Below are 56,529 nucleotides of genomic sequence, written 5' to 3'. Positions count from 1 at the left end.
GACGCATGCCGTTCTGCGCGCCCGGCGAGGCTTCAACATCAATCAGCTGGCAGCCGAATATCGCGCCCTGCGTGCCAGCGTGCTGCGCTTGTGGATCGACGAGTGTCAGCCGACTCCGCCTCATCTGGACGACATGATTCGCTTCAACGAGGCGATAGATCAGGCGCTTGCGGAATCGGTCGCTTTCTTTACCGAACAGGTCGAGCAGGCACGCAACCTGCTGCTAGGCATGCTGGGTCACGACATGCGCACGCCGCTTCAGACGATTCAGGTCACGGCGAGCTATCTTGTGGCGCTCAATGCGGGCGGGGACGTATCGGAGGCCGCTGCCCGGCTGATCAGAAGCGGTGGTCGCATGCAGGGCCTTCTTGACGATCTTTGCGACTTCAATCGGACCCAGCTCGGGCTCGGCATCAATGTCTCTCCCCGCCATGTCGATCTCGCCCCGGTGCTCGCGAACGTCGTGGACGAATTGCGGACCGCTCATCCCGGTCGCGAGATCAATGTCGAGATAAGCGGCGATCTGCGAGGCGAATGGGATGATCAGCGCATGCAGCAGTTGCTGAGTAATCTGGTGAGCAACGCGGTCAAGTATGGAACGCCCGATACGCCGGTCCGGGTGTCAGCGGTATCGACAGAGACGGAAGTGCTCGTCGAGATCGGAAATAGCGGGCCGGCCATCGATCGGGTCATGCTCGACCATATCTTCGATCCGCTCAGGCGCGGGGCCGATCGATCGGAAAGAACGGGCGAAGATGTCGGCCTGGGACTCGGGTTATTCATCGCCAGCGAAATAGCCAAGGCACATCGCGGCCGGATCGATGCGCGATCCGATCAGACGGAAACGGTGTTTGCGGTGCGTTTGCCGAGGAGGGGGTGAGGGGCTTTGCGGGTCGCATTGAGCGAATTCCTGGTTTCGTGTGCCGCACGTGAGTCGCAAAGAAAGCACGCGGCGAGCAAAGCGCCAAATTTGCGTCGCAAACCGAACCGCGACGACTGCACCGGAGCACCCGTAGAATTCCTGGATATCGAAAAAGGACATGTCGCGAGCGAGAGCGTGACATGTTTTTCAGTGTGCTTATAATTCCAATCATTGACGGTGTTCTTTTTTTCATGAAGAAGCTCAAGCACGGCTTACTCCTCCTGATGTCGGTGATCCTGGCGCCGGCGTATGCTTCGGCTCAGGATATATATCGAATGGCAGGTGCAGCGCAGTTCGAACCGGGGCGTGATACTCATGCACTACCCTTTCCGGTCAATCCACAGACCGCAGCATTTCTCACTTTCGATGGCAGCGAGTTTGCATTTCATTACGCCGGGCACAGGTGCAACGTAAAGATCGACAAGAAGATGCGCTTCTATGTCGACCCGGTCATCTCTCGCTCGTTCGGTTCTGGAGACAAATTCAATGCGTTTCTGACCGCCAAGTTCCATGCGAAAGGCGCGGCGCTGACTGATACCTATATCCTCGGTGATGCCGACGCGCCGCTCTGCTCGAGTCTCAAGTCCGCGATGATCTATCGATCACCGGACGAGATGGTGCTGCTCGACGGTTCTTGGGCGTACGTTTTCGAGCGTCAGACCCATGCGCCAGCAAATGCGGCGCAAAATTTTGACTGCAGTAAAGCTGAAACGAATGTCGAACGCCTTATATGCAAGAATCCAGAGCTGATTAAACTCGATGCAACTGTCAATCGCGGCTACGTTGCGATGATGCTGACCAATTCGAAGGAAATTTCATATCAAGATCCAGTGAGACTGGATCAAATCGACTGGATCAAGACGGTACGGAATTCCTGTATTGATAATGCTTGCTTGCTGAAAGCATATCGCAGCCGCGTAGCCTACATCAAAGGTAGGATAGCGAGCACGTACCCGTCTTATCCAGAAGAGAACTCCAATCAGGAAAGCGATTGATGTATGCGCGCGTCTACCCGAGCGACATGCGGAATTCGTTGTCGACTTTGCGGAGGTGCAAGATGGCGCGATCTCTCATCGTGGAGGGAGATATGACATCGCACGGAGGACGCGTGATCAGCGGCTTGGACTTGCATGCCGGATTGAGGGCCATGAGCAGGCGTATGAGTACGGTCCGGTATGGTGGCCGGTCTGTGAGACGATCGGTGTGACCGTGTGCGACGGTCCCCGTCAGTCAAGCGCTGGGCGATAGTCGATAGTCGACGTTAAGCGACGACCGCTGCGTCGCGCCAGTCAGCGCGAGGGGGGAAGACGGTGCTGGGCGGGGATGAGCCGGATGCCGTTGGGCGCGGCTTCTCCTTATGGAGATGGATTCAGATTGTGCAAAATAGTGGCAGTGGTCTGGCAGAGTGTTAAAGAAAAAGGGGTTACACGCTTTCGGCATGTAACCCCTTGATTCCTTTGGTCGGAGCGAAAGGATTCGAACCTTCGACCCTCTGATCCCAAATCAGATGCGCTACCAGGCTGCGCTACGCTCCGACGAGCCAGAGATTCTATCGTCTAATTACCCGCGCGGTCAATCGCGTTATGCGTACGGCGTGCCACGGCAGCGACGACCGCGTCATCGAACATCGCATGGGCCCGGTGCAGGCGTACCATCGCCGGTCCGGGTCGACAGGAGGCAACCATGATGAACCTGATCCTCTGGCGCCACGCCGAAGCCGAAGACTACGCGTCCAGCGATTTGGCGCGCCAGCTGACCGCGCGCGGCCGCAAGGACGCGCAGGCGATGGCCAAATGGCTGCGCGGGCGCCTCGAGACGAACAGCGTGATCCTCGCGAGCCCGGCGGCGCGTACCGTGCAGACCGTCGAGGCGCTGACCGACCAGTACCGGACCGTCGACGCGCTCGCACCGAACGCAAGCGTCGACGACGTGCTGACGGCAGCCGGCTGGCCCGACGGCATCGCGCCCACCGTCGTGATCGTCGGCCACCAGCCGACGCTCGGCAGCGTGGCCGCGCGGCTGATCGCCGGCAGCGACGACAGCTGGAGCATCAAGAAGGGCGGAATCGTATGGCTCGCGAGCCGCACGCGCGACGGCAGCAAGCAGGCGGTGTTGCGCGCGCTGCTGACGCCGGAATTGATTTGAAGGGTTTGATCATACGGTTTCGCAAGCTTTCTGCTAAAGTCAATTCGGCGACACGTCATTGAACGGACATGGTCGTGCCACATAACGGTCATGGCTGGTTACTACATTGGCGGGCATGTCGTCCTATTCCTTACGACCAGGAAAGCCTAATGCGAGAACTGCCGACGCCTACGCTCCCTTTTGCCTCGCTGCCCCTCGATTCGACGCGGCGTCATCTGCCGCGCGCTGCTGAAACCGTTACCTCGGAATACCGCCTGCGCGCCGCGTGGGCGCGCACGGAAGACGAACTGCGCGAAGCCCAGCGCCTGCGCTACAGCGTGTTCGCCGAAGAGATGGGCGCGCAGGTCAGCGGTCCCGCCGGTCTCGACGTGGATCCGTTCGATGCGTACTGCGACCATCTGCTGGTCCGCGATCTCGATACGCTGAAGGTCGTCGGTACGTACCGCGTGCTGCCGCCGCACGAGGCGGCGCGTGTCGGCCGCCTGTACGCGGAAGGCGAATTCGACCTGTCGCGCCTGACGCACCTGCGCGGCAAGATGGTCGAGGTCGGCCGTTCGTGCGTGCACAGCGACTACCGCAGCGGCGCCGTGATCATGGCGCTGTGGGGCGGCCTGGGCGCCTACATGATGCAGAACGGCTACGAGACGATGCTCGGCTGCGCGAGCGTGTCGATGGCCGACGGCGGCCACTACGCGGCGAACCTGTACCAGTCGCTGCCGGCCAGCGCGCTGACGGCAACCGAATACCGCGCGTTCCCGCACACGGCGCTGCCGGTCGACGAGCTGCAGACGGGCACCGTCGTCGCGCCGCCGCCGCTGATCAAGGGCTACCTGCGCCTCGGTGCGAAGATCTGCGGCGCACCGGCGTGGGATCCCGACTTCAACTGCGCGGATTTCCTCACGCTGTTCCGCCTGTCCGACATCAACGCGCGCTACGCGCGGCATTTCCTGGGCTGAGCGGCCCGAATCGCATCGCGTCCGTCACGGGCGCGCGCAAGTGAACGCCGTCGTGCGGCTGCCGCGCGACGGCGTTCGTGCGTTCGGACGATGTTGAACGATCTGTTATCGGTCCCTGTTAATCGGCGAGACACACGCCAACCCGCGTGCCGGGGCAGGGCACGTTCGTTGGCGGCCCGCCTGCGGAAGGGGGCCGGGACTCGTGCAAGGCGGCCTGCCTAGCGTTTTGCTAGTGCTTGCGCCGCCAGTCGAGCAGGTGGTGTTCGGCCATCCAGTGGTGGATCATCCCTTCGCCGCCGTGGCTGCGCTTGTATTCGCGCGATTCGAAGTACGACAGCGCGACGAGCACCATCAGACCGATGAACAGGCCGATCAGGCCGGCAATTTCCTCAGACGACATGGCAGCCTCCTTTCTACGGCACAGCGCCATGCGTACATATTAGGACATGCGCCGCAGGACCCCGAAACCGGAATTCCGCTAGACTCGCGCGGTCGTGGCGCGCGGTGGGCGCGCCGCTTTCCGGAGCGATACCCGATGATCCGTTTCATGCTGGCCGTGCTGGCCGCATCTCTTCTCGCCGGCTGCGCGAGCGATCCCCGTCAGGCCCGTCGCGGTCATCCGCCGGAAGACCCGGCCGACTACCACGGCGTGCCGACCGACATGACGCCGCCGTCGATGCTCACCGAGCCGCCGCCGGCCGCTCAGTAACAGTAACGGCCGAAGTAACGGCCGATCCGAATGCCGGGCGCCCGTCCGGGCATCGGCAGCTTCAGGCGCCGGTCGTCGCCGCGACGCGCGCGTCGGCGCCGATCTGCCGCACCAGGCCCGGCAGGTAGCGCGCGAGCGTGGCGCCGCGCGCGGCCATGAACAGCAGCAGCGCGAACCACAGGCCGTGGTTGCCGAACGCATCGACGAAGGCGAACGTGGCCGCGACGAAGATCGCGAACGACACGACCATCGCGCGCATCAGCGACTGCGTTTGCGTCGCGCCGATGAACACGCCGTCGAGCAGGAATCCCCACACGGACACGACGGGCGAGATCGCGGCCCACGGCAGGTAGCGCAGCGCGACCGTGCGGATGTCGGCCTGATCGGTCAGGCGCGCGACGATCCAGCCGCCGGCCGCCCAGTAGGCGAGGGCGAACAGCAGTGCGCCGAGCGCGGACCAGAACAGCGTGATGCGCACGGCCTGCCGGAACGCGGCGCGATCGCGCGCGCCGGCAGCCGCGCCGACGAGCGCCTCGGCCGCATGCGCGAAACCGTCGAGGCCGTACGCCATGAAGGTCTGGAAGTTAAGCAGCAGCGCGTTCGCCGCGAGCGTCGCGTCGCCCTGTTTCGCGCCGAGATGCGCGAACCAGCCGAATGCGCCGAGCAGGCACAGTGTGCGCAGGAAGATGTCGCGATTGAGGGCAACGAGGCGCTTGAGCGCCGCGCGATCGGCGAGTGCGCGCGGCGCGAGCGGCGGCAGGCCGCGCGGACGCAACTGCCACAGCATCCACGCGCCGAGTGCGAAGCCGCACACGTCGGCGGTGGCGGTGGCCGCGCCGATTCCGGCGATGCCCCAGCCGAAGCCGTAGACGTACAGCAGCACCGCGCCGATGTTCACCGCGTTGATGAACACCTGCGCGACGAGCGCGAGCCGCACGCGCTGCACGCCCAGCAGGTAGCCGAGCACGACGTAGTTCGCGAGCGCGAACGGCGCGCTCCAGATCCGCGTGTGGCTGTACGTCAGCGCCGTCGCGCGCACCGCATCGCTGCCGCCGAGCGCGCTCAGCGCGAACGACAGCAACGGTACCTGCAGCGCGAGCACGGCGGCGCCGAGCGCGAACGCGACGATCAGCGCACGCAGCACGTTCAGCCGGATGCCGGCGGTGTCGCCGGCGCCGTGCGCCTGGGCGACCAGCCCGGTCGTGCCCATCCGCAGGAAGCCGAAGCCCCAGAACACGAAATTGAAGAACAGCCCGCCGAGCGCGACGCCGCCGAGATACTGCGCGCCGTCGAGGTGGCCGGCGACGGCCGTGTCGACCGCGCCGAGAATCGGCTGAGTCAGGTTCGCAAGGACGATCGGGAATGCGAGCGCGAGCACGCGCCGGTGCGACGTGGCGCGACCGGCGTCGTGCGGCAAGGCGGCATCGGACATGGCGGACGCGTCAGGCGCGTTCCTGCACGCACACCCACGGCGATACGACGACCGCCCACAGCTCCGGGTTGCGTGCCGCGTAGTCGCTGGCGGTTTCGGCCGGCATGCGGGCCACCAGGCCGGCGGACAGCCAGCGCGTGACCTGTTCGGCGTCGTCGCCGGCGATCGCTTCCGCGACGCTGACGAGATCGAGGTCGCGCGCGACGGCGAGCAGCTTGCCCTGCGCGAAGAAGCGCTCGAGATCGCACCAGTCGATCTTGGCGGTCTCGCCGAGGAGTTTGGCGTAGAGCGGGCTATGCGACGCGCCCGCGGCGGATTCGTGTTGGGAAGACATCGGTTTCTTGGAAAGACTGCGTGTGCGCCACTATAAACCATCCGGCCGGGCGGGCCGGGCGCGGCTCAAGCGTCGCGCAGCGCGCGGCGCACGATCTTGCCGGTCGCCGTCATCGGCAGGCTGTCGACGAACGCGATCGCGCGCGGGTATTCGTGCGCGGCGAGGCGCGTACGTACGTGCGCCTGCAGCGCCTGCACGAGCGCGTCGTCGCCGGCATGGCCGGGATTCAGCACGACGAACGCCTTGACGATCTCGGTGCGCGTCGGATCGGGCACGCCGACGACGGCGGCCATCCGCACGGCCGGATGCGTGAGCAGGCAGTCCTCGATCGGGCCGGGGCCGATCCGGTAGCCGGCGCTCGTGATCACATCGTCGTCGCGGCCGACGAAGCGCACGAAGCCGTCGGCGTCAATCATGCCGGTGTCGCCGGTCAGCAGGTAGTCGCCCGCGAACTTGTCGCGGGTCGCAGCGGGATTGCGCCAGTATTCGAGAAACATCACCGGATCGGGACGGTGCACCGCGATGTGTCCTTCGGTGCCGGGCGGCAGCGGCGTGCCATGTGCATCGACGATCGCGACGGCGTGACCGGGCACGGCCTTGCCGATCGCGCCCGGCTGTGCGTCGAACAGCGCCGCGCACGACGACAGCACCATGTTGCATTCGGTTTGCCCGTAGAACTCGTTGATCGTGACGCCGAGCGCGTCGCGTCCCCACGCGGTCAGCTCGGTACCGAGCGATTCGCCGCCGCTCGCGACCGATTTCAGCGACAGCGCGTAGCGTTCGCGCGGCCGCTCGACGGTGCGCATCAGTTTCAGCGCGGTCGGCGGCAGGAACGCGTGCGTGACGCCGTGCCGCGCCATCAGCGCGAATGCCGCGTCGCCGTCGAACTTCTCGAAGCGGCGTGCCAGCACGGGCACGCCGTGATGCCAGGACGGCAGCAGCACGTCGAGCAGGCCGCCGATCCACGCCCAGTCGGCGGGTGTCCAGAACAGCCGCGCGTCGCGCGGGAAGCATTGCTGCGACATTTCGACGCCGGGCAGGTGGCCGGGCAGTACGCGGTGCGCGTGCAGCGCGCCTTTCGGTTTGCCGGTCGTGCCGGATGTGTAGATGATCAGCGCCGGATCGTCGGCGGCCGTGTCGGCCGGGACGAAGTCGGCCGATTCCGCGGCGAGCGCTGCGTCGTAGCGCAGCACGTCGGGTGTGTCGGGCGCATCGTCGCCGACGCAGTAGCAGGTGCGCAGTGCGGGCAGTTGCGGGCGCAACGGCGCGATTTTCGCGTAGCCGGCTGCGTCGGTGACGAGTGCGGCGGCTTCGCTGTTCGCGAGGCGGTATTCGAGCGCGTCGGCGCCGAACAGCGTGAAAAGCGGCACGGCGATCGCGCCGAGCTTGTACGCGGCGAGGTGGGCGATCGCCGTTTCCGGGCCTTGCGCGAGAAAGATGCCGATCCGGTCGCCGCGCCGCAGGCCGGCGCGCACGAAGCTGTTTGCGAGCCGGTTAGAGGCATCTCTCAGATCGTCGAACGTGAGACGCGTGACGTCGCCGTGCGCGGTTTCGTGGATCAGCGCGAGCCTGCCGCTGCCGTCCGCCCACTTGTCGCAGACGTCCACCGCGATGTTGTAGCGTGCCGGAACGGCCCACGCGAAGCGGGTGAGCAGGTCGTCGTAGCGTTCGGCGGCGGGCAGCATCGGGTGTCTCCTTGTCGTGTTGCAGGGCCTTCGATGCGTAGATTACATCGGCTTTTCATGCTGCCGAAACGACAAGCGCGTCTGATGATAGGGATTGTGCGGACTCGTCCGACGGGCCCGGTTCAGTGCACGATTCTGCGATGACGCATAAGATGATCACAAAACTGTAACGAGACCATGGATTTGCTTCTGATAGCTGCGGGGTTCAGCCTGTTCGGAATCGGGGTGCTGGTAGCGTTTGCACGCCACGTCGATCCGCTGTCCGGGCGTTTCACCGGACGTCTGCGCAAGCGCTGACTCAACTTTTCCGCCTCTCTTCGCGTCGACGCGCGATGCACACCGGCATCGCGTGTCGACGGCCGGTGCTCAGCGCGCCGGCAGGTAGCGTGCCGGATCGATCGACCGGCCGCCGTAGCGCAGCTCGAAATGCAGCGCGACGCGGTCGCTGTCGCTGTTGCCCATCTCGGCGATCGTCTGTCCCTGCGTGACCGACTGGCCTTCCTTCACGAGCAGCGCGCGATTATGCGCATACGCGGTCAGGTAATCGGCGTTGTGCTTGAGGATGATCAGGTTGCCGTAGCCGCGCAGCCCGTTGCCGGCATAGACGACGACACCCGGCGCGGCCGCCGCGACCGGCGTGCCCGCGGCGTTTGCGATGTCGATGCCCTTGGATTTCGAGCCGTCGAAGCTGCGGACCACGTTGCCGGGCGCCGGCCAGATCAGCGAGATGCTGGTGGCCGGCTTGACGGCCGATTCCACCGGCGCGGACGGTGCGGGGCGGCTGCGGCCCGCGGTGCCGGTGCCCGTGGTCGACGCCGTGGTCGTGCCGGGCGGCGGCGCGACGCGCAGCACCTGGCCGACCTCGATCGCATCCGGGTTCGTGATCTGGTTCCAGCGCACGATGCTCTGCACCGACTGGCGGTTGTCGCGCGCGATCTTGTAGAGCGTGTCGCCGCGCTCGACGCGATAGAAGCCGGGGCCGACGGGCGCGGAGCCGCACGCGACGAGCAGGGCGGCGCAGGCGGCCGCGATGAGTCGTTTCGTTGTTGTTCCGAACATTGAACCTCGCAAAACCCTGCCGCGGATCGCGCGGCAGGTGACACAAAAACGTCCGATTTTAACGGGTTCGACCCGCGTGCCGCAGTTTGGGTCCGTTGCGGGCCTCGTCGGGCGTCGGTTCGGCGTGCCGGCTTCAGTTCTCGAGCGGGCGCACGCGGATCCGCAGCGCGGCCGTTTCGGTCGCGCCCGGCGCGAGCCAGCGCAGCCCCAGCCCGTTGTGGATCGCGTCCGGCAGCCCGAGCCACGGCTCGACGCAATAGAAATCGGATTCCGGCTTTTCCGTCCAGGTCGTGACCGCGTACCACGGAATCGAGCCCGGGACGTCCAGCGCAATCTCGATCACGCGGCCGCGGCCCGGCATCTCGATGCGCACGGGGCTCGACGGCGTGCCGTCCAGGCAGTGGAAGCGGTCGAGGATCCGCGCTTCGTCGAGCGTGTAGCGGGCGTCGCCGCGTTCGGGCGCGCTGATCGAGCCGTCGGCGCGCTGCTCGCAGCGATGCGTCGGCGGCAGTTCCAGCGTCGTCGCCGCGCGCTCGTCGTGCGGTAGTGCGAAATAGAAATGATGACCCGCGTAGTAGGGCAGCGGTGTGCTGCCGAGATTGGTCGTGGTCAGTGCGACGTCGAGCGTGTGGGCGTCGGCGAGCCGGTAGCTGGCTTCGAAACGGAACTCGAACGGGTAGCCCGCGCGCAGCGCGTCGCTGGTTTCGAGCGTCATCGCGATCGCCGCGCCGTCGGCCGACGGCTGCGCCGCGAACGGCAGGTCGCGCGCGAAGCCGTGCATCGGCAGGTCGCGGACCACGCCATCGGCATCGCGCCAGCGGCCGAGTTCGCCGTCGACGCGATGGCGCCCGAGGAACGGAAACAGCAGCGGATTGCCGCCGCGCACGCGCGCGACGTTGCTCCAGTCTGCGGTGTCGGGCCAGAAGATGACGGGTTCGCCGTCGATGTGCCACGACAGCAGACGACCGCCGAATTGCGGGGCGACCCGGACAACGGACGGGCCGGCATGGAGTTCTTGAATCTCGTGTTGCTGGAAGATCGGCATGGCGAATCGAAATGAACGGGTGGGCGGATGCGCGACGGCGCGCTCCATTATCGGGCGCGACGCGGTCGGGGAAAACCCTTCTCGGGAAATTGCGAGTTTTGGCGGGTATCTATCGTCGGGATAATGCCTCTAAACCGGTGATATTGCCGGGTCATGACACTTCGAGGAGGCGCCATGGATCTGGCAATGGCAATGGGAATCGCGCTGTTCGGCATGTTCACCGGCAGTACGGTATTGTTTTTCTATCAGCTCGGTCGCTGACGGCAATTTCTGCCGGATTCGAAAGGCCCGCCATGCAAATGGCGGGCCTTTTGCTTTCCGATCGCTTACAAGTTGCAAGCGTTTGTGTGCATTGCCGCAATTGCCAGTCAAATGCCTTGGCGCAGTAATCATGGCTGGGCATAATCAGGGCGCGTTTTTGCGGACGCGCATCGCGTCGTCCGTCACTTCTTCCCGCTTAATTTCCATTCAAAGGACCGACGCGTGAGTCTCTGGTTTCTGGTATTCCTGAGCGTCCTGCAGGGCGTGACCGAACTCTTCCCCGTCAGCAGTCTCGGCCATACGTTGCTCGTGCCGGCGCTGTTCGGCATGCATATCGACAAGCATGCGCCGCAGTTGCTGCCGTTCCTTGTTGCGCTGCACCTCGGCACCGCGCTGGCGCTGCTGTGGTATTTCCGCGCGCGCTGGATCGCGCTGATCGGCGGTTTTTTCGCGCAGCTCGGCGGCCGCAAGAACGACGACGGCCATCTGATGTGGGCGTTGATCATCGGCACGATTCCGACGGGCATCGTCGGCCTGGTGCTCGAGAAGCGCATCGAGCACGTGTTCCATGATCTGCGGATCGTCGCGGCCGCGCTGATCGTCAATGGCGTGCTGCTTTGGATCGGCGATCGCATCCAGCGCAGCCGCGCGCATCAGCCGCCCGAGAAGATGACGTTCAAGCAGGCGTTCTTCGTGGGTCTCGCGCAGATCGGCGCGCTGATCCCGGGCTTTTCGCGCAGCGGGCTGACGATGATCGCCGGCAATGCGGCCGGGCTGACGGCGGAGAAGGCGGCGGAGTTTTCGTTCCTGCTCGGCACGCCGATCATCTTCGCGGCGGGCGTGCTCGAACTGCCGAAGCTGTTCCATGCGCGCGACCAGCTCGCCGACGCGCTGCTCGGCGGCGTGCTGACGGCGATCGCCGCGTACCTGAGCGTGCGGTTCCTGATGCGCTATTTCGAAGGGCGCGGCCGGCTGGCGTCGTTCGGCCTGTATTGCGTGATCGCCGGCGTGTTCTGCCTGGGCTGGTTCATGCTGCATGCGCAGCCCGTGTAAGGCCGCAGGCGCCGGTCTTGCGTGATTCGACGCGATGATCGGGTATAATTTCGGGCTCGGCTTCAGGCCGGGCCCGTTTCGTTTCTGGTTGCGTCGCGTCGGTTTCGTACCGGCGGCGGTGATCGGAGCCGGGTCCGGGTTGCTGGCGCCGTGTCTTTTTCCCTCGACCGCCCTTAGCTCAGTTGGATAGAGCAACGGCCTTCTAAGCCGTAGGTCACACGTTCGAATCGTGTAGGGCGGGCCAGTTATTCCTGAAAAATCAACGGGTTACGTCCAATCGGAATCCGGCGGATTCAAGGCCCAATCACAGATCAGTGTGACTGGGGTGTGACTGGATTCTATCGCCTAACTTTGCCCAGTGCTGGTCCCGCGCTTGCAGAATTCAACGGTCGGGCGACATAGCTATGGAGATGTAAAGGGACGCTACAGAAGCTTGCGCAGAAAAATCTGCTTCGGTAGTCTTGACAACGCATAAAAAGAGGGCTCTGACCGGCCAGGGTCAAAGCCCCCAACTTGTAATCGCTAGCTGATGGAGTTCGCCAACTCCTTGTTGTGAGTTTTCTCAGCGAGATTGACTATGGCGGGGGCATTATGCTCCTCCTTTGGGTTGTTGAGAAAACTGGTGGAGCCAGTCGGAATCGAACCGGCGCACGGTAGGTCCAAAGTCTCCCGCGTCGTACCCAACGATGGCCCCATTTATCACAGCAGATCGTCCACACTGCTCGGACCCTCAAGGATTTGTCCTTGGGGGTCTTTTTCTTTCTGCTCTACCAGCACATAGCCGCCTTTTTCTCGGTCAGAGGCGAAACGCTCGTCCTTGCTAAGCACAGACGATACGTAAGAAATTCGCGCACTCTTGTCCTTGTCCGGGCTCACCAAATTGCCTAGGCCATTCGCATCCATCAATTCGAGTACACCTCGGGCGGTCTGCGGACCGTGCCGTCTGATGATCTCGATTGCTTCCTTGGCGATAGCGTGGGCTTTGTTTCCCTGCGCCAAATTAACCAAGGCCCTCGTTGCCGCGTCAGCGGGGATAGGCCATTCAGCAGTAACGACCCTCGCGTTACGTAGGGCGTTGGAGGTACTTTGGAGGCGGGCTGCGACCTTGAAGAATCCTTCGAGGTCACGCAATTCCGCGTCGATCTTATCGATCGTTTCCATAAGTTGCTCCCGCTGCTTTTGGAGCGTGCTACGCCGGCCCTCGGCTTTCTCAAGAATGTCCATCTGCAGACCTCCGCACATCAATTTCTCAAAATCATAACAGAATGGATGTGTCAAGCAATAGGCGATTTACAGAATCCTGTGTTTCTGTCCAGTATTACGTGTCGCTCGCGTTTACGTAGTGGGTTACAATGGTTGAAACTTTGGAGAGCGCATGAAATACGACCCTAATTCATCAATCCGCAGCCAACGTGAAAATATGCAGGCGTATCAACTCCGTTTGCCGAAGGATGTGATCCGCGACCTGCAGATTCTGCGAGTGTTTGCGAGCGTAAAGGTATCGGAGGAACTGCGCGAATTGGTTTGCGGCTACGTCGAAAGTAAGCGGAGTCTCATCCAGCAGGCGGCCAAGGCTGCGGCAGGTTCCGATGAGGAGTAACGGACGGTAGCAGAAGGGGAGGAGCAGCAAACCGCAGCGCAAGCCATCTGCTACCGTGCATGGAGCATTCTGCAAAAAGGCGTTGCGTAGTGGTTTTGTGGTGTATATGATTGCAGAAAAGCGGGAGCAAAGTCACTCGTAGTTGTGCGTTTCGAAGCCTGCGTAGTGGTTTTTGTTTGTACGAAGTTGTGATTTTACGTCAGTCGAACGAATCCAGGAGCAGCGATGAGGACCAGTAGGACTGTAGTTGAGGCAGCAGAGATCGAGGCCCTGGCCGCGATTGGACGGGAATGGCGCGAAAGACTGCTGAAGCAGTACGAGGCAGTCGGGACCAGCGCGACCAATTCAAGACTTCACGCCACGCGGTGCGCACATGGGCCATTCCACGATATAAAACACCACACAGCTAAGGAGAGCTATCTCGCCTAGACGGCGAATCCCACGATACGAAATACCCCTGAGCTAAGGAGAGTCCTCCTGTATTTCGCAATATAAAACAGGGCCTAGCTTAGAAGATCGCATGAGGTTCGGTCCTCCAAATTTCACGATATAAAATAGGACGCAGCTTCGGAGAGGAAGAACCCCACCCCATGGGTAGGCATGCCCGATGATGCCCCGGGTACGTGCAAGGCGAACCATTTCTGCATAGTCGCTCGGCTGGTTTCTTTGTCATACCTTCGAAGGAGAAGAATTGCATACAGGACTTATTCCAGATAAGCCATATATTAAGGATAGCGTATTGACTGTTCGGATAACGCCGACGCTGCGCCGTGATCTGCGTAAGTTGGCCGCCGCGCGCGATGCGAGTGTTAGCGCAGTGGTGAAAGCCGCTCTTACGCACTATCTCGAACACGGCCAGAGAATCGCGCATTGACCGTCGGGCTGCAAATCTGGGACCAACAAGGCCGTATTGCTCTGGATGCGACTACGCGCGCAGGGCGGGTTAGCGGTGTCGTCCGAATTCATCCACCAGGAACGAAGGATGTGCAATGGATCGCGGGTGAAGCCGGTTCTGTTGCGGCGAACCTATCGGGAGGTATGAACCGCACCGGGAATCGTGGAGGCTGGTTGGTTTAAGTTAATGCGGACACGTCAGCGGTATTTCTGAGTTGTCTGTAGTAGTTTGCCTCAGCTTCAGCGGGCGGGATATAGCCGAGCGGTTCCATCAGCCGATGATGGTTATACCAGGCGACCCATTCCAGCGTTGCCAGTTCGACGGATTCCCTTGTTTTCCAAGGGGCGCGCCGATGAATCAGTTCCGTCTTGTACAGGCCGTTGATCGTTTCGGCCAGCGCATTGTCGTAGCTGTCGCCCCGGCTGCCGACCGACGGCTCGATGCCGGCCTCAGCCAGCCGTTCGCTGTAGCGAATGCTGACGTATTGGGCCCCTCTATCGGAGTGGTGTATCAAAGTCCCGTCCTCGCCCGGTTGGCGGGCGTACAGCGCTTGTTCAAGTGCATCCAGAACAAAGTCCGTGGTCATCGACGAGCTGACGCGCCAGCCAACAATACGGCGGGCGAACACGTCGATCACGAATGCCACGTACAGCCAGCCTTGCCATGTCGAGACATACGTAAAATCCGACACCCAGAGCTGATTCGGTCGGTCAGCCTTGAACTGCCGGTTGACTCGGTCCAGCGGGCGCGGCGCGCTCACATCGGCAATCGTCGTGCGAACACGCTTACCGCGAACTGCGCCACGCAAGCCCTGCAGCTTCATCAACCGTTCGACCGTGCAGCGTGCCACCGCAATGCCTTCCCGGTTCATCTGCTTCCAGACCTTCGGCACGCCGTAGACCTGCATGTTGGCCTGCCAGACACGCTTGATCTCCGGTTGCAAAAGCTCATCGCGTTTCGCGCGGGTGCAGCGTTTCGACGGATCGCGAAGTTGTGCTGCATGGCGTCGGTAGCCCGACGGGGCAATCCGCAAGACCTTGCAGATCGGCTCGACCCCGAAGGTGTCGCGATGCTGATCAATGAAGGCCTTCAGGATTTGAAACGGCGGTCGAGCTCCGCCTGGGCGAAAAACGCGCTCGCCAGTTTGAGAATCTCGTTGGTCCGGCGCAGTTCCTTGACCTCGCGCTCCAAGGCTTTGATGCGTTCACGCTCGGCCGTACTCACACCATCGCGCTCTCCACGGTCAACCTCGTCGCGCTTAACCCAATCCAACAGCGTCTGCGGCGTGCAGCCGATCATCGGCGCAATCGATTCGACTGCCGCCCACATCGACGGATGCTCGCTACGCTGCTCGCGTACCAGGCGCACTGCGCGCTCTCGGACTTCCGGGGAAAACTTGCTTGGCTTTTTGTTCATGGCTCCATTCTCTCAAGAGTTGGAGCCTCCACAAAACTCGGGGCGGTTCATACATCAGTGCGATGAAGAGGCGACCCGCAAAGAGAAGATAGTCGGTCATGGGCTCGTTCACATTGGATATGAACCTGGAGGAAATCGACGACGTCCGGTAGCTTGTGGCCCGATTGTCGCGGTGATGCGACGTCACGCTTGCGCCCGTCGGGCTACCCGAGGGGCGCAAGCGGACGCTGCGATAACAGCTGGGCTAGATCAGCTCTTGTCGTACGAGAACTGGATGCCGGCCGTGCCGCCGGTTTCGATGAACAGGTTCATGAACGCCGGGACGGTTGCGCTGCGCGCCCAGTCGCGTTGAAGCTCGCAGAACAGTTGCGCAACGCTGATCATCTGGCCGCCGGCCTGCTCGATGCGGCGCAGCGCGGCTTCGTGCGCGGCGACCGACGTGCCACCGACCGCGTCGACGACCACGTACACCTCGTAGCCAGCTTTCAGCGCGTCGAGCGCCGGGAACGTCAGGCACGCTTCGGTCCACAGCGCGGTCATGATGAGTTTCTTGCGGCCGGTCGCCTCGACGGCCTGGCGAAACTCGACGTCTTCCCACGAGTTGATGGTCGTGCGGTCGTAGGTCGGATAGCCTTCGAGTGCCGCGCGCAGTTGCGGGATCGGCGGTTTGTTCAGCCCGGTTTTAACGTTGACGGTCGAGTGGACGATCGGAAGGCCGTATGCAACCGCTGCCTTCGATGCGCCGACGATGTTGTTGATCAGCAGCTGGCGATCCATCGACGCGATCGAGTTCACCTGAACCGGCTGGTAATCGATGACGATGAACGCCGCGTTCTGCGGGGTGAGCAGGTGGTCGTTCGCGGGGTCGCGAATCGGTTCGCTTGCCATGGTTCTCTCCAGATCAGGGTGGTGGGAGGCTGGGAATAACGATCGCGCTGCTCCGTGGTGCGGGCGCGATGCGGTTCCGCTGTCGTGCCGCGCCGCGACGATCGAGGGGTGTCGTTGTGCGACATCGATGCGCTCTGCAGCCGGCGAGAGTCGTCAGCTTATGCGATTCGCGCGGCGGTGCGTAGCGCGCACGGGCAGAACATAGTGTTCTCGTTCATCGAACGGCATGTGCGCGCGAACGGGGGCAGCATGTCGCTACCATGAGCGACATGATCGGGATCACTGAATGGGTGTGAAGGTGACGGTCGAGGCGAATACTGCGCTCAACCGGTCCGCCTCCACGGAGGAGATCAGAGGCGCGGGTTGTGGGGCTGCGGGTGCGGTGACGAGCGAAATGTGTGGCCTAGCGTTGCGAGCGGGTCTTGCCGGCGAACCGTGGAGCGGGGGCCGATGCCGCACCCTCTACGGGCGTCGCATCTTCCAGCACAAGCTGCGCGGTGACGGCGAAGTGCTGACGCAGCAGCGCGCATGCGCGGTCGCCGTCGCGAGCGAGTACGGCCTTCACGATCTCCTCGTGTTCGCGGCCGACATCGCGCTCGCCAGCATGCTGGCTGCGCAGTGACTGATGCCGGTAGCGCGCGGTCTGTGTGCGCAGCGTCGCCGCGAAGTGCTTGAGCCACTTCGAGCGGCAACCGGCCAGCAGCGTCGCGTGAAAATGATCGTGCGCACGTTCCCAGTCGGGGTTCATTCGAGGTGGCTCGTCAACGACGGTCGGCAGGCTGTTCACCAGGTGGAACGCGGCGAGCACGGACGCTTCCCATTCGAGGTTGCCGCTCTCGATCGCGTCGCGCAGCGCTTCGGATTCGATGCATTGCCGCACCGAGGTGATGTCCTCGAGGTCCGCGCGGGACACGGGCGTCACGCGAAAGCCGCGCTGGTCCTCCGCTTCGACGAAGCCGCTCATCGCAAGCCGTGAAACAGCCTCGCGCAGCGGAATTACGCCGGCCTGGTAGCGGTCGGCTAACTCTCGGATCTTCAGCTTGGAACCGGGCGCGAGTGTGCCCGATACGATGTCCCGAAGAATGGTGTCGGCCAGTACCGACGCCATGGTTCGCGAGCCGCCGGCCGCTGCGTCGTCAAACGTCATGTCCACGAATGTTTTCCTCCAGATGGCCAAATTATATGCATAACCCACAGAAATATGCGAATACTAGGGTAAACATGCAAAGACGAAAATATATATATTTTCTAAATTTGTATCTAAATCGCAGCCAGCCCGGCGGCGACCCCTTGATCTGGAGATGTCATGCGTTACGTGAATTTTTCGCCCGATGGCCGCAAACGGATGCTCGGTGTGCAGCGCGACTCCACCATCGTGTCGCTCGGCGATGCGACGCTCGAACATTTGCTCGCGAGCGGTATCGACCTGGCCAGCTTCCCCGACCGGCAGGCATCGGCCGGCCCGACCTTCCACGTCGACGAGGTGACGTGGCTGCCGCCGCTCACACGGCCCGGCAAAATCATCTGCGTCGGGTTGAACTACGCCGACCACACGAAGGAAAGCCCGTACGAACAGCCTTCCTATCCGACCCTGTTCCCGCGCTTCACGACGAGCCTGATCGGCCACGGTGCGCCGATGATCCGGCCGCGCGTGTCCGATTCGCTGGACTTCGAGGGCGAGCTGGCCGTCGTGCTGAAAAGCGGCGGCCGTCACGTGCCGAAGGCACGCGCGCTCGATTGCGTGGCCGGCTACTCGGTGTTCAACGACGGTTCGGTGCGCGAGTACCAGTTCAAGGCGCCGCAATGGACGGTCGGCAAGAACTTCGACGGCACCGGCGCGTTCGGCCCGGCGCTCGTGACCGCCGACGAGCTGCCGGCGGGCGGCGCCGGCCTGCGGCTGGAAACGCGGCTGAACGGCAAGATCGTGCAGTCGGCGAACACGAGCGACATGCTGTTCGACGTCGCGACGCTGATCTCGATCGTCAGCGAGGCGATCACGCTGGAAGCGGGCGACGTGATCGTCAGCGGCACGCCGGCCGGCATCGGTTGGGCGCGCGACCCGAAGCTGATCATGCGCGACGGCGACGTATGCGAGGTCGAGATCGAAGGGCTCGGCATCCTGTGCAATCCCGTGCGCGACGAAGACGCGGCGCAATGAACGCCGGCTGTTGAACGCATCCATCAAGAGGCTGAGGAAGACATGAGACAGATTCGAGTTCCGGTGTTGGTGGTCGGCGCAGGGCCGGCTGGGCTGACAACTGCGGCGCTGCTTGCGAAGTACGGCGTCGAGGTGCTGGCAATCACGCGCTATCCGGGCACCGCTCACTCGCCGCGTGCGCACATCACGAACCAGCGCACCGTCGAGGTGTTCCGCGATCTCGGCATCGAGGAGCGCGTGCGCGCACTCGCGACGCCGAATGAGCTGATGACCAACAACGTGTGGGCGACCAGCTTCGCGGGTCGCGAGATCGCGCGGCTGCAAACTTGGGGGACCGGTACGCGGCGTAAGGCCGACTACGAGGCGGCCAGCCCGTCGCAGATGTGCAATGCGCCGCAACATCTGCTTGAGCCGGTGATCCTCGGCGCGGCGCGCGAGTACGGTGCGCGCATCCTGTTCAACACCGAACTCGTGTCGATTCGCCAGACCGACGACGCGGTGATCGCGCAGCTCGTCGACGTCGTGACGCGCGAGGAAATCGAGGTGATCGCCGATTACGCGGTCGGCGCGGACGGCGCGCAAAGCCTCGTGGTCAAGCAGCTCGGCTTCGAGCTCGACGGCGAAATGGGGCTCGGCTGCGCGGTGAACTGCTGGCTCGAGGTCGACCTCGAGAAATACACCGCGCACCGCCCGGGCGTGCTGTACTGGATGAGCCAGCCGGGCAGCGACTACTGGGTCGGCAGCGGCACGTACATTTGCGTGCGGCCTTGGAACGAATGGGTGCTGCTGTTCATGTACAACCCGAAGGACGGCGAGCCTGACCTGAGCCACGACGCGGTGATCGCAAGGGCCCGCGCGACGATCGGCGACCCCGACATCCCGATCCGCGTGAAGGCCGTGTCGAAATGGACGATCAACCGGATGGTCGCCCGCACGATGGTGAAAGGCCGCATTGCGATTGCCGGCGACGCCGCGCACCGCCATCCGCCGGCAAACGGCCTCGGCTCGAATACGTCAGTCCAGGATGCGTTCAATCTCGCATGGAAGCTTGCGTTGATCGTGCAGGGCAAGGCATCGCCCGCGCTGTTGCAGACCTATTCGGACGAACGTCAGCCGGTCGCCGAGACGGTCGTGAATCGTGCGTTCAAATCGGTTGGCGAGATGCTACCGATCGCGAAAGCGCTCGGCTTCACGGAAGGGCAAAGCGCGGAACAGGGCTGGGCCTCACTCGACGGGCTGTTCGCGGAGGACGAGACCGGCCGCAAGCGCCGCAAAGCGCTCGCCGACGCGGTCGAGCTGCAGAACTACCAGTTCAACTGCCACGGCGTCGAGCTCGGGCAGCACTATACGTCAGCGGCGATCGTGCGCGACGGTGCGACATTCCCGGTTCCGTTGCGCGACCCCGAGCTTTACTATCATCCGACGACAACACCGGGCGCGACGATTCCGCATGCGTGGATCCAGCACGACGGTGAGCAGGTGTCGACGCTCGACCTCGTCGGCCGCGGCGCGTTCACGGTGCTCACGGGCGCTGGCGGCCACGCATGGCTCGACGCGGCGAAGCGCGTCGGCGACGAATTCGGGATCGAGATCCGCGCGGTATCGATCGCGCACGGCACGCCGACGTTCGACATCTATGGCGATTGGGCGCGGCAGCGCGAGATCGAGGATCACGGCTGCGTGCTGGTGCGGCCCGACCGCTTCGTCGCATGGCGTTCGGAAGCACTGGCCGACGATCCGGCTGGCGCGCTGCGTCGCGTGCTATCGCGGATTCTTGGCCGCGCGACGCACGCGAAGGTTGACACGGCTGTGCTGGCCGAAGCGTAACGGAGACCGGCATGACGACTGCGACGACCACAACGACCGGTGCAAACCTCAAGCGGGCCCCGGTCGGAATCCACAGCATCGACCATTTCGCACTCGACGTGCCGGGGCTCGCGGACGCCCGTCGCTTCTTGACGGCGTTCGGCTTCGATATCGAGGAGGCCGGACACGAACTGCGGCTGCGCACCGAACCTGGCGGCCATATATGGGCGACGCTGCGCGAGGGCCCGCGCAAGCGGCTGGCGTACCTGTCGCTGAATTGCTTCGCCGACGATTTCGCGCCGCTGCGCGCTCAGATTCTCGGCGCGGGCGGGCGCGCGGCTGCTGCACCGCAAGGGCATGCGCCGGTCGACGGCTTCTGGTTCGAGGATTTGGACGGCAACCTGTTGCACCTGAGCACCGGCGCGAAGACGACACCCGGATGCAAACCGGCGCCGCCGCGCACGGGCGGCATCCGCCCGCAGCGCGGCGCACTGTTTCGCGGCGACGCCCCGATCGTGCATCCGGCGCGGCTGTCGCACGTACTGATGTTCACGCCGGACATCGGTCGCGCGATCGCGTTCTATGAAGCGGCGCTCGGCCTGCGCCTGTCGGACGGCGCCGCGGGCATCGTCGCGTTCCTGCATGCACGCCACGGCAGCGACCATCATCTGATCGCGTTCGCGCAGGGCACCGCGAAAGGCTGGCATCACAGCGCATGGGACGTGCCGGCCGTCGACGACGTCGGGCTCGGCAAGATGCAGATGCAGAGGGCTGGTTACGTGGAAGGCTGGGGTGTCGGGCGGCACGTGCTGGGCTCGAATTACTTCCAGTACGTGCGCGACCCGTGGGGCTCGTTCTGGGAGTATTCAGCCGACATCGACTATGTTGGCGCGGGCGTCGATTGGCCGGCGGGCGATCACCCGCCAGAGGACTCGCTGTACCTCTGGGGCCCCGACGTGCCAGGCTACTTTTTTGAGAATACCGAAGCCGGCTGATCGTCCTACCGCATGCGGCCGGCTTGCGCAGGCGTGCGCGAACACGCTACTCCTAACAGGCCCGGACTAGTCGATGATAGTGTTTACTGCATTTTTTCAATTTCTTTGAACCGAAAAGCGGTGTGTTTACGTTGCGATTGCACGTGAAAAGTAAAAAAGAGGCGATGGATCTGCGGGTGACATCCAGCAGATCCATCGAAATCAAGGTCTACGATGGTTGCTTCCCGGCCCGGCAGCTGTCAACCCATTCCCATGCCATGTCGGACCGGATGATCGCATCGGGACCGTTCTCGGCTACGAAATTCTTCTGCCATTTTTGCGTGCACGCATTATCTTCGGTCGGCACGCGTTTCGATCCTCGGTAGAAGCCGACGAAGAAGGCGACGTAGGTGCTGCTGCGTTGTTGCCGACAGGCGGGAAGCGTTGCTCGCATTCCGTTGACTACCTAGCTTTTTGCTGACCAGTGACGTCGATCGGATCCGGTGGTGTGAAGTTTCGAAGTTCTCGGATACAAGATCTCAGCTGTTTGTCGCACGTCAGCGTCCATCTACACCCGCGAACTCTCCAGCTTCTCCACTCACCCCCCGCGACCCACCTCGTCGATCCTCAGCAGCCGGCCGGCGTTCGCAATCACGACGAACGTGCCGACGTTGTGCAGGATCGCGGCCCACACCGCGCCGAGCACGCCGGTCGCGGCCAGCGCGATCACGGCGAGCGTCCACGCGAGCCCGATCGCCGCATTGATCGTCGCCGTGCGTCGGCAGCGCCGGCCGAGCCGGATGCAGGTCGGAATGCGCCGCAGTTCGTCGCCCAGCAGCACGACGTCGGCCGACGCGACCGCGATATCGACGCCATGCTCGCCCATCGCGATGCTGGTCGAGCCGGCCTTGATCGCCAGCAAGTCGTTCAGCCCGTCGCCGACGACGAGCGGATGCAGGCCGGCGCCGATCTCGCGCATCACGTAGTCGAGCTTGTCGTGCGGCAAGGCCTGCGCGATCACCGTGTCGATGCCGGTCTCGGCCGCGACCTTGCGCGCGACGCGCTCGAGGTCGCCCGTCAGCAGCGTCTGTCGCGCGACGCCCAGTGCACGCAACTCGACGAGCGCATCGTGTGCGTCGGGCCGCAGCGTATCGGCGAAGCCGAACCACGCGAGCAGCCGGCCGTCGAGCACGAGGCCGACCAGCGGCCCGTCGAAATCGTCGGGAGGCGGCGGCAATGCATCGGCATGCTCGGCGAGCAGTGCCGGCCGGCCCAGTACCGCGGTGCCGTCCGGCGTCTCGGCGACGACGCCGAGCCCGCGTAATTCACGGGTCCGTTCGAACGGCTCGATGGCGGCGCCTGCAAGACCGGACGCGATGGCATCGCGCACGAGCGCACGGCTCGCCGGGTGCGCGCTGCTCTCGCCGAGCCGCGCGGCCAGCACGCGTGCCCGTGCACCGTCGACGCCGGGCTGCAGCCACACCTGCCGGATCTGCAATTCACCGCGCGTGAGCGTGCCCGTCTTGTCGATCACGAGCGAGTCGACCTCGGCGATCTTGTCGAGGAACGCGGCATTGCGAAACAGGATGCCGTGCCGCGCGCCGACCGCGATGCCGGCGATCGCCGTAGACGGTGCCGCGAGCACCAGCGCACACGGGCATGCGGCCACGATGACCGCGAGCATCGCCGACGCGTTCGCGGACGTGAACCAGACGATCGCCGCGATCAGCAGCACCAGCGCGAGATAGGCGCCCATGTGCCGCTCGAGCACCTGCGTGACGGGCGGCTTCGCCTGTTCCGCGTGCTGCATCAGCGCGATGATCTTGCCGAGCGTCGAATCCTCGCCGGTATGCGTGACCTCGATGCGCAGCACGCCGTCGAGGTTCAGCGCACCGCCGTAGACGGCACTGCCTTCGTCGACGTCGAGCGGCACGGACTCGCCGGTGATCGGGCCGTTGTCGACGCTCGACGCGCCGGCATACACGATGCCGTCGACCGGAATGCGCGCACCGGCCACCACTTCGATCCGGTCGCCGGCGCGGAGCGCGTCGTAAGCGACTTCGGCGATGCTGCCGTCCGTGCCGATGCGGCGTACGCGGCCGGCCGTCAGCCGGCCGAGCGCACGGATCGCTTCCTGCGAGCCGAGCACGCTGCGCTCTTCGAGCGCGTGTCCGAACGTCATCACGATCGGCAGCAGCGCGGCCGTGGTCATGTCGCCGATCGCCCACGCGGCCAGCATCGCGAGTGCGATCAGGCGGTCGGTCACGCCATGCAGGCTCGGTGCGCGCAGGCTGTGCCACGCGCTCGCAAAGACGGGCCCCGCGACGATCAGCGATGCGAGCGCAGCGAGCATTTGCGCGAGCGTTTCGCCGCCGGCCGACAGCGTGCGCCACGCGAAAGACAGCACCAGCAGGCCGCCCGCGAGCAGCGCCAGCGCGATCTGCCGCGTGATCGTGCGCCGCTCGTCGGTGGACAGCGCGTAGATCGTCGCGGCGGCCGCAGCCGCGCTGGCGGGAGCGGTCGTGGTGTCCGGCCTCGTGGCCGGTTCGGCGAGCGGATTCAATGGGCGTTCCCGGGCAGGATCAGGTTCGAGGTATCGCGCGGATCGATCGTCGTCACGCGGCCGGCCTTCGACAGGATGCGTTGCATGCGATCGCGATAGAGCCGGGCCGGTAGGCCCGGATCGGCGTTATCGCGCAGCGTCGCTTCGAACTGGCGGATTTCCAGCGTGCTGGTCTGCGCCGCCGCGACGCGTTCGGCCGCGCGTGCCCGCGCGTCCTGGACGATCCGGTCGGCGTCCTGCTGCGCATCCTGCCGCCGCTGTTCGGCCGCGGTGCGCGCTTCGGCGATGGTGCGCTCGGCGAGCTGCAGCGACGTCAGTACCGAGTTGAACGCGTCGGCCGCCGCACCGGGAAACGCGGGCTGCACGTCGACGCGTGCGACTTCGATGCCGAGCCCCGTGTGCGCCGCGTCGAGCGCGCGCAGGTGCCGCGCGATCGCGTCGGCGAGATCGCCGCGCAGCCGTTCGCGACGCGCGGCCATCTGCCGGTCGGCGGCCAGCTGTTCGGGGCGCGCGACCAGGATCGCGTCGAGATCGCGCGTTGCCGCGACCTCGACGGCCGACGCGGACACGATTCGCTCGAGCGCGGCGTCGAGGCGGTCCCGCTGCAGCACATACGCGTACGGATCGCTGACGCGGTAGTAGAGCACCGCGTTCAACGCAACGGCGCCGCCGTCGCCGGTCAGCACGTAGCCGGAGCCGGCGAGCGCGTCGGGCAGCCGCGCGAGGCTCGACGCGGGCGGTACGAGCGCCCGCGGATCGCGGTCGAGCGACCGGATTTTCTGCTCGAGCACGCGCGCCGCGCCCGGCACGAGCAGCACCGACTCGAACGGCTGCGGCCACGCGATCACGAGCCCGGCGTCCTGCGTGCGCACGAACGCGCCGAAGCGCATCACGACCGCACGGCTGTCCGCCGGAATCCGCCGGATGTTCGAGCCGGCCCATGCACAGGCGGCGAGCACTGCGAGCGCTGCGACGAACCAGAACGACAGGCGCACAGCCTGCGCACCGGGCCCGAGCGGCGGTGCGGACGGGGCGTTCATCGTGCGGCCTTGTGCACTTTCGATGCCGGCCCGGCCGGGCCAGACGCGTCGGCCGGCCCCTGCACGAGCACGCGGAACGGCGCGGCATCGGTGCGCAGGATCAGGTTCGTATTGCTGCCGACTACCGCGTTCAGCGTGTCGAGCGAACGCAGCATCGTGTACAGATGCGGGTTGCCCGCATAACTCTTGCCATAGATGTCGGCCGCATCCTTGCGCGATTGTGCCTCGATGTCGGCCGCTTTCACGTTCGCATCGGCAAGCGCGATGCGGGCGTCGCGCTCGGCGTCGGAGCGGATCTGCGCGGCCTCGCGATTGCCGTCCGCGGTGCGCTGCGCGGCCACGGTCTCGCGTTCCGCGCTCATCCGGTCGACGGTCGCGGCAAGCGTGACGGCCGGCAGCGTGAGCCGCTCGAGCCCGACCTGCGCAACGCGCACGCCATAGGCCGCATAGAGCTGCGCGTCGATCTGCCGGCGCAGCGTGTCTTCGAATTCGCCGATCTTCACCTGCGCCGGATCGGTGTTCACGAGCGACGCGAGGTCGTATCCGGCCGACGTCGTCTGCAGCGCGGAGCCGACCAGCGAGCGGATCTGGCGCGCCGCTTCGTCCGGTTCGTTGCCGACTGCGCGCATGAAACGCCCGATGTCGCGCGCATCGGCCGGCACGCGCCATGCGACATAGGCCTCGACGATGATGCGCAGTCCGTCGCGGGTGCCGACGTCCTGCAGGCCGCTCGACGTCGTATGCAGGCGCAGGTCGACGGGCGTGACCGCATCGATCGGCGCGGGCAGGCGCCACGCCAGCCCCGGTTCGAGCAGCACGCGCACGGGGCGCCCGAAGCGCGTGATCACCGATGCCTCGCCGGCGCGCACCTGCACGAAGCTCGCGACCGCGAGCGCGACCAGCACGCACAGCAGCGCGACGGCGATGCGCAGGCGAAGCGCACCGGGCGGCGGCGATGCGCCGTGCGGCGCGTGATGGTGGTGGCCATGGCCGTGGTGCGCATGATCATGCGCGTGCGAATGAAACAGACTCACGATGTCACCCCGGATGCGGCGTCGCGCGCGTGTGGTGCGGCGGCACGGCCGGCCGCCGACTCGTGCCGCCCGCGCGGAAATTGCCGCGACATGTCAATGGATACCGGCCAGGTCGCCGGCCGGTGTGTTGCGAAGGTCGACGGTCGCCCGCGTGCCGTCGGCGAGACGATCGTCGATGATCGTCATGCGTGCATTGCGCAGGCCGCGCTGCAATCTGTCGAGGTAATACTCGAACGGAAACGCGGGGCCGCCGAGCCGGTATGCGATCAGGTCGGCATCGAAATCGATGCGCTGCACGCGTGCCGACGACAGCGTGTCGCCCGCCTGCGCTTCGGCCTGCGCGATGCGTGCGAGCGCCTGCTGCTGCGCGTTGCCGAGCAGGCCGGCCGCGAATCCGCGCGCCTGCGCGACGCTGCCCTGCGCGCGGATCTGCGCCGCCTGTACGTCGTGAAAGGCCGCCGCCGCGCCTGTCGGCGGGTGCACGCTCTCGATCACGACCGCGATCACGTCGACGCCGCTCTGCAGCCGGTCGAGCTGCTGCTGGATTGCGCGTTTCAGATGATCGGCCATCGCGGCCTGATTCGTCTCGAGCAGCGATTCGAGCGTATGCGACGCGAGGTAGTGCACCAGTTCGCGACTGGCGCTCATGCGTACCGTGCTTTCCGGGTCGATCGTGCGATAGAGCGCCGCACGGGCGTCGGCGTCGGTCGGGCCGAGGCGGTAGTCGACCCGCACGTCGGCGTTGACGATCTGGAAGTTCTGGCGATCGCCGTTCGCGCCGGCGATTACCTGGGTGGTTTCCCACGGATGCGGTGCATCCCACAGGCGGTTCAGGCGTTCGGGCGTCGGGCCGTCGGCCGGCACGGCGGGCGTATCGGCGCTGCCGTCGGTCGCGCTGCCCGCGATCGCGACCTGGTGCACGGCGCCGTTGTCGACGATGCGCGCGCGGCCGAACGGCCAGGGCAGCCCGACATGCAGGCCGGGCTGCCAGACCGCGACGGGTGCGCCGAAGCGCTCGTAGACCGCGCGTTGCTCCGGGTTCAGCACGACCATGGCGGTGAGCAGCCACGCGCATGCGACGGTGGCGCCGAGCGCGCCGGGCAGCAGCCGCACGAAGCTGCGCCAGCCCCAGCTTTGCCGCAGGTCGATGCCGTAACGGTGACGCAGTTCCGCGCCGAGCGACGCGAACGGCGACGGGCGCCGGCTCAGCAGGCCGGCGATCGCACTGGTCGGCACGATGGCGCCGCGCAGCACCGCAAACCACGACAGCACGCCGCGGATGGCCAGCTCGGCGGCGACGCCGGCGTTGAGCAGCGCAACGCCGTGCACGAGCCAGTCCGCCGCGCGGTGCTGGAACGCGAACCATGCCGCGGCTAGCGCGCCCGCGAGCGCGGTGACGAGCGCCACGCGCAGCACCTGCATGAGCGATGCGGAAACCGGCGAAGCGTTGGCCGCCGCCGCATGATGGCGTTCGGCGACGAGCGTGAGAAAGGCGAGGACGATACACGCCGCGCCGGCCGCGAGCGTCGGTTCGGGGGCGGCCGTCGCGCGGATCAGCGTGGCGGGCGGCGGCGCCTGCCAGGCGAGTGCGGCAATCGCGACGGAGAGCACGGCGCTTGCCGTGACGGCCCACGGCCGCCAGTCGATTGCGGCGACGATTGCCGGCCACGGGTGGTCGTGATGTTCCGCCTCCGGCTTGCGGCGGAACGCATCGCGCAGCGCGTCGACGAGCAGGGCGGCGGTGAATCCGTCCGGCGGGCGGCGGCGCGGGCGAGCGGCGAGCAGCACGCCGATCGCGACGACGAGCACGTTGCACCACGCGCTTGCGAGCGGCGCGCACCAGCGCAGATCGACAGGCAGGATGTCGACCGCGCTCAGCGTGCCGAGCCCGGCGACCAGCAATGCGGCGGCCCATGCAACCGGCACGAGGGCGTCGCGGCCGGCCGGGCTGTCGGGATTGTTCTCGCTGCCTTCCGCCTGTTGCCCCATCGGGGGTTCCTTACGTACGCGTTACAGGGTGCGCAGGTGTCTGCGCGAAATTCTGCGAGCGGCAATGTAGCGCGGCGGGCGGTGAAACTCAAGGTGCGTCAGCGGGAGCGAGGACGAACATGTGGTTCAGGAAGCGGCTGCCGAGCAGCCATGACTCGAGACCTCGGGGCGGTGGCCGGCTTCGTGTTCTGGCTGATGCACCGTTGGCAGCGATCCAGAGTTTGAATCGGCTTCCGGCGCCGATACCGGAAAGCAAAACGTCGTGCAAGGGCGGGGATGGTGCGTCGCCTGTCGTGGCGATCTCCCCGGCCCTGTCCTCCACAACAGTCAACTGATTTCGCGCCCCTTCGTTTCCGGCAACAGCAGCGCGGTGATCAGCACCACCAGATAAGCACCGCCCGCGAACATCCCGATCGCCATGCCGAGCCCGTATCCGTGCGCGAGATACCCGACGAGGCTCGGAAACAGTGCGCCGAGGCCGCGCCCGAAGTTGTACGCGAAGCCTTGCCCGTTGGCTCGCACCGCCGACGGAAACAGTTCGGTCAGGTAGGCGCCCATCCCGCTGAAGATCCCCGACGCCGCGAAGCCGAGCGGGAATCCGAGGATCAGCATCTGGTCGTTGGTGAGCCGCAGCTGCGTATACGCGTAGATGCTGATGCCCGACAGCATCGCGAAGATCAGCAGGTTCGCGCGGCGGCCGGCGCGGTCGGTCAGCCATGCACCGGTGAGATAGCCGGCGAACGAGCCGAGAATGATGACCAGCAGATAGCCGCCGGTGCCGACCACCGACAGATGACGCTCGGTTTTCAGGAACGTCGGCAGCCACGTGGTCACCGCGTAGTAGCCGCCCTGCACGCCGGTACACAGCAACGCGGTCAGCACCGTCGTCCTGAGTAGCGACGGCGAGAAGATCGCCCACATGGACGTGCGCTCGTCGCTCGCATCCTGCTGCTTGCGGGTGCGCTGGAATACCTCGGGTTCCGGCACGCCGCGGCGCATGTACAGGACCAGCAGCGCCGGCAGCGCACCGACCCAGAACAGCGCGCGCCACGCATAGTCTTCGGGCAGCCACGAAAACAGCACGGTATATACGATGGCCGCGATTCCCCAGCCGATCGACCAGGCACTCTGCACGGTGCCGACCGCTCGTCCGCGGAATTCGGTTCGCACGATTTCGCCCATCAGCACCGAGCCGACGGCCCATTCCCCGCCGAACCCGAGTCCTTGCAGCGCGCGCAGGACGAAGATCTGTTCGAAGTTCTGCGCGAAGCCGATGGCGACAGTGCACGCGGAAAACCACAGAATCGTCGCTTGCAGGATGCGTACGCGGCCGTAGCGGTCGGCGAGGATGCCGGCGATCCAGCCGCCGATCGCGGAGAACAGCAGCGTGACGGTGGCCAGCATGCCGGCCTGCGTGCTGTCGATCCTGAAGAGGGTGATCAGTGTGCTGATCACGAAGGTGAACACCATGAAATCGAGCGCGTCCATCGCCCAGCCGCCCGCCGCGGAAATGAAGGTCCGCTTTTCGGTGACGGACATCTCGCTGTACCAGCTCATCTTGTCTCCTTGAGTCACATGGCTCTGTTCGGCGGCCGGGCCGCACGGTTCATGGATTGCCTTGCGGGAAACCGTACAGGCGCGCCGGATTGTCGACGAGGATCCGGCGCCGGATCGCCGCGTCGGGCGCCCACTGGGCGAGCAGGTTGCGCAGATCGCCGGTATTGGGCATCCGGTCCGGTTCGAGCGATACGTGCGGCCAGTCGCTGCCCCAGACCATTCGGTCGGGCGCATCGGCGATCAGGGCCTGCGCGAACGGCGCGACGTCGTCGAAAGCCGGAAAGCGACGGCTGATCCGGTAAGCGCCGGACAGCTTGACCCAGAAGCCATGCCCGACCACCAGTTCGCGCAGCGCGGCAAAACCCGGCGAAGCCAGTCCGGCGTCGACCGGCGTGTGGCCCATGTGATCGACGATGCCGGTGATCGGCAGCCGCGTCATGCGCGGCATCAGTTCGGGCAGCGTCTTCACGTCCATCAGGAACTGCATGTGCCAGCCGAAATCCTTGATCCGGTGCGCGAGCGTTTCCATGGCGGCGAAACCGATGCCGCCGCCGAACAGCACGTTGATGCGCAGCCCGCGAACGCCGGCTTCGTGCATCGCCTCGAGTTCGCGGTCGCCGATCTCTGGCGATACCACGACGATGCCGCGCAGACGTTGCGGATGACGGCGCAGCGTCTGCAGCATGTAGCGGTTGTCGGTGCCGTGCACGCTGACCTGGACCAGCACGCCGTGGGTGCAGCCGACCGCGTCGAGCATCGCGAGGTACTGCTGCTCCGACGCCGGCGGCGGCGTGTAGCTGCGCTGCTCGACCAGCGGATAGTCGGGGCCGGTCGCAATCACGTGCGCGTGCGTGTCGACGGCGCCGACCGGCATCTCGAAGACGGGCGGAGCAACGTCGGGCAAAGGTGCGGCACAGTGAAAGCCGGCACCGGAGCGGGCGGATTCAGTCATCGTGATCTCCTCGAACGATCGGGGGCGGGGCGTCCGGCGGTCTGCCGGTCGGCATGGCGTCGGCGGCGGCCTGCGGGAAGCCGGAGTCGGTCGCGTCGATACGGCCTCGTGCCATGCCGGGTCTCCTGTCATTTTTTCTGCGTGCGGCGGCTGTCCGTGCGAGCAACGCGGCGTCGGCAACGGCGAACACGCCTTCCATCGCCTGAAGCCTAGCGGGAACCGTCGTCCGGAAACAGCGAATTAATCAATAACGCGATGTTCGCTTTTTGGAAACATGCGATCGCAACCGAAGCGGCGCGCGTTACCGGATTTGACGATTCCGAGGCCGACGCACGGCGATCGATGGCCGCGATCGCCGTGCCGGTTGCGTGCGCTCGCGCGAGTGAATTCGATTCCGAAGATTGTGCGGGCCGCCGGCCGACATCATGGTCGCCGGGCGTGCCGAACGCAAGTGCCGGCCCGAAGCTGATTGCGTACGGGCGTGAATTCGCCGCTCAGATGCTGGCACCGGCATGCGCCGAGCGGCCGACGGCGATCTTCGCCGTCAACGACTTCCTGTCGTCGGCGTGATGGGCGCGGCGCGCGACTGCGGGATGGAGGCGAGGCGCGACGTCGGCCGCGAATCTCCCGGGCCGTTCACGCAGCCCGAACAGGCGCAGCGGCCGGCCGACTTCCTGCCCCCGCGAAGCGTTTCATCAGATAGCGCCGCACGGGTTCTTCGACGCACTTCGCGAGAATCGCCGCGACCGCAATCGACAGGCAGCACGCAAGCGCCGCTGCGCCGACGATATGCCGTTCGCTGTTCGGCAGATAGGTGAAGACGAGCCGCCCGACCGGATAGTGAACGCAGTACAGCGGGTACGACAGCCAGCCGATGAACGAACAGATTCGCGCGGAAAGCACGCCGCCCGGACGGAGCTTCGCGCCTTGAAAGATCAGCATCGGCGCGACGAAAATCAGGATCGCGAGCGGGTAAGTGCCCTTGATCGAAGTGGGGAACAGCGTAATCAGCAGGAACGCGACGAACAGCGACCGCTCGCTCCTGATCAGCCTGCCAGACATCCAGTACGCGCGCGGTGCGTCGCCAGAGCCGAGCATCTTCCGGATGGCGACGCCGATCAGGAATCCGTAGGTGACGCGGAAGAACCCGCCGACGAAGTTGTCCGCCCGCCACCCCTGATTGACGATGATCGTCAGCTTTCCGTCGTTGATGCCGATCAGCATGCCGTACACGACGAACAGCGCGAGGCTCGCATAGGCGGCCTTCAGCAGCGACTTGTGGTCGAAGCGGATCGCCGCGACGAACAGCAGGCTGGCAAACATCTCGAAGAACAGCGACCATTCCGGCGGATTCAACGGGAAATTCCCGGCATCGCCGAGGGTCGATACGCCGAGCGCGGACGTGCTGGCGAAACTGCCGACGCTCATGTTCCCGAGATACGGCAGCAGCAGGAAATTCTCGCCGACGGCCGACACGAAGTTGCCGACGGAAAACGCCGCGGTGCCGTCGAGCTTCATCGCATGGAGACTGATTGCGCCGATCACGAGACCGAGGAAGATCATCGGGTAGAGGCGCACAAGCCGCATTTTCAGGTATCGGCCGATGCCGAGCGCGTGGTGAAGCTTGTCGCCGTACGAGTGCGTCAGGATGAAGCCGCTCAGGATGAAGAAGATGTCGACCGACAGGTATGCGCTCTGAAGCACCGGCACGCTCAGATCCTGCAGAAAGTGCATGACCATCACGCTGATGGCCGCGATGCCGCGCAGGCCGTCGAGCACTTCGTATTTCGGGTGGCGGTTCGTCATTGGCGCTGGGTGAATCCGGGGGAAATGGAGTGGTCGGGCGCGTCCGAGGCGATATATCGCCGCCATGGCGCTGCCTACTTATTACCGGATCGCGCACCCGCACGATGTGCTCCAGCACACAGTAAGCGGCCGACGCCGGTCGAGCGCGGCCCGCCTAGGTAGTTCTTCTTAGTTGAAATTTGCAACTATTGCGAACAGAATCTGTTTCACGCTCAACGCCCGACGAGGTCAGCCATGTCCAAGCCCGACCACCCGATCCTCGAATACCTGACGTTTCGTATCGACCGGCTCAGTGAACTGACGAAGGAGGCCGGCACGCAGGTGTACGAAAGCGAATTCGGCGTGTCGGTGCGCGACCTGCGCATCGTGCGGCTGGTCGCGCTCGAACCGGGGCTGACGCTGACGCGGCTGATCGAACTGACGATGCTCGAAAAGACGCTCGTGTCGAAGATCGTCAGCGCGATGGTCAAGCGCGGCTTCGTGCGCCGCGAAGTCGGCCGCGTCGACGCCCGCCAGATCAACCTGTTCCTGACACCCGAAGGCGACGATCTCGTCAAGCGGACCTACGAGCGCGGCAACGTGCTCGAACAAGCGATGCTGAACGCGCTGCCTCCCGACGAACTGCGCGTGTTCAATAGCGTCGTCGACAAGCTGACTGCCGGCCTCATCGACCATCTCGCGAAACAGAAGCAAGCGGCGAATCCGCCGAAGCGCGTCGCCTGACAGGTGGCGCGCCAGTTAAGCCGGTACGTTTCCGGCCGGGCGCGCCGCAGCCGATAAACAAGTTAGGAGTGCGTCATGTGAGAGCGGCGTGCACTGCACGTCGCGCGCCTCGACCCAGCAGGGGACCCCATGTCGGAAAAATCGCAAGCAAGACGCGGCTGGCGCATCGTCGGTCTGCTGTTTCTGTTCATGATGATCAATTACGCGGACAAGTCGGTGCTCGGCTTCGTCGCGCTGCCGATGATGCGCGACCTGCAGCTCAGTCCGACGCAGTTCGGCCTGCTCGGCAGCGCGTTCTATCTGCTGTACTCGGTGGCGGGCGTGACGGGCGGCGTGCTGACGCGCTACGTCAAGGCCAGGTGGATCCTGCTGCTGCTCGCGCTGATCTGGGCGGCCGCCCAGTTTCCGATGGCGACGCCGGTGGGTTTCGGCACGCTGCTCGTCTGCCGCGTGCTGCTCGGTGCGGGCGAGGGGCCGGCTTACCCGGTCGCGCTGCATGCGGTCTACAAATGGTTCGACGATCACAAGCGCAGCGTGCCGACGTCGATCGTCCAGACCGGCGCGCCGCTCGGCGTGGTGGTGGCCGCGCCGGCGCTGACCGCGCTGATGGAGCGCTATTCGTGGCGCACGTCGTTCGTCGCGCTCGGCGTCGTCGGGCTGATCTGGGCGGCGATGTGGCTGCTGTGGGGCGAGGAAGGGCGCGGCGACCGGCGCGACCGTTCCGCCGCCGACGCGGCCGGGCACGCCGGCGTGCTGCCCTATCGTCGTCTGCTGCTCGATCCGACCGTCGTCGTCGTGACGGTGCAATGGTTTCTCGCGGCGCTGATCGCGGCCATCGGCCTGACCTGGGGGCCCGTCTACCTGAACTCGGTGCTCGGGTTCGGCACGAAGGAGATCGGCTGGATCTTCGCGATCCAGGTCGCCGCGCAGGTGCCGCTCGGGCTCGCGGTCAATGCGCTGTCGCAGTCGATGATCGGTCGCGGCGTGACGACGCGCGTCGCGCGCGGCATCTTCTGCAGCCTGTGCTGCGTGGTCGGTGCGATCGCGTATCTGGTGCTGCTGACGCATGCGGCACCGGTCACGAAGGTCGCGTGGCTGACGATCGGCGGCGCGTTCGTGATGCAGGTCAACGCATTCGGGCCGCAGATCGTCGCCGAGATGACGCCGGAGTCGCAGCGCGGCACGGTGATCGCGGTGGCGGTGTCGGTGGCGTCGACGGCCGGCGTGCTCGGGCCGTTCCTGCTCGGCGGCGTGATGGATGCGATGGGCGGCCTGAGTCGCGATTCCGGCGCGTTCGCGTTCGTGTATGGCGGGATCGGCACCGCGTTGCTGGTGGCGGCCGTGCTCGGCTTCGCGCTGCTCGATCCGGCCCGCTCGAAGCGGCGTCTCGCAGGACTGGAAAGCGCCGACGCGGCTCGTCCGCCATCCGGCGCGGCCGCGTAAGCGTGCGCCGAGCGCGCGGTGTCGTTACACGATCCGCGTGACGAACGCCGTACCGGTTTTCTCGTGCAATCCGCGCCGTTCGGGCGCTCTCTGGATCATCATGGATACGACTGAATCGCTTAACGAACTCAGCGCCGCGAGCTTGATCGACGGCTATCGCCGCAAGGCGCTTTCGCCGGTCGAGGTCACGCAGGCGGTATTGGCGCGCATCGCCGACTGGGAACCGCTGATCCGCGCGACCTATGCGCTCGATGCCGACCGTGCGCTCGCGATGGCGCGCGCATCGGAGGCGCGCTGGCTGCGCGGCGAGCCCGCTGGCCCGCTCGACGGCGTGCCGGTCACGCTGAAAGAGAACATCGCGACGCGCGGCGTGCCGGTGCCGCTCGGCTGTGCCGCGACCGAACTGGTTCCCGCCGCGGAGGACTCGCCGCCCGCGGCGCGCCTGCGTGAAGCCGGCGCGGTATTCGTCAGCAAGACGACGATGCCGGATTTCGGCTTGCTCGGCGCTGCGGCATCGAGCTTTCATCCGCTCACGCGCAATCCGTGGGACCTGCGCCGCAATACCGGCGGATCGAGTTCGGGCGCGGGCGCGGCGGCCGCAGCAGGTTACGGGCCGCTGCACCTGGGCACCGACATCGGCGGCTCGGTGCGAATTCCCGCCGCATTCTGCGGCGTATTCGGCTTCAAGCCGAGCTTCGGCCGTGTACCGGTCGACATGCCGTACCCGAGCCGCGTGACGGGACCGCTGACGCGCACCGTGCGCGATGCGGCGCTGGCGATGCAGACGATCGCGCTGCCGGACGCACGCGATCACATGAGCCTGCCGTACCAGCCGGTCGACTGGCTGAACCTCGCGCGCGACGTGAAGGGTTTGCGCATCGGCCTGTGGCTCGAACCCGGCAACGGCGTGCGCGTCGCGCCCGACGTGCGCGCGTCGATCGAGCGGGCAGCGGCGGCGTTCGAGGCGGCCGGCGCGACCGTCGTTCCGATGCGGCCGTGGATTTCGCCCGGCACGCTGCTCGCCGTCGCGCGCTTCTGGGGCGCGCGCCTGCGCGGCACGCTGGCCGCATTGCCCGAGGTGCGGCGCGCGAAGGTTGCCGAATTCGTGCGTCGCCGCGCGCTGGCCGATGCGGGCGCAACGGGCGACGAAATCTACGATGCGTACGCGAAGATGCTCGCGCTGCGCGAACGAACGGTGGCCGCGACGCGCGACTTCGACTACGTGCTGTCGCCGACTTTCCCGCAGCCGCCGTTCGACGCCGAGGCCACGCATCTGGATCTCGACGGGCTGCATCCGATCGAGCAGGTCGTGTTCACGATCGTCTTCAATGTTTCCGAGCAGCCGGCCGCGTCGATCAACTGCGGCTATACGGCCGACGGTTTGCCGATCGGCATGCAGATCGCCGGACGGCGATTCGACGATCACGGCGTGCTGCAACTCGCGCAGCGCTGGGAGGACATGTGTCCGGTCCGGCGTGCGTGGCCCGAACCCGCCGCGGCGCGTTCGACCGTGTAGGCGCCGGCTGCGGCGGCGCGACGTCGTCGTTGCGCGCTCGCGTCGACGACGACATCCGCGCTATCCGGCCGCGGCTCGACCGCCTGCTTACGCGGGGTCGAGCCGCGGCGATTCCGCGGGCATCGCCGCATAGCGTGTCGGATACACGCCGATGTATTCGCGAAAGCTCCGGCTGAAATTGGCGACGTCGCTGAATCCGACCTTGGCCGCGATCTGCGTGACGGTCAGCCTGCGCTCGTCGAGCAGCCGGCATGCGTAGGCGAAGCGCGTGCGCTGGCACACGTCGCGAAACGTCTGCCCCTGCTTGCCGAGATAACGATTGAGCGTGCGCACGGTCACGTTCATGGCCGCCGCGACGTCCTCGCGCGTCAAGCGGAAATCCTGGCTCTGCGTGAGCATCATTTCGATCAGCGCCACCACGTCGTCCGCGTCGGCCGGCGTGCGCGAGCGCGCTTCGCACTGCGCCTCCGCACGCTCCTTCGCGAGCCGGTTCGCCATCGGCAGCGGCCGGTCGAGCAGCGACGCGGCGAGCATCACGGTCACGCCCGGCGTCCCGCGGCTGCCGAAGCGATAGCGCGCGAGGCGACGCCCCAGATAGCGATGGACGTCGGCGGGTTCGTCCGTCGACAGGTGAATGTCGTAATCGTCGTTGTCCGCGCCGACGATGCCGTCGATCTGGACCTGGAACGCTGCGGCCAGCGCTTCGACGAAGTACTGCAGCGTGCGGTCGCGCATCGCGACGGTCGGCGTGAACGTGATTTCCGCGCAGCCCGCGCGTCGTGCGTAGCGCATCGTCACGATCGGCAGGATCAGGTGGTAATAGCGCGCGGCGAGCCGCACCAGTTCATCGAGCGTGCTGCTGCTGAGCAGCGCGTAGCCGAGCGGGCCGTGTCCGGTCAGCCGTGCCTGCTGGCCGAGTCGCAGGCCGAGATGCGCGCAGCCGCTGACGTCGCTGGCCGTCTCGATCAGGCAGTCGAGCTGCGCGAGCGTGAGCGTGCCGTTCGGATCGCGAAGCATCCGCATGTCGAGTCCCGAGCGCGCGGTGAAATCGCGAAGATCCGGCAGGTGTTCGACGACGATCTGCGCAAGCCCCGAGTAGTAATGGCCCGGCAAGTGGTAGAGGGGTGTTCGCACGACGTGGCTCCCGGTGTTTGCGCGCAAACGCGCTGTCCTGATTCGACAACGTAGTGTCCCATTCGAACAAGGGCAGGACAACCGGGGTTGACCATCATAGGCGGACCGGGCGCACGAACCATCGGCCCCGGTGGACGACAGGCATCCGGCCTGCTGCATCGATACGCAGCGACGCGAGCGCCGGCTGCTTCGTCATGCAGACACCGCGCGCGTCGCGCATTCGCCTCGCAATTGCGACGACGCGCCTTCGAAGGAGACGACGAATGTTCTACGAAAACGTGGCGACCGAATGCATCGACGATGCGTCGATTCCGTGGGTGCCGATGTCGGACAAGCTGCCCGACGTGCTGCTGAAATACTTCAAGCTCGACCCGACGCGCGGCGAAATCATCGTGCTGATGAAGTCGCCCGGACGCGGCCAGCTGCCGAAGCATCACCACACCGGAACGGTGATCGTCTACACGCTGAAGGGGCGCTGGAAATATGTCGAGCACGATTGGGTGGCCGGCCCCGGCAGTCTGGTATTCGAGACCGCCGCGTCGAGCCACACGCCGCAGGCATTGCCCGGCGACGAAATCGTCACGCTCAACATCGTGCAGGGCGAACTGGTCTACCTCGACGAGAACGACCGGATCCTGTCGATCGAGAACTGGAAGTCCGCGATGCAGCGCTACCTGGCCCATTGCGAAAAACACCGCATCACGCCGAAGGACATCACCGCGTTCGGCGGATGAACGCGCGCGCGGCAAATCGTTCCGCACACGTCCCGGCCGGGACGTCCGACTGACCATTCTCACTCGAATCGACCGATATGAAATCCCATGTTCTTCGTCTGGCAGGAAAGCGTGCATACATCACCGGCGCGGCCGGCGGGCTCGGCGGCGCGATTGCGCGCCGCATGGCCGAGCAGGGCGCGAAGGTGTTCCTGACCGATATCGGCGAGCCGTCGGCGCTCGCACGGCTCACGGACGAAATCAATGCGGCGCACGGCGAGCAGGTTGCGTGGAGCGCCGTCCAGGACGTGCGCGACGAAGCGCGCTGGCAAACGCTGCTCGGCGAGGCCGCCGACGCGATGGGCGGCGTGTCGGTGCTCGTGAACAATGCGGGCGTCGGCTCGCGCGGCGGCCTGGCGCAGATCGAGCAGGCCGAATGGCGGCGCGTGATGGAGATCAACGTCGACAGCATCATGCTCGGCTGCAAGCACGCGCTGCCGTACCTGCGCGACGCGCAGCCCGCGTCGATCGTCAATATCTCGTCGGTGGCAGCGTTCCGGGTGGACCCGGACCTGATCGCGTACAACACGTCGAAGGCCGCGGTGGCGATGCTGACGAAATCGATCGCGATCGATTGCACGCGCAACCGTCTCGACGTGCGCTGCAACTCGATCCATCCCGCGTATGTGCGCACCGGCATCGTTGCGCCGGTCTTCGCGCAGTTGGGCGACGAAGCGGCGACGCGCGCGCTGACGCGCAACATCCCGATGGGACGGCTCGGCGAGCCGGACGACGTGGCCTATGCGGCGCTTTATCTCGCGTCGGACGAGAGCCGCTTCGTGACGGCGTCCGAGCTGGTGGTCGACGGCGGGCTGTGTCCGGCGTGAATGCCGACGCAACGCGCGTGGCGGCGCGGGCATGAGCGGCGCCGGCCGCTTCAACGTATCGCGGGCGTCTTCCCGACAGGCGGGCGCCCGCAGCATCTGTCAAGGATTCCCATGTCCTCCACTGCCAGCAAACAGGTCGACGCCGGGATGACGCTCGCGGCGCCGCCGCGGCTCGACGCGTTATACGCGAAAGTCACGCGGCGTCTCATTCCGTTTCTGTTCGTCTGCTATCTGTTCAGTTTCGTCGATCGCTCGAACGTCGGCTTCGCGCAGCTTCAGATGAAGACGTCGCTCGGCTTCAGCGATGCGGCCTACGGCATCGGCGCGACGATGTTCTTCGTCGGCTATGCATTGTTCGAGGTGCCGAGCAACCTGTTGCTGCAACGCATCGGCGCGCGCGCGACGCTGTTCCGGATCATGCTGCTGTGGGGCGCGGCGTCGGCCGGCACGATGCTGGTGCGCACGCCGGCCGAGTTCTATGCGATGCGCTTTCTGCTCGGCGTCTTCGAGGCCGGTTTCTTTCCGGGCATCGTGCTGTACCTCACGTACTGGTTCCCGTCGAATCGCCGGGCGCGCGCAATCGCGCTGATCATGATGGCGAGCGTCGCGGCCGGTTTCGTCACCGGCCCCGTGTCGGGCGTGATCCTGAAGTCGCTGCACGAGGCGGGCGGGCTGGAAGGCTGGCAATGGATGTTCGTAATCGAGGGGCTGCCGACGATGCTGGCCGCGGGGCTCGTGTTCGTGCTGCTGCCCGACCGGCCCGATCACGCGACGTGGCTCGACGCCGCCGAGAAGGACCTGATTCGCGCCGCGCTCGCGGAGCCCGGCGACGCGCACGAGCGTCGTTCGCTGATGCGCGTGATCGGCGATGCGCGCACGTATCTGCTCGCGTTCGGCATCTTCGTCAACGGCTGCACCGGCTATTTCCTCGCGTTCTGGGTGCCGACGCTGATTCGCGAGCTCGGCGTCGACGATCCGCGCGCGATCGGCCTCTATACGGTGATTCCGAACGTGTTCGGCATCGCCGCGATGATTCTCTACGGCCGGCATTCCGATCTGCGCAACGAGCAGCGCCTGCACTGGGCGTTCGCGTTCGTCGCGGCCGCGCTCGGGTTTCTCGCGCTGGGCCGCTCGGTCCAGCACAGCCTGCCGTGGACGATCGCCGCGCTCGCGTTCGGCGGCTCCGCGCTGGTGTCGTCGACGCCGATCTTCTGGGCGATGGCGACGCGCTATTTCACGCGAGGCCGCACGGCGGCCGGCATCGCGTTCGTCAATTCGCTGGCGAGCGTTTCCGGCGCGAGCCCTGCGCTGATCGGACTGGTCAAGACCCGCACCGGCAGCCTGGCGCCCGCGATCGACGCGATGGCGCTGTTGCTGCTGATCGCGGCGGTGGCCGTCGGGTTCGGCATGCGCGCTGCGCTGCCGGCCGGCGAGCGTCGCGCGACGGGCCGATGAATGCAGTGCGTATTTGGCACGGCAATCGTGCCGCCCGTTATTTCATTCCAGAGGAAGCGACATGAACGACTCCGATATCAAGCGCGACATGACGGCCGGCGAATGGCAGGCGCGCGTCGACCTGGCTGCCGCGTATCGCCTGACGGCCTTGTACGGATGGGACGACCTGGTGTACACGCATATCTCGATGCGGATTCCGGGCACGCATGAATTCCTGATCAACCCGTACGGAATGATGTTCGACGAGATCACGGCGTCGTCGCTGGTCAAGATCGATCTCGACGGCAACAAGCTCGCGCCGTCGACCTACGACATCAATCCGGCGGGCTTCACGATCCACAGTGCGATCCACGCGGCGCGGGAAGACGTGTGCTGCGTGATGCACACGCATTCGCTGAACGGCGTCGCGGTGTCCGCGCAGTCCGACGGGCTGCTGCCGATCTCGCAGCAGGCGCTGCTGGTGCTGCGCTCGCTCGGGTATCACGACTACGAGGGCATCGCGGTCGAGCCCGAGGAAAAGCCGCGACTCGTCCGCGATCTCGGCGACCGCGACACGCTGATGCTGCGCAACCACGGACTGCTGACGGTCGGCGCCAGCGCGGCCGCGGCGTTCGTGCGGATGTATTTCGCCGAAGCGGCCTGCGCGATCCAGGTGCGCGCGCAGGCCGGCGGCGCGCTGCGCATGATTCCGCAGCCGATTCTCGACGGCATCGCGCGGCAGTCGCGCATCACGACACGCAACATGGGCCCCGAGCAACTCGTGTGGCCCGGCTTGCTGCGCCGGCTCGAGCGCAGGAACCCCGGCTACGCGACCTGACCCGACGGCGCGCGACACAGGGTGGCAACGGCAGCAGCGGCAGCGACCGGACGACCGGGTCCGGTCGATACAGACAAGACAAGAAAGGAGACAGGAATGCGCTCGACCATGCTTGGCGTTTGCGGCGCCGCGTTTGCGCTCGCATCGGGTTCGGCCGTCGCGGCCGATTCGTCGGTCACGCTGTACGGCATCACCGACGCGTTCATCCAGTATCTCGGCAACGGCGGCGCGCATGCGTTTTCGCAGCGCAGCGGCGGCGCGTCGACGTCGGTGTTCGGGCTGAGCGGCAGCGAGGATCTGGGCGGCGGCCTGCGCGTGCGATTCGTGCTCGAGAACGGCTTCAATCTGAACAACGGCTCGTTGTACCTCGACAGCACCGCGATGTTCGTTCGTCAGTCGTGGATCGGCCTGCAGGACGATCGCTACGGGACGCTGTCGTTCGGCCGGCAATACGGTCCCGGCTTCTACCTCGTGTATCCGGCCGATCCGTTCGGGCTGAACGACGCGACGTCGCCGTACTCCGGCAACATGGCCGCGATCGATCGCCTCACGCTCGCGACGCAATACGATACCGGCCGCGCCGACAACTCGATCCTGTATCAGTCGCCGGTCGTCGGCGGCTGGCGGTTGCGGGCGATGTACGCGTTCGCGTCGACCGTCGCGCAGCCGCTGCGGCGCACGGTCGGCAACGAGCTCGGCGTGACGCTGTCGTATGCCGGGCACGGCTTGTATGCGGGCGTCGGCTACGGCAACCAGCGTTCGGGCACGCTGTCGTTCCCGGGCCTGCCGGCGGCGCTCGACGTGCCGGGCGCGCAGTATTTCGGCGCGGCGCTCGCGTATCGGTGGGGCATCGTGAACCTGCAGCTCAATTACACGTACAACCGGCCCGACGACGCGTCGCCCGGATCGTTGACCGCGCAGCTCGGCAGCGCACATCCGTACAGCGTCGCCGAGGTCGGCGCGACGATCTCGCCGACGGTGACGGATACGATCGAGTTCGCGCTCGTCCAGCGCAAGGTGCGCGGCGCGCACGACAACGCGATCGCGGCCCAGCTCGGCGTCGACCATCTGCTGTCCAAGCGCACCAGCGTCTATGCGCGCGCCGGCTGGATCAAGAACAACGGCAGTTCGACCGCGAGCTGGTCGGGCGTGAGCGTCAGTGCGCCGGGCGCGACGCAGGTGCTCGCCGGCGTCGGCATCATGCATCGATTCTGAGGCGGGCCCCGCGTCATCCGCCGTGCGCGTGGGCGTTGTTGTTCGCGAACGGTCGTGCTAAATTGCCGATCGGCTCGCGCGATCGCCGGCCTGTCTCCGAGGTCTCGACGCGGCTGCGCCGCGGCGCGGCCGCTGTCGTTCGGTCCGACCGAGCGGCGGGGAAGCGGGCGCGGCATTCGCGCGCGAATGCCGGACGCCGATCGACAGGAGACGGACGCGATGAAGCATGCATCGGGAAGGCGCGGCGCGCTGGCGCGCCGCGCACGTGATGAGCAATGCCGGGCGATGCAGGAGGCGACGCGATGAGCCTGTTGATGTCGCGACGCGATCTCGCGTTCCTGCTGTACGACTGGCTCGATGCGCAGACGCTCGTCGCGCTGCCGCGCTATGCGGAGCACAGTCGCGAGACCTTCGATGCGGTGCTCGATACCAGCGAGCGGATCGCCGCCGATCTGTTCGCGCCACATGCGGCGCGCGGCGATCGCGAGGAGCCGCGATTCGACGGCGAACGCGTGACGCTGATCCCGGAAGTCGAACCCGCGGTGCGCGCGTTCGCGGACGCCGGCCTGATCGCGGCCGGGCACGACGAGGCGCTCGGCGGCATGCGCCTGCCGAAGCTGATCGAGGCGGCGTCGTTCCTGTTCTTCCAGGCCGCGAACATCGCGACGGCGGCCTATCCGTTCCTGACCGTCGCCAACGCGAACCTGCTGGTCGCGCACGGCAGCCCCGCGCAGGTCGACGCATTCGCCCGCCCCGAACTGGAAGGGCGGTTCCTCGGCACGATGTGCCTGTCGGAACCGCAGGCGGGTTCGTCGCTGTCCGACATCGCGACGCGCGCCGATTTCGACGGCGAATCGCCGCTCGGCCCGCGCTACCGGCTCACCGGCAACAAGATGTGGATTTCCGGCGGCGAGCACGAACTGGCGGAAAACATCGTCCACCTGGTGCTCGCGAAGATCCCCGACGAACACGGCCGGCTGCCGCCCGGCACGCGCGGCATCTCGCTGTTCATCGTGCCGAAATACCTGCCGGGCGCCGATGCGGGCACGCGCGGCGAACACAACGACGTCGTGCTCGCCGGACTGAACCACAAGATGGGCTATCGCGGCACTACCAACTGCCTGCTGAACTTCGGCGAAGGCACGCGCCATCGTCCCGGCGGACGCGCGGGAGCGATCGGTTATCGGGTCGGCGAGCCGAATCACGGTCTCGCGTACATGTTCCACATGATGAACGAAGCGCGCATCGGCGTCGGCGCGGGTGCGGTGGCGCTCGGCTACACGGGCTACCTGCATGCGCTCGACTATGCGCGCAACCGGCCGCAAGGGCGGCCGCTCGGGCCGGCCGGCAAGGATGCCGCCGCGCCGCAGGCGCCGATCGTCGCGCACCCGGATGTGCGGCGCATGCTGCTCGCGCAGAAGGCTTACGTCGAAGGCGGGCTGGCGCTGGTCCTGTACTGCGCGCGGCTCGTCGACGAAGCGCGCGCGCACGAGGATGCGCACGCGCGCGCCGACGCGACGCGCCTGCTCGACATCCTGACGCCGATCGCGAAGAGCTGGCCGTCGCAGTGGTGTCTTGCCGCGAACGATCTCGCGATCCAGGTGCACGGCGGCTACGGCTACACGCGCGACTATGCGGTCGAGCGGCTCTATCGCGACAATCGTCTGAACCCGATTCACGAAGGCACGCACGGGATCCAGGCGCTCGACCTGCTGGGCCGCAAGGTCGGGCAGGACGAGGGCGCCGCGCTGCACGCGCTCGATGCACGTGTCGCGTCGACCGTCGAGCGTGCGCGACGCGCGCATGGCGACGCTGCGGCGCAGGCCGATGCGCTCGCGCGGCGCTGGACGAGGCTGCTCGACGTCACGCGCCAGCTGGGCGCGATCGGCGATCCGCAACTGCGGCTGGCGAATGCGAGCGTCTATCTGGAGGCGTTCGGGCACGTCGTCGTTGCGTGGCTGTGGCTCGACGTCGCGCTGGCCGCGCAAGGTGAAAGCGACGACTTCCATGAAGGCAAGCGCGCCGCCGCCCGTTATTTCTTCCGCTGGGAACTGCCGAAGGTGGATGCGCAGCTCGATCTGCTCGCAAGCGTCGACACGACGACGCTCGACATGCGCGACGCGTGGTTCTGAGCATCGGTCGCGCGCCGGCCCGCTCGATTGAGCGGGCGCGCAGGTTTCATGAACGGAACGTGCGGGATCGTCCCGCGAGTCGTACGGATGCCCGGTCACGCCGCGCAAGGAGAGTGTCAGCATGAAAGCCCTGTTGTGTACCGCATTCGGCCCGATCGACAGTTTGCGCATCGACGACGTGGCGGCGCCCGAGCCGGCCGCCGGTCAGGTGCGGATTCGCGTGAAGGCGGCGTCGCTCAATTTCCCCGACGCGCTGATCGTCCAGGGGCTGTATCAGGTGAAGCCGGCGCTGCCGTTCTCGCCCGGCGCCGAGCTCGCCGGCGTGATCGACGCGGTCGGCGCCGGCGTGACCGCGTGGAAGCCCGGCGACGCGGTGGTCGCGTTTACCGGCCACGGCGGTTTCGCCGAGCAGTGCGTGGCCGACCTGCATCAGGTCGCCGCGCTGCCGCCCGGCATGACGTTCGAGCAGGGCGCGGCGCTGGTGCTCGCGTACGGCACGTCGCTGCACGCGTTGCAGCAGCGCGCGAGACTGCAGGCGGGCGAGACGCTGCTCGTGCTCGGCGCGGCGGGCGGCGTCGGGCTTGCCGCGATCGAGATCGCGAAAGCGCTGGGCGCGCGCGTCATCGCGGCTGCGTCGAGTGCCGACAAGCTCGCGCTGTGCCGCGCGGCGGGCGCCGAGGAGACGATCGACTACGCGACCGAGGACTTGCGCCGCCGCGTGGACGAACTGACCGGCGGGCGCGGTGCGGACGTCGTCTACGATCCGGTCGGCGGCGCGTACAGCGAAGCGGCGCTGCGGGCGACCGCGTGGCGCGGCCGGTTCCTCGTGGTCGGCTTTGCCGCCGGCGAGATCCCGAAGATCGCGCTTAACCTGGCGCTGCTCAGGGAGCGCGACATCCTCGGCGTGTTCTGGGGCGACGCGATGCGTCGCGACCCTGCGCAGCATGCCGCGAACCTGCGCCAGCTCGCGGCATGGTTCGCATCCGGCAAGGTGCGTCCCGCGATTACCGAGCGCGTACCGCTCGCGGGCGCGGCGGACGCGATCGCGCGGATGGCGAGCCGGCAGATCAAGGGCAAGGTGGTGATCCTGCCGGACGCCTGATACGGTTTCGTCGCGCGGCCGAACGCCGGGCGCGTCGGCATGCGCCGCGCCGAGCCGCTCGGCGCGCCTGGATGACGACGCGGGCCTTTCACGGATGCCCGACGCACGCGACCGGGCTTTGATGCATCACGGCGGCGACGGCATCGTATCGCGCGCGTCGCCGCGCGCAAAGCTCACGATCTCGACGCGGCGATCCGGCTGCAGGCAGGCGACGAGCCTGTCGTGCGACATCGTGTCGGCGCAGTGCGTGATCGGATCCTGTTCGCCGAATCCGCGCGCGTCGATGCGGTCGGCCGGGATGCCGTGCTCGACGAGCAGCGCCTTCACCGCATTCGCGCGACGCTGGGACAGTTGCTGGTTGTATGCGGCGGAGCCGAGCCGGTCGGTGTAGCCGCGCACCTCGATGCGTCCGAAACGGGTGGCGCTCAGTCTCGCCGCGATTTCGCGGATGTCCGCGCGTCCGCCCGGCAGGATGTCGGCGAGATCGCCGCGGTCGAACGCGAACAGCGCGTCGGCCGATAGCCGCATCACCTGCGCGACCGGAGCGGCGGGCGGCGGCATTGCGACGCGTCGTTCGACCGCGCTCCAGTGGCCGGGCACCCAGACGTAGCGGCCGTACTGCCAGCCCCAGTAGCCACGCTCCCACGCATAGCCGATGCGGGGCGCCGGCGCCGCTTCATAGACGGGCGCCGGCGGCGCCAGCACCATCACCTGCGCGGACGCGGGCGCAATGTCGGCGAACCACGCGGCGGCAAGCAGGCCGCAGCCGGCAACGGCGGTTGCGATGCGATGACGCCGGGAGCCGGCATCGTAACGGGTAGAGGCGTGTTTCATGATGGATCGTCCAGCGTATCGGATAACGAACGGATTGCGCGGGAAGGTGCTTTCGCGCTCATCCAAGGCTAGCCGCTTGCTCGATGAAAAGCCTTTGCGGTGTGTAAGCAAACGTCGCGGCGTGCACCGGTGATGCGTAGGAGCGAAGGGCGCGCCGTCAACCGGAATGGCGGTGTGCGGCGCAGGTTGAGACGCACTGCGGGGTAATGGCGCGTAATGCACGGCGGCCGACGAAACGGGCGCGCAGCGGGTCGCACAGTCCGGTCGTTCGGCGTTTGCGGTGTGTTTCCGGCGCAATGAGGGAGGGCGTCCGATGATTGAGACGCGGACAGGAAGTAATCGACGATCCGTTGCATGGAGTACTGAAGAATGGATCCGAACGCACGTGCCGCGGCATCGGTCTCGGGCGACCGGCACGCGCACGGATGGGACTCGCGATGCTTCGGACGTTTGCTATGCTGCGCCGTCGCGATCGCGTTTCTTTCAACCCGCTCGCGACAATCGGATGGTCGCCGTGGAACCCACACGTTCGGTCGAACCGACCGCAACGAGCGACGGCCCCGACACCGGAATTCGACAGATGACGAACACGTTTATCCGAGCACTCGTATGGACGCTGCCGCTCGCATTCGGTCTGGTTGCGTGCGCAGCCAGCGGCCAAACCGCGCCGATGCAATGCGGCCAGCCGCTTGCTCAGCGTCTGACGCAGGCCGCGCTCGCGTCGCCCGCGGCCGTGCAGCAGGACGGTTCGCTTTACGGAATGGCGCGCTGGACGCCGGCGACGCGCGCACGCTATCTGGGCCTGACGTTTCCGGGGCTGCTGTCGTGCGCGTACACGGTGAGCGCGATCTTCCGCGAGGCCTGTCACCCGATTGGCCAGCTCGCGTCCGTGACGTCGGTCGACGCGGCGCTGTCGCGCTGGCGGAAGATCGACGATGCGGACGACCTGAAGCCCGGCGACGTCGTGTTCTGGCGGCCGCGGCGCAACGGCTTGCTGCCGTGTCCGAACACGCACTGGCATGTGGGGATTGCCATCGGCGACGGCAGGACGATCGACAACGACTGGTGGTCGGGCAAGCCGGAGACGCATTCGGTGAGCCGCGTGTGCTCGACTTTCGCGTATGCGCGGCGGGCGCCGTGAGAGAGGGTCGCGCGCCGAACCTGACAAATTGCTGACGCGTCAATTCGATATGTTATATCATCCGACGTTTTCGTCGCGGGCCGCGGATGCCGGTGCGGCGCGCGACGCGACCCTGCGCATATCGATACGACGCGATGAAGACGAACACCATGCTGGCCCGGACGGAACGGCGGCACGCCGGCCCGCGCCGGAACGAAGGCGGCTGGCGCACGCGCGCCGCGCACGGCTGCGCGACCTTGCTGGGCTGTGCGATGGCGAGCTCCGGCGCGCTCGCCGCGGAAGCGGTTGCGCAGGATGACCGTCATGCGCTGCCGTCGATCAACGTCACCGCCCGCGCCACGCCCGCCGATTCGCTGACGCAGCCGCTCGAAACGGGCTCGCGGCTCGGGCTCGCGAGCCTCGACACGCCGGCGAGCGTCGAGACGGTCACGGCCGAGGCGATCGACGCGCGCGGCGACCGCACGATACGCGACGCGGTGACGCGCACCGCGGGTTTCGCGAGCGCCTACGCGCCCGGCACCGGCGGCACCGCGCTCAGCGTGCGCGGATTCGACGGGCAGGAATCGGTGATGACGCTGCTCGACGGCGTGCGTCTGTTCCCGGCGGCCGGCACGATCACCTTCCCGTTCGACACGTGGTCGGTCGATCGCATCGAGGTGCTGCGCGGCCCGGCGTCGGTGCTGTACGGCGAGGGCGCGATCGGCGGCGTCGTGAACGTCGTGCCGAAGCGGCCGCAACGCGCGCGCGAGACGACGCTTCAGCTCGGCGTCGGCGCCGACGGCGCGAAGCGCGCCGGCTTCGACACGACGGGCGCGCTCGGTCCGCGGCTGTCGTATCGCTTCTATGCAAGCGACGCGCGCGCGAACGGGCTGGCCGAGCGAGCCGATACGCATGCGACTGCACTCGGCGGCGCGCTGAAATTCGATGCGAGCCCGCGTCTCACGCTGACGCTCGACTACGACTACGGCCGCCAGATGCCGGCGACGTACTACGGCGTGCCGGCGCCGCACGGCACGCTCGATCCGTCGCTGCGCAAGCTCAACTACAACGTCGGCGACGCGACGATCGCGTACTACGACCAGTGGACGCGGCTGTCCGCCACCTACCGGCCCGCCGCCGGCGTGACGCTCGACAACCGGTTCTACTACCTGAGCTCGAACCGGCACTGGCGCAATGCGGAGCGCTACGCGCTCGACACCGCGACCGGCCGCGTCACGCGCGGCGACTATCTCGACATCGCGCATCATCAGCGGCAGGTCGGCGACCGGCTGACCGCGCGCTTCGACGGCACGCTGGCCGGCCGCGCGAACCGCTTCGTCGTCGGCGCCGAGTTCAACCGGATCACGTTCGACGGCACCAACAACGCGCCGTACGGCGGCGAATCGACCGTCGATGCGCACGGCTTCGATCTCGGCACGTTCGCCAGCCCGGACCCGACGGTCCCGCAGTTCGGCACGCGCGCGAACCAGCTCGCGGTGTTCGCGGAGAACCGTCTCGAAGTCCTGCCGCGTCTCGCGTGGGTGAGCGGCCTGCGCTACGACCACATCGCGTTCAGCCGCGAGCAGGCCGCGACCGGCGCTGGTTTCGACAAGCGTTTCGCGAACGTCGGCTGGCGCACGGGCTTCGTCTTCGAGATCGCGCCGACGCTGTCCGCGTATGCGCAATACACGACGGGCGCGGAAGGCCTCGGCTCGCTCGTCACGCTGTCGGCGTCGCAGGCGAACTACCGGCTCGCGACGGGCGCGCAATGGGAGGCCGGCGTCAAGCAGACGCTGCTCGACGGCCGCGCGTACTGGACGCTCGCGCTGTACGACATCACGAAACGCAACCTGCTCAGCACCGACCCGCTGCATCCGGCGCTGCGCCGGCAGGTCGGCCGGCAATCGTCGCGCGGCATCGAGCTGAGCGGCGGCGCGCGGCTGCCGCACGGCTGGACGGTCGATGCGAATGTCGCGCTGCTGCGCGCGCGTTACGACGAATTCAACCAGTCGTCGGGCGGCACGACGGTATCGCGCGCCGGCAACGTGCCGTCGAACGTGCCGCAGCAGACCGCGAACCTGTGGCTCGGCTGGGCCTTCGCCGAACGCTGGCAGGCGAACGCGGGCGTGCGCTACGTCGGTCCGACCTATGGCGACGACGCGAACCGCGTGCAGGTGCCGTCGTACACGGTGTTCGATGCGTCGCTGCGCTGGCAGGCGAGCGCGCGCGCCGAGCTCGCGCTGTACCTGCGCAATCTCGCGAACCGCACGTACGCGGTGACGACGTCGAACGGCGGCGAGCAATGGCTGCTCGGTCCGTCGCGCGCGGCGGAACTCGTCGCGACGATGCGCTTCTAGCGTGCGCCCGTCCGTGACGCCGAAGCTCGAGGTCGAGCGCGTGAGCTGGTCGCCGGGCGGCGCAGTCACGGTGCTCGACACGGTGACGCTCGCGGTGGCCGCCGGCGAATTCGTCGGCCTCGTCGGCCCGAACGGCAGCGGCAAGACGAGCCTGCTGCGCTGCATATTCCGCTATGCGTGTCCCGACGCGGGCCGCGTGACGCTCGACGCGCACGACGTGTGGCGGATGCGGCCGCGCGCGGTCGCGCAGCGGATCGCGGTGCTGCAGCAGGAAGCGCCGGACGATTTCGGACTGACCGTCGACGAACTGGTCGCGATGGGGCGCACGCCGCACCAGCGGCCGCTCGATGCGGAGACGCGCGACGATCGCCGCATCGTCGAAGCCGCGCTGCACGACGTCGGGCTGCGCGAGCGCCGCGCGCAGCCGTTCGCGTCGCTGTCGGGCGGCGAGAAGCAGCGCGCGCTGCTGGCGCGCGCGCTTGCTCAGCAGCCCGAACTGCTGCTGCTCGACGAACCGACCAACCACCTCGACCTGCGCCATCAGCTCGAACTGCTCGCGCGCGTGCGACGCATCGGCATCGCGACGCTCGCGACGATTCACGATCTCAACCTCGCGGCCGCCTATTGCGACCGGCTCCACGTGCTCGCGCACGGCCGGGTCGTCGCATCCGGCACGCCGGCCGACGTGCTGACCGAGGCGCTGCTGCGCGACGTGTTCGGCGTCGCCGCGCTCGTCGATCGCCATCCGGTCACGGGCCGGCCACGCATCACGCCGCTTCATCCGGAATGACCGCCATGCCGATTGCCGTTTCGTTTCGTCTGCGTCGCCCGTCCCGCGGCCGGTTTCGCCGACTGCTTGCCGCCGTGTTTGCCGCCGTGTTTGCCGTCGCGTTCGCCGGCGCGTTCGCCGGCGCGGCCGTTCACGCGGGCGCCTATCCCGTCACCGTGCGCAGCTGCGATCGCGACGTGACCTTCGAGCGTGCGCCGACGCGCGCGGTCAGCAACGACGTGAACCTCACCGAGATGATGCTCGTGCTCGGGCTGAAGGACCGCCTGGCCGGCTATACGGGCATCGGCGCATGGAAGACCGGCACCGCGCGGCTGCAGAAGGCGCTGGCCGGCGTGCCCGAACTCGCGAGCCAGTATCCGTCGCTCGAGGTGCTGGCCGCCGCGCGCGCGGACTTCTACCTGGCCGGCTGGAACTACGGGATGCACGTCGGCGGCCCGGTGACGCCGGCGACGCTCGCGCCGTTCGGCATCCGCACCTACGAGCTGACCGAATCGTGCGCGCACGTGATGAAGCGGCCGCCCGCATCGTTCGACGACGTGTTCCGCGACTTGCGCAATCTCGCGCGCATTTTCGGCGTCGACGCACGCGGCGAGCAGGTCGTTGCCGCGATGCGTGCGCGGCTCGCGGCCGTCGCGGCCGCGCTCGGGCCTGCGACGCCGCCGCTGCGCGTCTTCGTGTACGACAGCGGCACCGACAAGCCGATGACGGCCGGCGCGCTCGCGATGCCGACCGCGTTGCTGGCGGCCGCGGGCGCGCGCAACGTGATGGACGACGTGCCGCGCAGCTGGACGCAGGTGAGCTGGGAAAGCGTCGTCGCGCGCGATCCGCAGGCGATCGTGATCGTCGACTACTCGGCTGTGACGGCCGCGCAGAAGCGGCAGTTCCTGCTGAGCCAGCCCGCGCTCGCGCGCGTTGCCGCGATCCGCGACCGGCGCTTCGTCGTGATCCCGTACGACGCGGCGACGCCGGGCCCCGAGAACGTCGCGGCCGTCGAGACGCTGGCGCGCGCGCTGCATCCGGCCGCGTTTGCGCGGCCGTCGAAATGAGTATGCGTGCCGGTATCGCGATGGCCGCGTCGCGCCGTCGCGCGCGCGTGGCGGCGCCAGCGCTCGCCGTGCTGCTGGTCGCGTCGATCGTCGTGTCGGCGACGTTCGGCCCTGCGCCGATCGCGATGCCGCTCGCAGCGCGGATCGTCGGCGCGCATCTCGCGGCCGCGTTCGGTCATGGCAGCCCGCTCGCGCTCGCGTGGAGCGCAGGCGACGATGCGATCGTCTGGCTGATCCGGATGCCGCGTGCGCTGCTCGCGGCGATCGTCGGCGCGACGCTGGCGGCGGTCGGCGTCGCATTGCAGGCGGCCACCGCGAACCGGCTGGCCGACCCGCATCTGCTCGGCGTGAGTTCGGGCGCGATGCTCGGCGCGGTGACGGTCACGGTCGTGTCGGGCGCGGCGTTCGGACCGTTCACGCTGTCGGCCGCCGCGTTCGCGGGCGCGCTCGCCGCGACCGCCTGCGTCGTCGCGCTCGCGTACCGGCGCGGCCGGCTCGAATCGGACCGGCTGCTGCTCGCGGGCGTGTCGGTGTCGTTCATGATGGCCGCGGTTGCCAACCTGCTGCTTTATCTCGGCGACCAGCGCGCGGCCGCGGCGGTGCTGTTCTGGATGCTCGGCGGCGTCGGACTCGCGCGCTGGGATCTGCTGCCGGTGCCGGCCGTGTGCGCGGTGCTGGCGGGCGCCGCACTGTATGCGCGCAGGCGCGAACTGAACGCACTGATGTCGGGCGACGTCGCGGCGGCCGCGCTCGGCGTGCCCGGCGCGCGGATGCGCCGCGAAGTGTTCGTGATCGCGTCGTTTGCGACGGGCGCGATGGTCGCGGTGAGCGGCGCGATCGGTTTCGTCGGCCTCGTGACGCCGCATCTGTGCCGCCGCGTCGTGGGGGCCGAGCATGGCAGCCTGCTGCCGGTCGCCGCGCTGACGGGCGCGATCCTGCTGGTCTGGGCCGACGTGGTCGCGCGCACGCTCGCGGCGCCCGAGGATTTGCCGATCGGCATCGTCACCGCGCTGTTCGGCAGCCTGTTCTTCGTCGCGCTGCTGCGCCGGCGCTGATCGGCGGGCCGTGCATGCCGGTGCGCGCGTGACGGGCAGCCTTATCGCAACGGTGCGGCGAGGGCGGCGCCGGCCCGTGCATGCGCCGGGCTTGCCGTCGCGTCGTCGCTGGCGTCGGGCAGGCTCCGCGCGGGCAGCGTGATCACGAAGCGCGCGCCGCCGAGCGGCGAATCCTCGAGCCGCACGTCGCCGCCGTGCACGATGGCGACGCGTCGCACGATCGCGAGCCCTAGGCCGAAGCCGCCGGTCTGCCGGTCGCGGCTCGAGTCGAGCCGCTGGAACGGCTCGAACACGCGCGCGCGCTCGGCGGCCGGAATGCCGGGGCCGTCGTCGTCGACGCTCAGCACCAGCGCGCCCGACGCATCGCGCGCGGCCGCGAGCCACACCGTGCGCGACGCATAGCGCGCGCCGTTGCGGATCAGGTTCAGCAGCGCGCGCGCGACGAGCTTCGGGTCGCACACGTGGGTCGCCGGTGCGCCGTCGGTCGACACGTCGAGCTGGATCCCGCGATCGGCGACGTCGTTCGCGACATTGCCGGCGACGCTGTCGACCAGCGCGTCGACATCGATCTCCATCGGCGCCAGTTCGCTGGCGCCCTGTTCGAGCCGCCCGATCGTCAGCAACTCGGTGACCAGTTCGTCGAGCTCGCGCACGTCGCGCCGCAGCGCATCGCGGCGCTCGCGCATCCGGCCGCTCTCGTCGGCGTCCGCGAGCAGCGCGAGGCCGAATTCGAGCCGCGCGAGCGGCGTCTTCAGCTCGTGCGAAATGCCGTGCATCATCTCGCGCTGCTGCTTGATCGACGCCTCGATGCGCGCGGCCATGTCGTTGAACTGCTGCGACAGTTCGTCGATGTTCGAGCGCCCCGACAACTGCACGCGCGTCGACAGGTCGCCTGCGCCGAACGCGCGCGCGGCAGCCTGCAGCTTGCGCAGGTCGCGCCAGTGGTGGTGGGTCCACAGCACGATCGCGAGCAGCGTCGCGATCGCCAGCACGCCGTACGCGTAGATCCGGATGTCGAGGTCGAACGCTTCGGCCGGATGCGCGTACAGCACGGAACCGTCCGCGAGCGGCATGTAGTAATCCTTGCCGTCGTAGCTGATCGCGATCCTGCCGCTGTCGAGGTCGCGCAGCGGCGCGCCGCTCAGCTGCGCGCGCGCGTCGGCCATCGAGATGAAGCGGAAGCCCTCGTTGCCGTGTCGCGCGAGTTCGCGCAGCGCCAGCGTGCGCTGCGCGCCCGGATGGCGTTCGAGGTAATCGTTCAGCACGAACGCATAGGTCGTCAGCGAATCGCGCTGCGCCTGCGCGCCGCGCTCGTAGAAGATCCGGTCGAACGAAAGCTGGATGAACACGATCGATGCCGCGACGAACACGATCACGATGAGGTACAGCCGGATCAGCGGGCGCAGCATTTATTCGTCCCATGCGGAGGGGCTGAACAGATAGCCGCGGCCCCAGATCGTCTTGATCTTGTGCGGCTCCGACGACGCGTCCTCGAAGCGGCGGCGCAGCTTCGAGATGCCGGAGTCGACCGAGCGGTCGAGCCCGTCGAATTCGATGCCGCGCAATTGCTTCAGGATGTCGTCGCGGCTCAGCACGGTGCCGGCCGCGCGCGCGAGGATCAGCAGCAGGTTGAACTCGGCCGTCTTCAGGTCGACCGGCTGGCCGCGCCACGTGACGGTGCGGTTCGGCGGCGAAATCGTCAGTTCGCCGAACACGAGCGCCTCGGGGGCGGCGGGGCGCGCGCCGACGTCGGCCGGTTGCGCGCGGCGCAGCAGCGCGCGGGCGCGCGCGACCAGCACGCGCGGCTCGATCGGCTTCGTCACGTAGTCGTCGGCGCCGGTCTCGAGGCCGGCGATCTGGTCGTAGACGTCCGCGCGGGCGGTCAGGATCAGCACCGGCACGTTGGTGAACGCGCGGATGCGCCGGCAGACTTCCATCCCGTCGAGGTTCGGCAGCATCAGGTCGAGTATCACGAGCGCAGGGCGATGCTCGCGCACCGCCGCGACGGCCAGGTCGCCGCGCCGCACGACCGTCACCGCGAATTCGTAGCTGTCCAGGTATTCGCGGACGAGCTGCGCGAGGCGGTCGTCGTCCTCGATCAGCAGGACGTGGTGTTTGAGCGGATCTTCGTTCATGGTCTCCCCGGAATGCGCGCGTCGCCGCATGCGCGGACGGCTGGCATGCGGCGCGGCACCGGCATTCTATCCGCGGTCGCGACAGGCGGGATCACGTCGCAACAATCACCGACAATCGAACACAATTGAGCACAGATTCCCCGCAGTTTCGGGACAGATTCAGTGTGCGCCGGCTCCTAGACTCCGGGCTCCTTCATCCGGAATCCGCTACCGTGCGCCCAACTCTTCCTCGCTACCGCTATTGCATGCCGCTCGCCGGCCTGGCCCTCGCCGCCGCCGCTCACGCGGAAAACCAATACACGATCTCGCTCGACGGCGGCTTCGCCCCGCGCTATCAGGGCAGCAACCCGTATCGCGGCATCGTCGCGCCGTCGTTTTCGGCGCGCTTCGGCAACGGGTTTTTCATCGGCGCGCCGGACGGCGCCGGCTATCGGCTCGACCTGCCGCACGGCGTGTTCGTGTCCGCCGCGGTGAACTACGATCCCGGCCGCGCGGACGAGAATCGCTTCGACCTGCCGGGCTCAGACTACTTGAAGGGGATGGGGCGGATTCCGGGCTCGGTGCTGGTGGGCGTGCGTGCGGGCGTGATGCTGTTCGGCGGCGCCGCGTTGAGCGTCGCACTCGACACGCCCGTCACGCACACGTCGCGCGGCGTGTCGGGGCACGTCGATCTCGCGGTGCCCGTGTTCAAGCGCGCACAGCACGAGGTCGTCGTGACGGGCAGCGTGCATGCGGGCACCGGACGCTATACGCAGACCTTCTACGGCGTGACCGACGCGCAGGCGGCGGCGAGCCGGTTCCGGCCGTATTCGACCGGCGGCGGGATCGACAGCGCGTCGATGTCGGTCGCGTGGAACTGGAGCCTGTCGCAGCACTGGTCGATGCACGCGACGGCCGGCGTCACGCGTCTGCTCGGCCGCTACGGGGACAGCCCGATCGTGCAGTCGCGCAGCAGCTGCTTCGGCGCGGCCGGCGTCAGCTACCGGTTCTGAACGAGCGGCGGCCGATGTCGATGCGCCGGCCTGCGGTAACATGCAGGCGGCTCGGCAGCGGGCCTGACAAGGAGAAATCGACGATGAAGCGAACGATCGCGATGGCGATTGCAGTCGTTGCATGCGCAACGTTTGCGGGATGTGCGGACATGAACACGAACGAGACGAACGCGGGCAATGCGGCCGCCAATGCCGGCCAGACCAACGCGCCGCATACGTGCAAGGCCGACGCCGCGCCGGACGACGCGCTGGTCGGCAAGACCGAGGCCGAGGCGACCGCGCTGCTGGACGGCTGCCTGTGGCGCGTGCTCGAACGCGACGGCAAGTCGCTGCCGGGCACGATGGACTACCGTCGGGAGCGCCGCAATCTCGGCATTCGCGACGGCAAGGTGAGCAGGGTGTGGCGCGGCTGATGCCGCGTGCGCGTTACTTCGAGATGTACCAGAGCGCGTCCGCGCTGGCGCGCGACGGCGATTTCGCCGCGGCCGGCGGCTGAGTCGTCGCGGCGGGCGGCGTGGCGGACGTCACGGCCGTCGGCCACGTGGCGGGCAGGTTCGCCGGGCTCGGCGTATTGGCCGCTTCGGCGGTGGGGGGCGTCGACGCGGCGCCCGATGTCGACGGCGTGTTCAGATACCAGAGCGCGTCGGTCGACGCCGCGCGCTTGCTTGCCGCATTCGTCGCGGCTTTGGCGGTCGTCTCCGCGGCTTTCTTCGACGCAGGCGCCGCCGCCGTCGCGGCCGGTTGCTGCGGCGCCGTGCCGGCCTGCGCGGTCGCGCCGGCCGTG

General features: G+C 66.9%; 49 protein-coding genes, 2 tRNA genes, 1 pseudogene and 1 other annotated feature (1 of these 53 only partly in view). Of the genes and pseudogenes, 29 read left to right on the top strand and 23 right to left on the bottom strand.

The window, feature by feature from the left end; genetic code table 11:
• Together BST28156_RS16645 and BST28156_RS16640 are read left to right on the top strand one after the other, a co-directional pair.
• Positions 1 to 880 carry the 3' portion of a sensor histidine kinase gene (locus BST28156_RS16645; RefSeq protein WP_174902798.1) on the top strand. It extends 242 nt beyond the left edge of the window, so 880 of the gene's 1,122 nt are visible here — the last part of the coding sequence; its start codon lies beyond the left edge, outside the window; the stop codon is at positions 878 to 880.
• Between the two features lie 233 nt (positions 881 to 1,113).
• Positions 1,114 to 1,917, top strand: coding sequence for a lysozyme inhibitor LprI family protein (locus BST28156_RS16640; RefSeq protein ID WP_174902797.1), 804 nt, complete (start codon positions 1,114 to 1,116; stop codon positions 1,915 to 1,917).
• Positions 1,918 to 2,380: 463 nt separating this feature from the next.
• Here the strand turns inward: BST28156_RS16640 and BST28156_RS16635 are convergent.
• Positions 2,381 to 2,457 (bottom strand) — tRNA-Pro (locus BST28156_RS16635).
• 148 nt (positions 2,458 to 2,605) lie between these two features.
• Between BST28156_RS16635 and sixA the strand changes: the two genes are divergently transcribed.
• Both sixA and BST28156_RS16620 read left to right on the top strand, forming a co-directional pair.
• Positions 2,606 to 3,067 (top strand): phosphohistidine phosphatase SixA, encoded by a 462-nt coding sequence (sixA, locus tag BST28156_RS16630; RefSeq protein ID WP_174902796.1) that lies wholly within the window; start codon positions 2,606 to 2,608, stop codon positions 3,065 to 3,067.
• 149 nt (positions 3,068 to 3,216) lie between these two features.
• The gene (locus BST28156_RS16620; protein ID WP_009687383.1) at positions 3,217 to 4,023 is read left to right on the top strand and encodes a GNAT family N-acetyltransferase; all 807 of its coding nucleotides are present in this window, start codon (positions 3,217 to 3,219) and stop codon (positions 4,021 to 4,023) included.
• 229 nt (positions 4,024 to 4,252) lie between these two features.
• Here BST28156_RS16620 and BST28156_RS16615 read toward each other — a convergent pair whose 3' ends face one another.
• Positions 4,253 to 4,423, bottom strand: coding sequence for a hypothetical protein (locus BST28156_RS16615; protein WP_162840567.1), 171 nt, complete (start codon positions 4,421 to 4,423; stop codon positions 4,253 to 4,255).
• 135 nt (positions 4,424 to 4,558) lie between these two features.
• Between BST28156_RS16615 and BST28156_RS16610 the strand changes: the two genes are divergently transcribed.
• The gene (locus tag BST28156_RS16610) at positions 4,559 to 4,732 is read left to right on the top strand and encodes a hypothetical protein (protein WP_174902795.1); all 174 of its coding nucleotides are present in this window, start codon (positions 4,559 to 4,561) and stop codon (positions 4,730 to 4,732) included.
• A gap of 61 nt (positions 4,733 to 4,793) precedes the next feature.
• On the opposite strand, the gene BST28156_RS16605 is transcribed toward BST28156_RS16610, so the two are convergent.
• The 5 genes from BST28156_RS16605 to BST28156_RS16585 form a co-directional block, all read right to left on the bottom strand.
• Complete coding sequence (locus BST28156_RS16605; RefSeq protein WP_174902794.1) at positions 4,794 to 6,164, bottom strand: MATE family efflux transporter; 1,371 nt, start codon at positions 6,162 to 6,164, stop codon at positions 4,794 to 4,796.
• A 10-nt stretch (positions 6,165 to 6,174) separates the two neighbouring features.
• Positions 6,175 to 6,498, bottom strand: coding sequence for a DUF2288 domain-containing protein (locus BST28156_RS16600; protein ID WP_009688202.1), 324 nt, complete (start codon positions 6,496 to 6,498; stop codon positions 6,175 to 6,177).
• Positions 6,499 to 6,563: 65 nt separating this feature from the next.
• The gene (locus BST28156_RS16595) at positions 6,564 to 8,183 is read right to left on the bottom strand and encodes an acyl-CoA synthetase (RefSeq protein WP_174902793.1); all 1,620 of its coding nucleotides are present in this window, start codon (positions 8,181 to 8,183) and stop codon (positions 6,564 to 6,566) included.
• A gap of 366 nt (positions 8,184 to 8,549) precedes the next feature.
• The gene (locus BST28156_RS16590) at positions 8,550 to 9,242 is read right to left on the bottom strand and encodes a peptidoglycan DD-metalloendopeptidase family protein (protein ID WP_060241799.1); all 693 of its coding nucleotides are present in this window, start codon (positions 9,240 to 9,242) and stop codon (positions 8,550 to 8,552) included.
• Positions 9,243 to 9,375: 133 nt separating this feature from the next.
• Positions 9,376 to 10,287, bottom strand: coding sequence for an aldose epimerase family protein (locus BST28156_RS16585; protein ID WP_174902792.1), 912 nt, complete (start codon positions 10,285 to 10,287; stop codon positions 9,376 to 9,378).
• 483 nt (positions 10,288 to 10,770) lie between these two features.
• On the opposite strand from BST28156_RS16585, the gene BST28156_RS16580 reads away from it, so the two are divergent.
• Both BST28156_RS16580 and BST28156_RS16575 read left to right on the top strand, forming a co-directional pair.
• A complete protein-coding gene (locus tag BST28156_RS16580) occupies positions 10,771 to 11,601 on the top strand; it encodes an undecaprenyl-diphosphate phosphatase (protein ID WP_009688196.1) in 831 nt (276 codons plus the stop codon).
• A 167-nt stretch (positions 11,602 to 11,768) separates the two neighbouring features.
• Positions 11,769 to 11,845: transfer RNA gene (locus tag BST28156_RS16575), tRNA-Arg, on the top strand.
• Between the two features lie 455 nt (positions 11,846 to 12,300).
• Here BST28156_RS16575 and BST28156_RS16570 read toward each other — a convergent pair.
• Positions 12,301 to 12,825: a hypothetical protein gene (locus tag BST28156_RS16570; RefSeq protein ID WP_096472984.1), complete on the bottom strand. Its 525-nt coding sequence runs from the start codon at positions 12,823 to 12,825 to the stop codon at positions 12,301 to 12,303.
• 151 nt (positions 12,826 to 12,976) lie between these two features.
• Between BST28156_RS16570 and BST28156_RS16565 the strand changes: the two genes are divergently transcribed.
• Positions 12,977 to 13,201 (top strand): hypothetical protein, encoded by a 225-nt coding sequence (locus BST28156_RS16565; RefSeq protein WP_174902791.1) that lies wholly within the window; start codon positions 12,977 to 12,979, stop codon positions 13,199 to 13,201.
• A 1,073-nt stretch (positions 13,202 to 14,274) separates the two neighbouring features.
• Here BST28156_RS16565 and BST28156_RS16555 read toward each other — a convergent pair.
• From BST28156_RS16555 to BST28156_RS16545, 3 genes are all read right to left on the bottom strand, one after another.
• A protein-coding gene (locus BST28156_RS16555; protein WP_174902789.1) for an IS3 family transposase occupies positions 14,275 to 15,512 on the bottom strand; the annotation gives its coding sequence in 2 pieces (ribosomal slippage) (positions 14,275 to 15,221 and positions 15,221 to 15,512; 1,239 coding nt in all).
• Positions 15,115 to 15,231: a sequence feature (AL1L pseudoknot), on the bottom strand. It overlaps the preceding gene by 117 nt.
• Before the next feature lie 249 nt (positions 15,513 to 15,761).
• Entirely contained in the window at positions 15,762 to 16,400 is a 639-nt protein-coding gene (locus tag BST28156_RS16550) for a hydrolase (RefSeq protein ID WP_174902788.1), read from the bottom strand.
• A gap of 403 nt (positions 16,401 to 16,803) precedes the next feature.
• Positions 16,804 to 17,547: a GntR family transcriptional regulator gene (locus tag BST28156_RS16545; RefSeq protein ID WP_254596387.1), complete on the bottom strand. Its 744-nt coding sequence runs from the start codon at positions 17,545 to 17,547 to the stop codon at positions 16,804 to 16,806.
• Positions 17,548 to 17,706: 159 nt separating this feature from the next.
• Between BST28156_RS16545 and BST28156_RS16540 the strand changes: the two genes are divergently transcribed.
• The 3 genes from BST28156_RS16540 to BST28156_RS16530 are packed head-to-tail and all read left to right on the top strand — an operon-like array spanning position 17,707 to position 21,359.
• The gene (locus BST28156_RS16540) at positions 17,707 to 18,558 is read left to right on the top strand and encodes a fumarylacetoacetate hydrolase family protein (protein ID WP_174902786.1); all 852 of its coding nucleotides are present in this window, start codon (positions 17,707 to 17,709) and stop codon (positions 18,556 to 18,558) included.
• 42 nt (positions 18,559 to 18,600) lie between these two features.
• Positions 18,601 to 20,385: an FAD-dependent monooxygenase gene (locus tag BST28156_RS16535; protein ID WP_174902785.1), complete on the top strand. Its 1,785-nt coding sequence runs from the start codon at positions 18,601 to 18,603 to the stop codon at positions 20,383 to 20,385.
• Positions 20,386 to 20,396: 11 nt separating this feature from the next.
• Positions 20,397 to 21,359 carry a VOC family protein gene (locus tag BST28156_RS16530; RefSeq protein WP_174902784.1) on the top strand — a complete coding sequence of 321 codons (963 nt, stop codon included), beginning with the start codon at positions 20,397 to 20,399 and terminating at the stop codon, positions 21,357 to 21,359.
• A 577-nt stretch (positions 21,360 to 21,936) separates the two neighbouring features.
• Here the strand turns inward: BST28156_RS16530 and BST28156_RS16525 are convergent.
• The 6 genes from BST28156_RS16525 to BST28156_RS16500 form a co-directional block, all read right to left on the bottom strand.
• Entirely contained in the window at positions 21,937 to 23,901 is a 1,965-nt protein-coding gene (locus BST28156_RS16525) for a heavy metal translocating P-type ATPase (RefSeq protein WP_174902783.1), read from the bottom strand.
• Positions 23,898 to 24,941, bottom strand: a complete 1,044-nt coding sequence (locus BST28156_RS16520; protein WP_059518456.1) for an SPFH domain-containing protein — start codon at positions 24,939 to 24,941, stop codon at positions 23,898 to 23,900. Before BST28156_RS16520 ends, BST28156_RS16525 begins: the two co-directional genes overlap by 4 nt.
• Positions 24,938 to 25,975, bottom strand: coding sequence for a protease modulator HflC (gene hflC / locus BST28156_RS16515; RefSeq protein ID WP_174902782.1), 1,038 nt, complete (start codon positions 25,973 to 25,975; stop codon positions 24,938 to 24,940). The genes BST28156_RS16520 and hflC overlap by 4 nt, the downstream gene beginning before the upstream one ends.
• 93 nt (positions 25,976 to 26,068) lie before the next feature.
• The gene (locus tag BST28156_RS16510) at positions 26,069 to 27,964 is read right to left on the bottom strand and encodes a protease modulator HflK (protein WP_174902781.1); all 1,896 of its coding nucleotides are present in this window, start codon (positions 27,962 to 27,964) and stop codon (positions 26,069 to 26,071) included.
• A gap of 327 nt (positions 27,965 to 28,291) precedes the next feature.
• The gene (locus BST28156_RS16505; RefSeq protein ID WP_174902780.1) at positions 28,292 to 29,521 is read right to left on the bottom strand and encodes an MFS transporter; all 1,230 of its coding nucleotides are present in this window, start codon (positions 29,519 to 29,521) and stop codon (positions 28,292 to 28,294) included.
• Between the two features lie 49 nt (positions 29,522 to 29,570).
• Positions 29,571 to 30,473, bottom strand: a complete 903-nt coding sequence (locus BST28156_RS16500) for an amidohydrolase family protein (protein WP_174902779.1) — start codon at positions 30,471 to 30,473, stop codon at positions 29,571 to 29,573.
• Between the two features lie 342 nt (positions 30,474 to 30,815).
• Here BST28156_RS16500 and BST28156_RS16495 point away from each other — a divergent pair, with 342 nt between their 5' ends.
• Positions 30,816 to 31,043, top strand: coding sequence for a hypothetical protein (locus tag BST28156_RS16495; RefSeq protein ID WP_174902778.1), 228 nt, complete (start codon positions 30,816 to 30,818; stop codon positions 31,041 to 31,043).
• A gap of 66 nt (positions 31,044 to 31,109) precedes the next feature.
• On the opposite strand, the gene BST28156_RS16490 is transcribed toward BST28156_RS16495, so the two are convergent.
• A complete protein-coding gene (locus tag BST28156_RS16490; protein ID WP_174902777.1) occupies positions 31,110 to 32,279 on the bottom strand; it encodes an acyltransferase family protein in 1,170 nt (389 codons plus the stop codon).
• Between the two features lie 234 nt (positions 32,280 to 32,513).
• Here BST28156_RS16490 and BST28156_RS16485 point away from each other — a divergent pair, with 234 nt between their 5' ends.
• The 3 genes from BST28156_RS16485 (at position 32,514) to BST28156_RS16475 (ending at position 35,961) form a co-directional block, all read left to right on the top strand.
• Positions 32,514 to 33,002, top strand: coding sequence for a MarR family winged helix-turn-helix transcriptional regulator (locus tag BST28156_RS16485; protein ID WP_060241944.1), 489 nt, complete (start codon positions 32,514 to 32,516; stop codon positions 33,000 to 33,002).
• 129 nt (positions 33,003 to 33,131) lie between these two features.
• Entirely contained in the window at positions 33,132 to 34,445 is a 1,314-nt protein-coding gene (locus BST28156_RS16480; protein ID WP_174902776.1) for an MFS transporter, read from the top strand.
• Between the two features lie 100 nt (positions 34,446 to 34,545).
• Positions 34,546 to 35,961: an amidase gene (locus BST28156_RS16475; protein ID WP_174902775.1), complete on the top strand. Its 1,416-nt coding sequence runs from the start codon at positions 34,546 to 34,548 to the stop codon at positions 35,959 to 35,961.
• An 87-nt stretch (positions 35,962 to 36,048) separates the two neighbouring features.
• Here BST28156_RS16475 and BST28156_RS16470 read toward each other — a convergent pair whose 3' ends face one another.
• Positions 36,049 to 37,095: an AraC family transcriptional regulator gene (locus tag BST28156_RS16470; protein WP_174902774.1), complete on the bottom strand. Its 1,047-nt coding sequence runs from the start codon at positions 37,093 to 37,095 to the stop codon at positions 36,049 to 36,051.
• Positions 37,096 to 37,358: 263 nt separating this feature from the next.
• On the opposite strand from BST28156_RS16470, the gene BST28156_RS16465 reads away from it, so the two are divergent.
• The 7 genes from BST28156_RS16465 (at position 37,359) to BST28156_RS16435 (ending at position 45,416) form a co-directional block, all read left to right on the top strand.
• Positions 37,359 to 37,829, top strand: a complete 471-nt coding sequence (locus BST28156_RS16465; RefSeq protein ID WP_174902773.1) for a 2,4'-dihydroxyacetophenone dioxygenase family protein — start codon at positions 37,359 to 37,361, stop codon at positions 37,827 to 37,829.
• Between the two features lie 77 nt (positions 37,830 to 37,906).
• Entirely contained in the window at positions 37,907 to 38,695 is a 789-nt protein-coding gene (locus BST28156_RS16460) for an SDR family oxidoreductase (RefSeq protein WP_174902772.1), read from the top strand.
• Positions 38,696 to 38,806: 111 nt separating this feature from the next.
• Positions 38,807 to 40,150, top strand: a complete 1,344-nt coding sequence (locus BST28156_RS16455) for an MFS transporter (RefSeq protein ID WP_174902771.1) — start codon at positions 38,807 to 38,809, stop codon at positions 40,148 to 40,150.
• A gap of 61 nt (positions 40,151 to 40,211) precedes the next feature.
• Positions 40,212 to 40,967 (top strand): class II aldolase/adducin family protein, encoded by a 756-nt coding sequence (locus BST28156_RS16450; RefSeq protein ID WP_060241954.1) that lies wholly within the window; start codon positions 40,212 to 40,214, stop codon positions 40,965 to 40,967.
• A 96-nt stretch (positions 40,968 to 41,063) separates the two neighbouring features.
• Complete coding sequence (locus BST28156_RS16445; protein WP_174902770.1) at positions 41,064 to 42,182, top strand: porin; 1,119 nt, start codon at positions 41,064 to 41,066, stop codon at positions 42,180 to 42,182.
• A gap of 302 nt (positions 42,183 to 42,484) precedes the next feature.
• The gene (locus tag BST28156_RS16440) at positions 42,485 to 44,314 is read left to right on the top strand and encodes an acyl-CoA dehydrogenase (protein ID WP_174902769.1); all 1,830 of its coding nucleotides are present in this window, start codon (positions 42,485 to 42,487) and stop codon (positions 44,312 to 44,314) included.
• Between the two features lie 121 nt (positions 44,315 to 44,435).
• Positions 44,436 to 45,416: an NADPH:quinone oxidoreductase family protein gene (locus tag BST28156_RS16435; RefSeq protein ID WP_174902768.1), complete on the top strand. Its 981-nt coding sequence runs from the start codon at positions 44,436 to 44,438 to the stop codon at positions 45,414 to 45,416.
• Positions 45,417 to 45,542: 126 nt separating this feature from the next.
• Here the strand turns inward: BST28156_RS16435 and BST28156_RS16430 are convergent, their stop codons facing one another.
• On the bottom strand, positions 45,543 to 46,250 hold the full coding sequence (locus tag BST28156_RS16430; RefSeq protein ID WP_174902767.1) for an OmpA family protein: 708 nt from the start codon (positions 46,248 to 46,250) through the stop codon (positions 45,543 to 45,545).
• A 580-nt stretch (positions 46,251 to 46,830) separates the two neighbouring features.
• Between BST28156_RS16430 and BST28156_RS16425 the strand changes: the two genes are divergently transcribed.
• From BST28156_RS16425 to BST28156_RS16405, 5 genes are all read left to right on the top strand, one after another.
• The gene (locus tag BST28156_RS16425; RefSeq protein ID WP_174902766.1) at positions 46,831 to 47,391 is read left to right on the top strand and encodes an NlpC/P60 family protein; all 561 of its coding nucleotides are present in this window, start codon (positions 46,831 to 46,833) and stop codon (positions 47,389 to 47,391) included.
• 251 nt (positions 47,392 to 47,642) lie between these two features.
• Positions 47,643 to 49,727: a TonB-dependent receptor gene (locus BST28156_RS16420; RefSeq protein WP_254596386.1), complete on the top strand. Its 2,085-nt coding sequence runs from the start codon at positions 47,643 to 47,645 to the stop codon at positions 49,725 to 49,727.
• A 1-nt stretch (position 49,728) separates the two neighbouring features.
• Positions 49,729 to 50,517: an ABC transporter ATP-binding protein gene (locus BST28156_RS16415; RefSeq protein WP_374991863.1), complete on the top strand. Its 789-nt coding sequence runs from the start codon at positions 49,729 to 49,731 to the stop codon at positions 50,515 to 50,517.
• Positions 50,518 to 50,522: 5 nt separating this feature from the next.
• Positions 50,523 to 51,563 carry an ABC transporter substrate-binding protein gene (locus BST28156_RS16410; protein ID WP_254596385.1) on the top strand — a complete coding sequence of 347 codons (1,041 nt, stop codon included), beginning with the start codon at positions 50,523 to 50,525 and terminating at the stop codon, positions 51,561 to 51,563.
• Positions 51,564 to 51,565: 2 nt separating this feature from the next.
• The gene (locus BST28156_RS16405; RefSeq protein WP_437341295.1) at positions 51,566 to 52,618 is read left to right on the top strand and encodes a FecCD family ABC transporter permease; all 1,053 of its coding nucleotides are present in this window, start codon (positions 51,566 to 51,568) and stop codon (positions 52,616 to 52,618) included.
• A 41-nt stretch (positions 52,619 to 52,659) separates the two neighbouring features.
• Here the strand turns inward: BST28156_RS16405 and BST28156_RS16400 are convergent, their stop codons facing one another.
• Both BST28156_RS16400 and BST28156_RS16395 read right to left on the bottom strand, forming a co-directional pair.
• Positions 52,660 to 54,027, bottom strand: coding sequence for an ATP-binding protein (locus BST28156_RS16400; RefSeq protein WP_174902763.1), 1,368 nt, complete (start codon positions 54,025 to 54,027; stop codon positions 52,660 to 52,662).
• Positions 54,028 to 54,753: a response regulator gene (locus tag BST28156_RS16395; RefSeq protein ID WP_174902762.1), complete on the bottom strand. Its 726-nt coding sequence runs from the start codon at positions 54,751 to 54,753 to the stop codon at positions 54,028 to 54,030.
• Between the two features lie 245 nt (positions 54,754 to 54,998).
• Here BST28156_RS16395 and BST28156_RS16390 point away from each other — a divergent pair, with 245 nt between their 5' ends.
• Positions 54,999 to 55,745, top strand: coding sequence for a MipA/OmpV family protein (locus BST28156_RS16390; protein WP_174902811.1), 747 nt, complete (start codon positions 54,999 to 55,001; stop codon positions 55,743 to 55,745).
• Positions 55,746 to 55,828: 83 nt separating this feature from the next.
• Positions 55,829 to 56,158, top strand: coding sequence for a hypothetical protein (locus tag BST28156_RS16385; RefSeq protein ID WP_174902761.1), 330 nt, complete (start codon positions 55,829 to 55,831; stop codon positions 56,156 to 56,158).
• 13 nt (positions 56,159 to 56,171) lie between these two features.
• Here the strand turns inward: BST28156_RS16385 and BST28156_RS16380 are convergent.
• A pseudogene (locus BST28156_RS16380) lies at positions 56,172 to 56,529 on the bottom strand (transglycosylase SLT domain-containing protein); the annotation flags it as partial.

Origin of the sequence: Burkholderia pseudomultivorans (assembly GCF_902499075.1) — a bacterium.
In the GTDB taxonomy this organism is placed as follows: Bacteria; Pseudomonadota; Gammaproteobacteria; order Burkholderiales; family Burkholderiaceae; genus Burkholderia; species Burkholderia pseudomultivorans.
This window is presented reverse-complemented; position numbering and strand designations above follow the sequence as displayed.

Excerpts from the sequence above, each read along its gene's own strand:
- BST28156_RS16425 (WP_174902766.1), top strand. The coding sequence starts at position 46,831 with ATGACGAACACGTTTATCCGAGCACTCGTATGGACGCTGCCGCTCGCA.
- BST28156_RS16390 (WP_174902811.1), top strand. The coding sequence starts at position 54,999 with ATGCCGCTCGCCGGCCTGGCCCTCGCCGCCGCCGCTCACGCGGAAAAC.
- BST28156_RS16505 (WP_174902780.1), bottom strand. The coding sequence starts at position 29,521 with ATGAGCTGGTACAGCGAGATGTCCGTCACCGAAAAGCGGACCTTCATT.
- BST28156_RS16565 (WP_174902791.1), top strand. The coding sequence starts at position 12,977 with ATGAAATACGACCCTAATTCATCAATCCGCAGCCAACGTGAAAATATG.
- BST28156_RS16400 (WP_174902763.1), bottom strand. The coding sequence starts at position 54,027 with ATGCTGCGCCCGCTGATCCGGCTGTACCTCATCGTGATCGTGTTCGTC.
- BST28156_RS16550 (WP_174902788.1), bottom strand. The coding sequence starts at position 16,400 with ATGGCAAGCGAACCGATTCGCGACCCCGCGAACGACCACCTGCTCACC.
- BST28156_RS16455 (WP_174902771.1), top strand. The coding sequence starts at position 38,807 with ATGTCCTCCACTGCCAGCAAACAGGTCGACGCCGGGATGACGCTCGCG.
- BST28156_RS16585 (WP_174902792.1), bottom strand. The coding sequence starts at position 10,287 with ATGCCGATCTTCCAGCAACACGAGATTCAAGAACTCCATGCCGGCCCG.
- BST28156_RS16450 (WP_060241954.1), top strand. The coding sequence starts at position 40,212 with ATGAACGACTCCGATATCAAGCGCGACATGACGGCCGGCGAATGGCAG.
- BST28156_RS16385 (WP_174902761.1), top strand. The coding sequence starts at position 55,829 with ATGAAGCGAACGATCGCGATGGCGATTGCAGTCGTTGCATGCGCAACG.
- BST28156_RS16490 (WP_174902777.1), bottom strand. The coding sequence starts at position 32,279 with ATGACGAACCGCCACCCGAAATACGAAGTGCTCGACGGCCTGCGCGGC.
- BST28156_RS16460 (WP_174902772.1), top strand. The coding sequence starts at position 37,907 with ATGAAATCCCATGTTCTTCGTCTGGCAGGAAAGCGTGCATACATCACC.
- BST28156_RS16600 (WP_009688202.1), bottom strand. The coding sequence starts at position 6,498 with ATGTCTTCCCAACACGAATCCGCCGCGGGCGCGTCGCATAGCCCGCTC.
- BST28156_RS16620 (WP_009687383.1), top strand. The coding sequence starts at position 3,217 with ATGCGAGAACTGCCGACGCCTACGCTCCCTTTTGCCTCGCTGCCCCTC.
- BST28156_RS16395 (WP_174902762.1), bottom strand. The coding sequence starts at position 54,753 with ATGAACGAAGATCCGCTCAAACACCACGTCCTGCTGATCGAGGACGAC.
- BST28156_RS16430 (WP_174902767.1), bottom strand. The coding sequence starts at position 46,250 with ATGAAACACGCCTCTACCCGTTACGATGCCGGCTCCCGGCGTCATCGC.
- BST28156_RS16410 (WP_254596385.1), top strand. The coding sequence starts at position 50,523 with ATGCCGATTGCCGTTTCGTTTCGTCTGCGTCGCCCGTCCCGCGGCCGG.
- BST28156_RS16570 (WP_096472984.1), bottom strand. The coding sequence starts at position 12,825 with ATGGACATTCTTGAGAAAGCCGAGGGCCGGCGTAGCACGCTCCAAAAG.
- BST28156_RS16540 (WP_174902786.1), top strand. The coding sequence starts at position 17,707 with ATGCGTTACGTGAATTTTTCGCCCGATGGCCGCAAACGGATGCTCGGT.
- BST28156_RS16475 (WP_174902775.1), top strand. The coding sequence starts at position 34,546 with ATGGATACGACTGAATCGCTTAACGAACTCAGCGCCGCGAGCTTGATC.
- BST28156_RS16445 (WP_174902770.1), top strand. The coding sequence starts at position 41,064 with ATGCGCTCGACCATGCTTGGCGTTTGCGGCGCCGCGTTTGCGCTCGCA.
- BST28156_RS16530 (WP_174902784.1), top strand. The coding sequence starts at position 20,397 with ATGACGACTGCGACGACCACAACGACCGGTGCAAACCTCAAGCGGGCC.
- sixA (WP_174902796.1), top strand. The coding sequence starts at position 2,606 with ATGATGAACCTGATCCTCTGGCGCCACGCCGAAGCCGAAGACTACGCG.
- BST28156_RS16500 (WP_174902779.1), bottom strand. The coding sequence starts at position 30,473 with ATGACTGAATCCGCCCGCTCCGGTGCCGGCTTTCACTGTGCCGCACCT.
- BST28156_RS16495 (WP_174902778.1), top strand. The coding sequence starts at position 30,816 with ATGGCCGCGATCGCCGTGCCGGTTGCGTGCGCTCGCGCGAGTGAATTC.
- BST28156_RS16595 (WP_174902793.1), bottom strand. The coding sequence starts at position 8,183 with ATGCTGCCCGCCGCCGAACGCTACGACGACCTGCTCACCCGCTTCGCG.
- BST28156_RS16545 (WP_254596387.1), bottom strand. The coding sequence starts at position 17,547 with ATGACGTTTGACGACGCAGCGGCCGGCGGCTCGCGAACCATGGCGTCG.
- BST28156_RS16405 (WP_437341295.1), top strand. The coding sequence starts at position 51,566 with ATGCGTGCCGGTATCGCGATGGCCGCGTCGCGCCGTCGCGCGCGCGTG.
- BST28156_RS16615 (WP_162840567.1), bottom strand. The coding sequence starts at position 4,423 with ATGTCGTCTGAGGAAATTGCCGGCCTGATCGGCCTGTTCATCGGTCTG.
- BST28156_RS16510 (WP_174902781.1), bottom strand. The coding sequence starts at position 27,964 with ATGGGGCAACAGGCGGAAGGCAGCGAGAACAATCCCGACAGCCCGGCC.
- BST28156_RS16605 (WP_174902794.1), bottom strand. The coding sequence starts at position 6,164 with ATGTCCGATGCCGCCTTGCCGCACGACGCCGGTCGCGCCACGTCGCAC.
- BST28156_RS16610 (WP_174902795.1), top strand. The coding sequence starts at position 4,559 with ATGATCCGTTTCATGCTGGCCGTGCTGGCCGCATCTCTTCTCGCCGGC.
- BST28156_RS16465 (WP_174902773.1), top strand. The coding sequence starts at position 37,359 with ATGTTCTACGAAAACGTGGCGACCGAATGCATCGACGATGCGTCGATT.
- BST28156_RS16485 (WP_060241944.1), top strand. The coding sequence starts at position 32,514 with ATGTCCAAGCCCGACCACCCGATCCTCGAATACCTGACGTTTCGTATC.
- BST28156_RS16590 (WP_060241799.1), bottom strand. The coding sequence starts at position 9,242 with ATGTTCGGAACAACAACGAAACGACTCATCGCGGCCGCCTGCGCCGCC.
- BST28156_RS16435 (WP_174902768.1), top strand. The coding sequence starts at position 44,436 with ATGAAAGCCCTGTTGTGTACCGCATTCGGCCCGATCGACAGTTTGCGC.
- BST28156_RS16640 (WP_174902797.1), top strand. The coding sequence starts at position 1,114 with ATGAAGAAGCTCAAGCACGGCTTACTCCTCCTGATGTCGGTGATCCTG.
- BST28156_RS16535 (WP_174902785.1), top strand. The coding sequence starts at position 18,601 with ATGAGACAGATTCGAGTTCCGGTGTTGGTGGTCGGCGCAGGGCCGGCT.
- BST28156_RS16420 (WP_254596386.1), top strand. The coding sequence starts at position 47,643 with ATGGCGAGCTCCGGCGCGCTCGCCGCGGAAGCGGTTGCGCAGGATGAC.
- BST28156_RS16480 (WP_174902776.1), top strand. The coding sequence starts at position 33,132 with ATGTCGGAAAAATCGCAAGCAAGACGCGGCTGGCGCATCGTCGGTCTG.
- BST28156_RS16520 (WP_059518456.1), bottom strand. The coding sequence starts at position 24,941 with ATGAACGCCCCGTCCGCACCGCCGCTCGGGCCCGGTGCGCAGGCTGTG.
- BST28156_RS16440 (WP_174902769.1), top strand. The coding sequence starts at position 42,485 with ATGAGCCTGTTGATGTCGCGACGCGATCTCGCGTTCCTGCTGTACGAC.